The sequence below is a fragment of the Gordonia jacobaea genome (assembly GCF_965344965.1).
Taxonomy (GTDB): domain Bacteria; phylum Actinomycetota; class Actinomycetes; order Mycobacteriales; family Mycobacteriaceae; genus Gordonia; species Gordonia jacobaea.
Genome location: NZ_CBDRLS010000002.1, coordinates 1 through 57671, shown reverse-complemented (window position 1 = coordinate 57671; position 57671 = coordinate 1). Strand labels below are relative to the sequence as shown.

46 protein-coding genes (1 of these 46 running past the window's edge) are annotated in these 57671 nt (G+C 65.8%); 23 read left to right on the top strand and 23 right to left on the bottom strand.

Annotation, left to right across the window (positions count from 1 at the left end):
- From ACRVY7_RS06350 to ACRVY7_RS06335, 4 genes are all read left to right on the top strand, one after another.
- Positions 1–366: the 3' portion of a FadR/GntR family transcriptional regulator gene (locus ACRVY7_RS06350; protein WP_431816435.1), read on the top strand. It extends 312 nt beyond the left edge of the window; 366 of the gene's 678 nt are visible here — the last part of the coding sequence; the start codon falls outside the window, past its left edge; its stop codon occupies positions 364–366.
- Positions 363–1646, top strand: a complete 1284-nt coding sequence (locus ACRVY7_RS06345) for a CynX/NimT family MFS transporter (protein WP_431816434.1) — start codon at positions 363–365, stop codon at positions 1644–1646. The genes ACRVY7_RS06350 and ACRVY7_RS06345 overlap by 4 nt, the downstream gene beginning before the upstream one ends.
- 129 nt (positions 1647–1775) lie before the next feature.
- Complete coding sequence (locus tag ACRVY7_RS06340; RefSeq protein WP_431816433.1) at positions 1776–3836, top strand: cytochrome c oxidase assembly protein; 2061 nt, start codon at positions 1776–1778, stop codon at positions 3834–3836.
- Between the two features lie 66 nt (positions 3837–3902).
- Positions 3903–4502, top strand: a complete 600-nt coding sequence (locus ACRVY7_RS06335; RefSeq protein ID WP_431816432.1) for a zf-HC2 domain-containing protein — start codon at positions 3903–3905, stop codon at positions 4500–4502.
- Between the two features lie 22 nt (positions 4503–4524).
- Here ACRVY7_RS06335 and ACRVY7_RS06330 read toward each other — a convergent pair whose 3' ends face one another.
- The 10 genes from ACRVY7_RS06330 to ACRVY7_RS06285 form a co-directional block, all read right to left on the bottom strand.
- The gene (locus ACRVY7_RS06330; RefSeq protein ID WP_431817046.1) at positions 4525–6840 is read right to left on the bottom strand and encodes a heavy metal translocating P-type ATPase; all 2316 of its coding nucleotides are present in this window, start codon (positions 6838–6840) and stop codon (positions 4525–4527) included.
- A gap of 171 nt (positions 6841–7011) precedes the next feature.
- Complete coding sequence (locus tag ACRVY7_RS06325; RefSeq protein ID WP_431816431.1) at positions 7012–7713, bottom strand: vitamin K epoxide reductase family protein; 702 nt, start codon at positions 7711–7713, stop codon at positions 7012–7014.
- A 40-nt stretch (positions 7714–7753) separates the two neighbouring features.
- Positions 7754–8491: a DsbA family protein gene (locus tag ACRVY7_RS06320; RefSeq protein WP_049698815.1), complete on the bottom strand. Its 738-nt coding sequence runs from the start codon at positions 8489–8491 to the stop codon at positions 7754–7756.
- Positions 8492–8660: 169 nt separating this feature from the next.
- On the bottom strand, positions 8661–9245 hold the full coding sequence (gene sigC, locus ACRVY7_RS06315; protein WP_431816430.1) for an RNA polymerase sigma factor SigC: 585 nt from the start codon (positions 9243–9245) through the stop codon (positions 8661–8663).
- A gap of 24 nt (positions 9246–9269) precedes the next feature.
- Positions 9270–9998: an aspartate/glutamate racemase family protein gene (locus tag ACRVY7_RS06310; protein WP_049698817.1), complete on the bottom strand. Its 729-nt coding sequence runs from the start codon at positions 9996–9998 to the stop codon at positions 9270–9272.
- Between the two features lie 120 nt (positions 9999–10118).
- Positions 10119–11777: an NCS1 family nucleobase:cation symporter-1 gene (locus ACRVY7_RS06305; protein WP_049698818.1), complete on the bottom strand. Its 1659-nt coding sequence runs from the start codon at positions 11775–11777 to the stop codon at positions 10119–10121.
- 127 nt (positions 11778–11904) lie between these two features.
- The gene (locus ACRVY7_RS06300; RefSeq protein ID WP_431816429.1) at positions 11905–12633 is read right to left on the bottom strand and encodes a DUF1275 family protein; all 729 of its coding nucleotides are present in this window, start codon (positions 12631–12633) and stop codon (positions 11905–11907) included.
- Entirely contained in the window at positions 12627–14090 is a 1464-nt protein-coding gene (locus ACRVY7_RS06295; RefSeq protein ID WP_431816428.1) for an amidase family protein, read from the bottom strand. The genes ACRVY7_RS06300 and ACRVY7_RS06295 overlap by 7 nt, the downstream gene beginning before the upstream one ends.
- Positions 14087–15244, bottom strand: coding sequence for an acetamidase/formamidase family protein (locus ACRVY7_RS06290; protein ID WP_431816427.1), 1158 nt, complete (start codon positions 15242–15244; stop codon positions 14087–14089). Before ACRVY7_RS06290 ends, ACRVY7_RS06295 begins: the two co-directional genes overlap by 4 nt.
- The gene (locus ACRVY7_RS06285; RefSeq protein WP_064868441.1) at positions 15241–15912 is read right to left on the bottom strand and encodes a FadR/GntR family transcriptional regulator; all 672 of its coding nucleotides are present in this window, start codon (positions 15910–15912) and stop codon (positions 15241–15243) included. Before ACRVY7_RS06285 ends, ACRVY7_RS06290 begins: the two co-directional genes overlap by 4 nt.
- 156 nt (positions 15913–16068) lie before the next feature.
- Here ACRVY7_RS06285 and ACRVY7_RS06280 point away from each other — a divergent pair, with 156 nt between their 5' ends.
- Both ACRVY7_RS06280 and ACRVY7_RS06275 read left to right on the top strand, forming a co-directional pair.
- On the top strand, positions 16069–17325 hold the full coding sequence (locus tag ACRVY7_RS06280; protein WP_431816426.1) for an amidohydrolase family protein: 1257 nt from the start codon (positions 16069–16071) through the stop codon (positions 17323–17325).
- Positions 17318–17950, top strand: a complete 633-nt coding sequence (locus tag ACRVY7_RS06275) for a DUF1097 domain-containing protein (RefSeq protein ID WP_431816425.1) — start codon at positions 17318–17320, stop codon at positions 17948–17950. The genes ACRVY7_RS06280 and ACRVY7_RS06275 overlap by 8 nt, the downstream gene beginning before the upstream one ends.
- Here the strand turns inward: ACRVY7_RS06275 and ACRVY7_RS06270 are convergent.
- The 4 genes from ACRVY7_RS06270 to ACRVY7_RS06255 all read right to left on the bottom strand — a co-directional run bounded on the left by ACRVY7_RS06270 (position 17921) and on the right by ACRVY7_RS06255 (position 23072).
- Positions 17921–18631 (bottom strand): GntR family transcriptional regulator, encoded by a 711-nt coding sequence (locus ACRVY7_RS06270; RefSeq protein WP_431816424.1) that lies wholly within the window; start codon positions 18629–18631, stop codon positions 17921–17923. The two genes, ACRVY7_RS06275 and ACRVY7_RS06270, sit on opposite strands and share 30 nt — an antisense overlap.
- Positions 18624–20672 carry a S9 family peptidase gene (locus tag ACRVY7_RS06265; RefSeq protein ID WP_431816423.1) on the bottom strand — a complete coding sequence of 683 codons (2049 nt, stop codon included), beginning with the start codon at positions 20670–20672 and terminating at the stop codon, positions 18624–18626. The genes ACRVY7_RS06270 and ACRVY7_RS06265 overlap by 8 nt, the downstream gene beginning before the upstream one ends.
- The gene (locus ACRVY7_RS06260) at positions 20669–22471 is read right to left on the bottom strand and encodes an N-acetylglutaminylglutamine amidotransferase (RefSeq protein ID WP_049698824.1); all 1803 of its coding nucleotides are present in this window, start codon (positions 22469–22471) and stop codon (positions 20669–20671) included. Before ACRVY7_RS06260 ends, ACRVY7_RS06265 begins: the two co-directional genes overlap by 4 nt.
- Positions 22472–22550: 79 nt before the next feature.
- Entirely contained in the window at positions 22551–23072 is a 522-nt protein-coding gene (locus ACRVY7_RS06255) for a hotdog fold domain-containing protein (RefSeq protein ID WP_270483661.1), read from the bottom strand.
- Between the two features lie 36 nt (positions 23073–23108).
- Here ACRVY7_RS06255 and ACRVY7_RS06250 point away from each other — a divergent pair, with 36 nt between their 5' ends.
- Entirely contained in the window at positions 23109–24671 is a 1563-nt protein-coding gene (locus ACRVY7_RS06250; RefSeq protein ID WP_431816422.1) for an anion permease, read from the top strand.
- A gap of 3 nt (positions 24672–24674) precedes the next feature.
- Here the strand turns inward: ACRVY7_RS06250 and ACRVY7_RS06245 are convergent, their stop codons facing one another.
- The 4 genes from ACRVY7_RS06245 to ACRVY7_RS06230 all read right to left on the bottom strand — a co-directional run bounded on the left by ACRVY7_RS06245 (position 24675) and on the right by ACRVY7_RS06230 (position 29005).
- Positions 24675–25424 carry a succinate dehydrogenase/fumarate reductase iron-sulfur subunit gene (locus ACRVY7_RS06245; RefSeq protein WP_270483658.1) on the bottom strand — a complete coding sequence of 250 codons (750 nt, stop codon included), beginning with the start codon at positions 25422–25424 and terminating at the stop codon, positions 24675–24677.
- 24 nt (positions 25425–25448) lie between these two features.
- A complete protein-coding gene (locus tag ACRVY7_RS06240; RefSeq protein WP_431816421.1) occupies positions 25449–27434 on the bottom strand; it encodes a fumarate reductase/succinate dehydrogenase flavoprotein subunit in 1986 nt (661 codons plus the stop codon).
- A gap of 2 nt (positions 27435–27436) precedes the next feature.
- Positions 27437–28216 (bottom strand): succinate dehydrogenase cytochrome b subunit, encoded by a 780-nt coding sequence (locus tag ACRVY7_RS06235; protein WP_431816420.1) that lies wholly within the window; start codon positions 28214–28216, stop codon positions 27437–27439.
- A 162-nt stretch (positions 28217–28378) separates the two neighbouring features.
- Complete coding sequence (locus ACRVY7_RS06230) at positions 28379–29005, bottom strand: TetR/AcrR family transcriptional regulator (RefSeq protein ID WP_431816419.1); 627 nt, start codon at positions 29003–29005, stop codon at positions 28379–28381.
- Between the two features lie 78 nt (positions 29006–29083).
- On the opposite strand from ACRVY7_RS06230, the gene ACRVY7_RS06225 reads away from it, so the two are divergent.
- From ACRVY7_RS06225 to ACRVY7_RS06215, 3 genes are read left to right on the top strand one after another with little or no spacing between them, the layout of a single operon-like run.
- The gene (locus tag ACRVY7_RS06225) at positions 29084–29791 is read left to right on the top strand and encodes an alpha/beta fold hydrolase (RefSeq protein ID WP_049698830.1); all 708 of its coding nucleotides are present in this window, start codon (positions 29084–29086) and stop codon (positions 29789–29791) included.
- Between the two features lie 44 nt (positions 29792–29835).
- On the top strand, positions 29836–30912 hold the full coding sequence (locus ACRVY7_RS06220; RefSeq protein ID WP_431816418.1) for an aldo/keto reductase: 1077 nt from the start codon (positions 29836–29838) through the stop codon (positions 30910–30912).
- A gap of 35 nt (positions 30913–30947) precedes the next feature.
- On the top strand, positions 30948–31376 hold the full coding sequence (locus ACRVY7_RS06215; RefSeq protein ID WP_431816417.1) for a tautomerase family protein: 429 nt from the start codon (positions 30948–30950) through the stop codon (positions 31374–31376).
- A gap of 54 nt (positions 31377–31430) precedes the next feature.
- Here ACRVY7_RS06215 and ACRVY7_RS06210 read toward each other — a convergent pair whose 3' ends face one another.
- Positions 31431–31895: a GNAT family N-acetyltransferase gene (locus ACRVY7_RS06210; protein WP_431816416.1), complete on the bottom strand. Its 465-nt coding sequence runs from the start codon at positions 31893–31895 to the stop codon at positions 31431–31433.
- Between the two features lie 425 nt (positions 31896–32320).
- Between ACRVY7_RS06210 and rpsJ the strand changes: the two genes are divergently transcribed.
- From rpsJ to rpsQ, 11 genes are read left to right on the top strand one after another with little or no spacing between them, the layout of a single operon-like run.
- Positions 32321–32626, top strand: a complete 306-nt coding sequence (gene rpsJ, locus ACRVY7_RS06205; protein WP_003938093.1) for a 30S ribosomal protein S10 — start codon at positions 32321–32323, stop codon at positions 32624–32626.
- 20 nt (positions 32627–32646) lie between these two features.
- Positions 32647–33303, top strand: coding sequence for a 50S ribosomal protein L3 (rplC, locus tag ACRVY7_RS06200; protein WP_049698833.1), 657 nt, complete (start codon positions 32647–32649; stop codon positions 33301–33303).
- A complete protein-coding gene (gene rplD / locus ACRVY7_RS06195) occupies positions 33300–33986 on the top strand; it encodes a 50S ribosomal protein L4 (protein WP_005203933.1) in 687 nt (228 codons plus the stop codon). The genes rplC and rplD overlap by 4 nt, the downstream gene beginning before the upstream one ends.
- Before the next feature lie 2 nt (positions 33987–33988).
- Positions 33989–34294 carry a 50S ribosomal protein L23 gene (gene rplW, locus ACRVY7_RS06190; protein WP_005203935.1) on the top strand — a complete coding sequence of 102 codons (306 nt, stop codon included), beginning with the start codon at positions 33989–33991 and terminating at the stop codon, positions 34292–34294.
- Between the two features lie 29 nt (positions 34295–34323).
- Positions 34324–35160 carry a 50S ribosomal protein L2 gene (rplB, locus tag ACRVY7_RS06185; RefSeq protein WP_049698834.1) on the top strand — a complete coding sequence of 279 codons (837 nt, stop codon included), beginning with the start codon at positions 34324–34326 and terminating at the stop codon, positions 35158–35160.
- Positions 35161–35180: 20 nt separating this feature from the next.
- Entirely contained in the window at positions 35181–35462 is a 282-nt protein-coding gene (gene rpsS, locus ACRVY7_RS06180) for a 30S ribosomal protein S19 (RefSeq protein ID WP_005203946.1), read from the top strand.
- Positions 35462–35872 carry a 50S ribosomal protein L22 gene (gene rplV, locus ACRVY7_RS06175; RefSeq protein WP_005170314.1) on the top strand — a complete coding sequence of 137 codons (411 nt, stop codon included), beginning with the start codon at positions 35462–35464 and terminating at the stop codon, positions 35870–35872. The genes rpsS and rplV overlap by 1 nt, the downstream gene beginning before the upstream one ends.
- A 2-nt stretch (positions 35873–35874) precedes the next feature.
- Positions 35875–36687, top strand: coding sequence for a 30S ribosomal protein S3 (rpsC, locus tag ACRVY7_RS06170; RefSeq protein WP_005203947.1), 813 nt, complete (start codon positions 35875–35877; stop codon positions 36685–36687).
- Between the two features lie 3 nt (positions 36688–36690).
- Entirely contained in the window at positions 36691–37107 is a 417-nt protein-coding gene (gene rplP / locus ACRVY7_RS06165) for a 50S ribosomal protein L16 (RefSeq protein ID WP_005203950.1), read from the top strand.
- Positions 37107–37340, top strand: coding sequence for a 50S ribosomal protein L29 (gene rpmC, locus ACRVY7_RS06160; RefSeq protein WP_005203954.1), 234 nt, complete (start codon positions 37107–37109; stop codon positions 37338–37340). Before rplP ends, rpmC begins: the two co-directional genes overlap by 1 nt.
- A complete protein-coding gene (gene rpsQ / locus ACRVY7_RS06155; RefSeq protein ID WP_005203958.1) occupies positions 37337–37627 on the top strand; it encodes a 30S ribosomal protein S17 in 291 nt (96 codons plus the stop codon). Before rpmC ends, rpsQ begins: the two co-directional genes overlap by 4 nt.
- Before the next feature lie 277 nt (positions 37628–37904).
- Here rpsQ and ACRVY7_RS06150 read toward each other — a convergent pair whose 3' ends face one another.
- Genes ACRVY7_RS06150 through ACRVY7_RS06135 form a run of 4 tightly spaced genes read right to left on the bottom strand, consistent with a single transcriptional unit; the run spans position 37905 to position 41043 of the window.
- Positions 37905–38261 (bottom strand): GNAT family N-acetyltransferase, encoded by a 357-nt coding sequence (locus tag ACRVY7_RS06150; protein ID WP_431816415.1) that lies wholly within the window; start codon positions 38259–38261, stop codon positions 37905–37907.
- A 60-nt stretch (positions 38262–38321) separates the two neighbouring features.
- A complete protein-coding gene (locus tag ACRVY7_RS06145; protein ID WP_431816414.1) occupies positions 38322–39137 on the bottom strand; it encodes an ABC transporter permease in 816 nt (271 codons plus the stop codon).
- Positions 39134–39961 carry an ABC transporter permease gene (locus ACRVY7_RS06140; RefSeq protein WP_270483574.1) on the bottom strand — a complete coding sequence of 276 codons (828 nt, stop codon included), beginning with the start codon at positions 39959–39961 and terminating at the stop codon, positions 39134–39136. The genes ACRVY7_RS06145 and ACRVY7_RS06140 overlap by 4 nt, the downstream gene beginning before the upstream one ends.
- Positions 39958–41043 (bottom strand): ATP-binding cassette domain-containing protein, encoded by a 1086-nt coding sequence (locus ACRVY7_RS06135; RefSeq protein ID WP_431816413.1) that lies wholly within the window; start codon positions 41041–41043, stop codon positions 39958–39960. Before ACRVY7_RS06135 ends, ACRVY7_RS06140 begins: the two co-directional genes overlap by 4 nt.
- 434 nt (positions 41044–41477) lie before the next feature.
- Here ACRVY7_RS06135 and ACRVY7_RS06130 point away from each other — a divergent pair, with 434 nt between their 5' ends.
- Both ACRVY7_RS06130 and ACRVY7_RS06125 read left to right on the top strand, forming a co-directional pair.
- On the top strand, positions 41478–49484 hold the full coding sequence (locus ACRVY7_RS06130) for an amino acid adenylation domain-containing protein (protein WP_431816412.1): 8007 nt from the start codon (positions 41478–41480) through the stop codon (positions 49482–49484).
- A 21-nt stretch (positions 49485–49505) separates the two neighbouring features.
- Positions 49506–57671, top strand: an 8166-nt coding sequence (locus ACRVY7_RS06125) for an amino acid adenylation domain-containing protein (protein ID WP_431816411.1), incomplete at its 3' end; no start/stop codon positions are given.

Genomic DNA, 57671 nt, shown 5'->3' with positions numbered 1-57671 from the left:
GAGGCTGCCGCGGGCGCCGCACGCGACGCAACCGCAGACGCCAAGCGCACACTACGCGAGGCGCTCGACACGGCGGAGGGCATCCTGGCGACGGGCGACATCGACGCGTACGCGCGCGCCGATATCGACTTCCACACCGAACTCGTTGCGGCGTCGGGCAATCCGCTGCTCATCGAGATCTACTCGGGTGTTCTCGAAGTGATGCACCGCTCCCACGCCGACATCGCCGGATTGTCGGTGGCGGCAAACGCCCATCCGGCAGGCCATCGTGACGTGGTCGCCGCGATCGATGCCGGTGACGAGCAGGCCGCGCGTGCTGCAGTCGTTGATTACCTGGCCGAGGCAGAGGGCAGCGTGCGTCGATGAGCCGGACGTCCACATCGCCGACCCGGTCGACGTCCGAAACGCCCTCCGAACATTCGATAAGGCTCAACCCGGGTGAATTGCGAGGCGGTGCAGCGATTCTCGCGGCCGTGGCGATCATGTTGGTTGCGGCGAATCTGCGGCCGCCCGTCGTGTCGGTTGCGCCGTTGATCGACGTGATCCGCGACGACCTCGGATTCTCCAGTGCCACAGCGGGTCTGCTCACCACTTTGCCGGTGCTGTTCTTCGGGCTGACCGCGCCCATCGCGCCACGGATCGCAGCTCGATTCGGAATCGAACGCACCATCTTCGCGTCGCTCGCGTTGCTGATCGTCGGAATCCTGTTGCGTCTCATACCCTCTGTGGCGACGCTGTTCCTGGGATCGGCCATTCTCGGCGCGGCAATAGGTGTGTGCAACGTGGTGTTGCCCGCCCTCATCAAGCGCGATTTCGCGCATCGATCCGGTCTGATGACCGGCCTGTACTCGATGACCCTGTCGGGTGGGGCGGCAGTGACCGCGGCGGTCATGGTGCCGATGGACACAGCCCTTGACGAGAACTGGCGGGCGTCGTTGGCGATGTGGGCGCTGTTGGCCGTCGTCGCCATGGCGGTGTGGGTGCCGCAGCTGCGTCGGGTGCATACGGTCGCGGTAGGGCCGCGCGCACCTGGCCTCTGGACTAATCCGATCGCATGGGCGATCACGGTGTACATGGCGGCGCAGTCGTTCATCTTCTATACGTTCAGCGCATGGCTGCCGCAGTACCTGATCGATAACGGGAGCACGCCGTCGAGCGCGGGCAATGTGCTGGCGATCGGTCAGGTGGTCGCCCTCATCATGTCGCTGGTGGCTCCGATCATCGCGGGGCGGTTCGCCGACCAACGTCTGGTGACCCTCGCATTTCTCGCGGTCTGTACGGCGGGGTTCGTCGGGCTGGTCTTCACCGATCATGCGACGGTGCTCTGGGTCTGCATGGTGATGGCGGGACCGGGCGCGGCCATCAGCCTCGCGCTGCTGTTCATGGTGCTGCGCAGTTCGTCTGCCACGCAGACCGGCCAGGTGTCGGGGATGTCGCAGTCCGTCGGCTACATCCTCGCGGCAGCCGGCCCGATCGCCATCGGATGGATTCACGATGTGACGGGATCGTGGTCTCTCGCCTTCGGAGTGCTCGCGCTCGCCGTGATCCCGCAGGCGCTCGCGACACTGCTGGCCGCCAAGAACGTACGTATGCCTTCTCATCTCGATCGATCGAACGGCCCGCCAGTGCCCGGAGTTCTCCGCTGACCTGCGTGTGACCCGGACCTCCCGCGCTCGCCCGGGCAGCGGGACCCACGACGCGGGGTCGTAGACTGGCCAAGACGTCAGGCCAGCGAAACGTCGTACTCGCTGGTTCTCGGCGGGCTAGGAGGAGAGATGACCGCCGCCGACAGTGCAACGCAGGCCGAAGGTGCAACGCGGGCCGACAGCGCAACGCGCGTCGACGCGGCACGCATCCGGCCAACCGTGATTCTCGGCGCAGCGTTCGCCGTGGCCCTGGTGGGCGTCGTGATCTACGCGCTCATCAGTGGAAACGCCCGTCATCTCGAAAGCGGCGACCCGTTCCCCGGTACCTTCACCGCCACAGCCGACGTCGTCGGCTATTTCCTCGGCTTTCTCGCTGCCGCACTGACCCTCGGTGGCCTTGTCTTCATCATCACCGCGTCGAATCCGGATGGGCATGGCAGCATCGATGTGACGGGATACCGCGCGCATCTGATGCTCGGCAGGCTCTCCATCGGCTGGGCCGTTCTGTCGTGGCTCATGGTCAGCGTCGCCGCCGCCGACGCCTCCGGAACGACCCCGTGGCGATTGGTGGGTGAGGGGTTCCTCGGGCAGGGGATCGGGGTCAGCGAGGCCGCTGTCGCGTGGATCGTGATGGCGGTGTGCGCCACCGTGATCGCGGTGCTCATCAAGTTCTCGCTCGGGTGGATGATGCACGTCGTTCTCCTCATACCCGCGGTGATCGCGATGGTCGCCCTGCCGCTCGCGAGCAACGCGGGGCAGGGGCCGAATCACGACTACAACACCAGTCTCGGTATCGGGTTCGCGCTCGCCGTCGGGGTGTCACTCGGGTTCCGCGTGGCGTGGGCGAACGCGCCGCGCATCACCTCCGACGTCGCACGGGCTGTGGTATCCCGGCGCAGCGCGCTCATCCTCGTCATCAGCGACGCCGTTGCGCTCGTGTACGGCTTGGCGCTGACGCTCTTCCTCCTGCCGGTGCGCTACGCATTCGACACCGCCTTCGGCTTGGCCGCGATCGTCATGATCGTGCTGGTGGCCGTGGCACTCGCGACGAGCGTCTCCGCCTACCGTGCATCCAAGCAGAACGACGTATCGCCACAGGGCGACGCCGATACGGAGAACAGCGCGGGACGTCGGATCGTGACCGCTGGCGCTGTGCTCATGCTGGCGGCGGTCGCGTGCTGGACCGTCATGGACACCCGCGTCGCGCCGGGGCTGCTGGCACACAAGTTCACCGGATGGGACGTGTTCCTCGGATACGAACTGCCCGGCCCGGCGACGACATGGACGTTGGCGACCTTCTGGCGCCCCGACCTCTTGATCGGTGTCGCCGCTCTTGCCGCAGCAGTTCTGTATCTGGCCGGTGTGCGCCGACTGCGGCGACGTGGCGATGAGTGGCCCGTCGGACGCACCATCTCGTGGGTGCTCGGCTGTCTGGTCGTCGTCGTGGTCACGGGGTCGGGCGTGCGCGCCTACGGCTCGGCGATGTTCAGCGTGCACATGGCAGAACACATGGCGCTCAACATGTTCGCGCCGGTACTGCTGGTGCTCGGCGCGCCCGCGACCCTTGCGTTGCGTGCGCTCCCGGCCGCTCACGGCGACGAGCCTCCCGGCCCGCGCGAATGGCTGTTGCGCGTGCTGCACTCGAAGGTGACGGCGGTGCTGTCGAATCCGATCGTGGCGCTGGTGGTGTTCGTACTGTCGCTCTACGTCGTCTACTTCACCGGAATCTTCGGCACACTCACCCGGTATCACTGGGGACACGTGCTGCTGACCGTGCACTTCATCATCGTCGGCTACCTCTTCTACTGGGTCATCATCGGTATCGACCCCGGACCGCGTCGAATCCCGTTCCTCGCCCGCATCGGATTGTTGTTCGCGGTCATGCCATTTCACGCGTTCTTCGGCATCGCGTTGATGACGATGTCGACGGTGGTCGGCGACAAGTTCTACAGCGAACTGATGTTGCCGTGGGTGACCGACCGACTGCACGACCAGTGGCTCGGCGGCGCGATCGCATGGGGCGCGAGCGAGGTGCCCGTCGTGCTGGTCGTCGTGGCGATCGTGGCGCAGTGGGCCAAGGTCGATCGGCGCGAGGCCAACCGCGGCGATCGTCATGCCGATACCTACGAGGACACCGAACTCGACTCCTACAACGCGATGCTCGACGAGTTGTCGAAGTCGCGTCGATGAGCAGGCTTCATCTGGTCTGTCGGGTCGAGAAGTTCGGCGGCTTGACCGCGCGAGGAGAATGACACCATGCGATGTGAGGTGGCGCGGGAGTCGCTGTCGGCGCGAATCGACGGCGAGCGTGAGTCGGTGCCCGCTGCGCGCGTCGATGAGCACCTCGCTCAGTGCCCCGCATGCCAGCGCTGGTACGGCACCGCACAGGGTATGAACTTCGCGGCGGCCGACCTGGCGCCGGACCTCAGCACGACGATCCTCGAGGCGTCGCAGACATCCGAACCCGACGGCACACAGCGTCGTCGAAACGCCGACGGCATCACGCGTCGTCGAAACGCCGACGGCATCACGCGTCGTCGAAACGCCGACGAGATGAGCCGGGTGGTCGTTGCCTTGCACGCCGCGTCCGTCGCATGTGCCGTCGCGGCGGTCGTCTTGAGCGTCGGCTATCTCAGTGGCTCCGCGCCGCTGTGGTATCCCGTGGTGCAGATCGCGCTCGCGGTCGTGGCAATCGTGCTCGCCGTTGCCGCGCGGGTCAGTTCACGACGTCGTGGCCGGGCGGCACGTCAGATACCCAGTGCCGCAACGAATATCGACGACGCCGCTCGTGACGGCGACACGGCGTCGGACGTCACCGACCTTGCCGCGCTGCGCGCAAAGCGCAACGCGGGATAGCACCCGACACCGTAGACCGGCGCTACTTCCGCGCGCCGAAGTGCTGCAGCCGCAGGCTGTTGGAGACGACGAACAACGACGACAGGGCCATCGCCGCGCCCGCGATCAGCGGGTTGAGCACACCGGCCGCGGCGATCGGGATGGCCGCGACGTTGTAGCCGAACGCCCAGATCAGGTTGGTCCGGATCGTGCGCTGGGTGGCACGCGCCAGGCTCAGCGCGGCGGGGGCGGCCCGCAGGTCGTCGCGCACCAGCACGACGTCGGCGGCGCCGATCGCGACGTCGGTGCCGCGACCGATCGCGACGCCGAGATCTGCGGTGGCCAGCGCGGGGCCATCGTTGATGCCGTCGCCGACCATCGCCACCGAGTGCCCAGCCTCCTGCAGCTCGCGGATCGCATCGACCTTGGCGTCGGGAAGTACCTCGGCGATGACGTCGGTGATACCGACCTCGTCGGCGACCGCGTGCGCGGCGCCGGAGTTGTCGCCGGTCAGCAGAACGGTACGCATGCCTGCGGCCTGCAGGGCGGCGATGGCGGGTGCGGCACTGGACTTCACGGTGTCGGCGACGGCGATCAGTCCGCTCAGTCGGCCGTCGACAGCGACGTAGATCACGGTCTCGCCCTTGGCTTCTGCGTCTCGTCGACGACGAGCAGTCGCCGCCGGAATCACGCCACCCGCGTCGTCCACCGACTGCGACACCCAGCGAGGTGACCCGACGGTGACCCGATGCCCGTCGACCGTTCCGACAACGCCGCGTCCGGGTTCGGCGCGGAAGTCGGTGACCTCGAGGCGGTCCGCCTCGTCGACCGCGGCGACGATCGCCGAACCGACGGCATGCTCGGACGCGGATTCGACGGCACCCGCGAGCACGAGCAGGCGCTCATCAGAGAGTTGCGTGTCGTCGTCGCTGTACACCTGCGTCACCGACAGAGCGCCCTCGGTGACGGTTCCGGTCTTGTCGAAGACGACGGTGTCGATGTAGCGGGAGGTATCGAGCGCCTGATAGCCCTTGAGGAAGATGCCCAACTGGGCACCGCGGCCGGTCGCGACCATGACGGCGATCGGCGTGGCGAGACCCAGGGCGCACGGACATGCGATGACCAGCACTGCCAGTCCCGCGGCGACCGCACGCTCGACGGGACCGCCTGCGAGCAGCCACGCACCGACCGTCACCACGGCGATCGCGACGACGACCGGCACGAAGACACCGGCGACACGGTCGGCGAGGCGCTGGGCGTTGGCCTTACCGGTTTGAGCCTCCTCGACCAGACGCATCATGCCCGCGAACGCTGTATCGGGTCCGACGGCTGCGGCCTCGACGATCAGACGTCCGTTGAGTGCGGTGGTTCCGCCGATCACCGGTTCTCCCGGCTCGACGTCGACCGGCTTCGATTCGCCCGTCATCGCGCTCATGTCGACGGCGGCAGATCCCTCGATGACCAGGCCGTCGGTGCCGATCGTCTCGCCCGGACGGACGACGAAACGCTGGCCCTCCGACAGTTCACCCGCGGGGATGCGCATCTCGGTGCCGTCGCGCAGCAGGACCGAGACGTCCTTGGCGCCGAGCGCGGCCAATGCCCGCAGTGCGCCGCCCGCACGGGAGCGTGCTCGCGCCTCGAAATAGCGGCCGGCAAGGACGAGGACGGTGACGCCTGTCGCGACCTCGAGATAGATCGAGTCGGCGCTCCAGATGGCAGCCCACACACCTTGCGAAGCCGCCGATTCGGTGTCTGTCGCGAAGAACATCGAGTAGAGCGACCAACCGGCCGCGGCGAGAACACCCAGCGTGACAAGCGTTTCCATGGTGGCGTTGCCGGTGCGGAGGTTCTTTGCGGCGACGCGGTAGAAGGGCCACGCGCACCACGTCAGGATCGGTAGCGCCAGCGCCAGGAGCAGCCACTGCCATCCCGTGAACCTCGTCGACGGCACGACGGCGAACACGATCGACAGGTCTGCGAGAGGGATGAAGAGGATCAACGCGACGGCGAGTCGACGGAACAGGCGTTTGGCCTCGTCGCCATCGGTGTCGGGGATGGGGGTGGGAGTGTCGCTGCGGACGCTCGCGCCGTAACCGCTCGCGTCGACGACCTCGCACAGCGTGTCGGCGTTCACGTCGTTGGCGGCGTCAATCGTCGCGACGCGCGTTGCGTAGTTCACCGACGCCTTGACGCCGTCGACCTTGTTGAGCTTGCGCTCGACCCTCGCTGCGCACGCGCCGCAGGTCATACCCGTCACGTCGAGCTGGATTCGTTGCAGTGCGCTCCCGGCGTCGGCGATCCCTGTCTGGGCCGACTCGGGTTCTCCGGTCGAGCTCGTGCGGGATTCCAGCGTGGTCACATCGTCCTCGATCTCTTCGTCCGTATACGCGCGCCGCAGCGTCGGGGATGACCCGACCGTTTTGCGACGACCCATCTACGACGATCCGCCGGCCGCGCACGTACTCCTACAAGTATGTCGTCTGCGGGTGCCGGACAGTTCCCGAGGATTTTCCCGAATGCGTCGACCGCGTCAGATCAGGGTCTGCCAGTAGTCCCAGAACTCGACGAGGATGGCGACGATCACGACGGCGTACCAGACGGGCAGCGCGACCCACAACCATCCGCGAATTTCGCGGCTGCGTGGGCTGTCGCCGATGACACGGTTGATGCTCAGCACGAGAATGATCGGCACGACGACCCATACGACCAGGCAGTACGGGCACAACGCGTGGATCTTGTACAGCGCGGAGTATGCGAGGAAGTTGACGAACACGAAGCCCGCGAGGCTTCCGAGTGTCATGCCGAGCCAGTACCAGCGGGGGAGGGCGATCCCGGCTACGGCGAGCACGCCTGTGACGATGACCACCGCGAACGCCGCGATGCCGATCAGCGGGTTGGGGAACCCGAACAGACCCGCCTGCCAACTCTCCATGACCGAGCCACACGAGATGACCGGGTTGAGCGAGCAACTCGGCACGTAGTCGGGGTTCTGGAGAAGGTGAATCTTCTCGATGGCGAGTGTCGACGCCGCGACGAATCCGAGGACCCCGAGGATGAGTAGCACCCACCCGGTGGGTCGGCTCACGTGCACGAGGCCGGTCAGACCTCGTGCACCCGACTGCTCAGCGGTCTCGGCGACGTCAGCGTCGTCGACGGTCCGCGTCGCCTCGGTTGATTCCTTCTCAGTATCGACAGGTACGTGCGCGTTGTCGTCGGCGTGTGTCGTGCTCATGGTTGGTGCCTCGCGTATCGGGTGCGATGGTGTCGGTCGGCTACTGCTTGTTCGCTGCCTCGTTGACCGCTGCAATGAGGGCATCCGGGGTGCTGAGCTGAACCGGCTGTCCGTTGATCTTGATGGTCGGCGTCGAGTTGACTCCCGAGTTGAGCGCCTTCTGGGTGGTGTCCTTCACGAAGCCGCTGAACTGCTCGTCGCCGATGCACTGCTTGAGGTTTGTCGCTCCGACCTGCTTGGCGATCGAGTTGAGCTCATCGTTGGTCAGGCCGGGACCACCCTCTTCGGGCTGCTGGGCGTAGAGCGCGTTGTGGAACTTGATCCAGGTGTCGAAGTTGCCGTCACCTGCGGTCGATTGCGCGACGCACGCCGAGGCATTGGCTGCGCGTGACGAGTAATTGGTGGTCGACATCCGGTCGAGGATGGCGATCGGCATGTAGTCGACGGCAACCTTCGGATTGCTGCGGATCTGCTCCATGGCACCGGCGAACTGGGTCTCAAAGGAGCGGCAGGCGGGGCACTGGAAGTCCTCGACAACCGTCACCGTGACGGGCGGGGTGGTGCCCTTGGGTGCTGTGGTGACGCGGTAGGCGTTGTCGGTGGCGACGGTGACATTGCTCGACGATCCGGTGGCCGACTCGTTCGAGACGAGCACCCAGACGCCGATTCCGACGGCCAGGGCGACCAGCACTACGGCTGCACCGATCTTCATCAGCAGGGAACGGCGCTTCTCTGCCGCTCGCGGGTCAACGATCGGCTTGCGACGCTTGTCGGCCACAGGTCCCTCACATCTCTTTCGCTCGTCATCTGGGGTGAGGACCGACCACATCGTCGCGACACGAATGCGCCGATACGGCTGGATAACGGTCCGTCGCCGTTCTCAAGGGTACGCAAACCTGCCTGAGAAAAGGCATAAGGCTTAGGTCCTGACCGGCGTCGCCTGCAGGTCAGCTGGTCCGTTCACCCCGATGAGGAGTGTTGGCCGCGCCGATCAGCGCTTCGCGTGCGCGGGCGACGCGCGAACGCACCGTGCCGACAGGGCAGCCGGTGACCTCGGCAGCCTCCTGGTACGACAGCCCGAGGACCTGCGTCAACACGAGAGCCTCACGTCGTTCCGGAGGTAGATCGTCGAGCAGGAGATTGACGTCGACGACGTCTTCCCACCCCGCCGAGCGCGGCTGCCGGGTATCCGCGGCGTCGATCCAGTCCACGCCGCCAGCGATGCGCGGACGCGACATTGCGCGGCGTACATCGTCGGCGCAGACGCGTCGCGCGATGGCGAGGAGCCAGGTGCGGGCCGTCGAACTGCCCGCGAAGCGTGGAAGCGAGCGGATCGCCCTGAGGTAGGTCTCCTGCGTCAGGTCGTCGGCGACGCGGGGGTCGGCGAGATGTGCGACGAATCGCCAGACGTCACGCTGTGTCTCCCGCACGAACTGCTCGAGCGCCCGACGGTCGCCACGAGCTGCCGCGAAGGCCAGTTCGGTGACTTCAGCGTCGTGGTCGGACGCCGATCGATCGGCGGGGACGGTCATGGGGATCAACCCTAACCTGCGGGGTCATCGCGGATCGAGCTCGGGCGGCAGACCGCGGTACTCCTTGACCGGTGGTGCGGCGAACTCACCGGACGCGGTACCCGTGTGCAGGCCCATCGCGGCCATCGCCGAGAGCATCCCGACACCGGCGGCGACGCCGTCGATGACGGGGACTCCGAGGTCGGCGGAGAGTTCGGCCGCGAGGTCGGCCATGCCCGCGCATCCGAGCACGATGGCATCGGAACCGTCCGTCGCGAGCGCTTCACGGCATGCCTTCGCGAGGATCTCGGCGGTGTCGGGGTTGGTCTCGAGGTCGAGCACGGCGATCTCACACGCATGGATGCCGCGACACTGCGTGCTGAATCCGTAGTGCGCCACGAGATCTGCGGCTCGTCCGATCGTCCGGTGCAATGTGGTGACCACCGAGAACCCTCGGCCGAGCGGCGCGGCGAGATGCATTGCGGCCTCGGCGATCCCGAGGACCGGTGCCACAGCCAGTTCACGAGCGGCGTCGAGGCCGGGGTCGCCGAAGCACGCAACCAGATATCCGTCGGCGTCGGGGTTGGCGCTGATCGCCCGAAGCAGTCCCGGGACAGCGAGCGCCTCGTCGACGTGGCTCTCGATCGACGAGGGGCCGGCTTCGGAGGTGATCGCGACGATTTCGGCGTCCGGCCGTGCCACCGACCGTGCTGCGGCGGCGATCACCGCGGTCATCTCCGCGGTCGTGTTGGGGTTGATGACGCACAACTTCATCGGTGTGGTTGTCTCCCTTGCCTTCTCATGTGGCGTCGTTCTGAGGTGTTGACCACAGCCTCGTGGCGACATCGCGATCCGCGCAGTTGCGTCGGATGCGGTGTCGCCACGAGGCGGGTGTCAGGATGCAGGTTCAGCCTCGGCGCTCGACGTCGAATCCGCTGTGTCCTTTGCTTCGGCGGCAGGGCTTGCCGTCGGCGAACCGGGAAGCATGGTGCCGTCGGCGGCGACCTCCATGTCGGTCGTGATGGTCGCTGCCGGGACGTGCATGCCGTGGAGGAAGTACGGCGAGGCCAACTTCATTCCGGCGTAGTAGAAGATGAAACCTGCTGCGGCGCCCATGAACCAGGTGAAGCTGGCCTCGTACGAGGTGCCCCAGATGACGAAGCAGATCGGGATGATCGATGCGAGCACCACCGAGATGACCGCAACCGGGTTCCAACCACCGCGGTAGTGGTAGGCGCCCTCCGGGCTCATGGTGAACAGGTCGTCGACGATGATCTTCTGCTTCTTCACGAGGTAGAAGTCAGCGATGAGAATGCCGAACAGTGGTCCGATCACGGCCCCGAGGGTGTCCATCGTGTAGTGAATTGCACTCGGGTTGTTGAACAGATTCCACGGCGTGATGATGACCGAGCCGATCGCCGCGATCATGCCGCCCATGCGCCAGGAGATCTTGGTGGGCGCGACATTCGAGAAGTCGAATGCTGGGGAGACGAAGTTGGCGACGATGTTGATGCCGATGGTGGCGATCGCGAAGGTCAGTACGCCGAGAACGGCGGCCGTGGTGTTGTCGATTTGGTCGACGATGTGCACGGGGTCGGTGACGATCTTGCCGTCTGCGTCGCGACCGATCACGGTGGCGCCCGCCGAGACGGTGCACACGACGAGGATCGAGAAGAAGAGGAAGTTGACCGGGAGACCCCAGAAGTTGCCCTTCTTGACCTCGCCGAAGGTCTTGCCGTAGCGAGAGAAGTCGCCGAAGTTGAGCATCGGGCCCGAGAAGTAGGAGACCACGAGGGCGAATGCGCTGATCATCATGGTGATGGTCGGCCACGTTCCGCTGATACCGGAGCCCTCCGACAGATCGAAGTGCACATTGCTCCAGCCCGCCTTGGCGATCAGGTACACCGCGAGCGCGATCATCACGACGTAGACGGCAGGTCCGCAGAAGTCGATGAACTTGCGGATGGTGTCCATGCCGTTCCAGAAGACGAGCGCCTGCAGCACCCACATCACGACGAAGCCTGCCCAGCCGAGTAGTGACAGGCCGAGGAACGCGTGCGAACCGTTCTCGCCGTAGGGCTCGAGTGCCGGCCAGAACTTCAGCGCCAGCAAACCAAATGCCGTCGATGCCAGATATGTCTGAATTCCGTACCAGACAACGGCAATAGAGCCGCGGATGATTGCCGGGATATTGGCGCCCTTGACGCCGAAGCAGATTCGCGTGGTGACCGGGTACGGCACGCCGGCCTGCTGGGACGGCTTGGCCACCAGGTTGCAGAGTATGTTGACGGCGACGATGCCCACCAACAGTGAAACGAGCACCTGCCACGACGAGATGCCCAGTGCGAAAAGGCTTCCGGCGAACACGTACCCGCCGACGCTGTGCACGTCCGACATCCAGAACGCGAAGATGTTGTACCAGGTCCAGCTCTGCTCTTTCAGCGGAGCCAGGTCCTCATTCGTCAATTGCTGGTCGTAGCCGACCTTGATGATGCTTTCGCCCGCCGCACTATGGTGCTCGGTGGCGATCTGCGCGTCGGATGAAGCGCTCATGATTCTCCTCGGGGCATTGGTGACTTCGGAGTGGTCTTCGAAGTGCCTGAGTCGAAACTAAGAACCCTTTGTTACCCGACAATTAACACACAAATATATTCCGCGTCACACCGAATATATTCGCACGTCAGTCCGCATTGGCGGCGGAGTGCTCCGCGGAGCGGTGCCTTCGGCCGGTGGGCGAATCGTGGACGGCACCGACGACGGCGACCGCGGCGATCACCACACCCGCGACGAGTAGTGCTGTGCCCATGTGGACGCGCATCAACACCACGCCGAGTGCAGCGCCCGCGATCAGCGAGATGACCGCGGCGGTGCGTCGACCTGTTCCACCGCCTTTGCCGGACCCGAAGAAGGAGTCGGCGGCGAGGCCGGTGATGGTCGAGGTCACGACGACGGTCGTCACGTCCTTGACGGCCACGGCGCGCGCCGCGGCGGCTTGAATGCCCATCGCGGTGGCCGCGATTGTCGTCACCGTGATCATCACCGCATGTTCGGGCTGGTCGCCGGAGATGAACAGCGTGATGGCCAAGGCGACCATCGTCGCGGAGACCGTTGCGAACAGGACCGTGGTGCCAAGCGTCCATCGACGCTCGGCGCGGCGCAGTGTGCGCCCACCGATGGCTGCACCAATCATGAAGCCCGCAAGGGCCATTGCGGGTCCGAGGATGGGCAGGCCGGAACCACCCGCGAGCGCCATGCCGAGGATCACCACGTTGCCGGTCATGTTGCCGGTGAAGACCTTGTCGAGGCCGAGATAGCCGACGGCGTCGTTGATGCCGGTGGTGAACGTGAGCGCCAGCATCAATGACAGGTGCATGCGTTCGGTGGGGATCGCGTGAATGCGGGTCAGCAACGCGAGAATCCTCCTTGATCGGGGGTGGCGGCGGGACTGGCGGACGCGAGTTCGATCGCCCGAGCGATGAGCGCGGTGTCGCTGCCGCGCGGACCGACGAGGCTGCGTCCGATGGGGCCATCCGACGTCTCGCGATCCGGGAACGTCACCGCGGGTCGACCGGTCGCCGCCGCGATCGCGGTGAGTTGCAGTGTGGCCGTTCGAGCTTTCTCGACCTCTGCGTCGGATGCCCACCGGCGGGGTGCGGCCGTTGCCGCTGCGGGAATGTCGAGGACATCATCGCCGAGTTGCTCGTCGAACTGCGCTGTGAGGGCCGCTAGTTCGTCACGGGCCCGGGCGTCGTCGTCGGCATCGATGGCCGCCGCCACGGCGAAACGCGTGGCCGCTGATCCCTCGAGTGCGCCGGGATGCGCGGTGATCCAGTCGCCGTGGGCAGACCATGCCTGGAATGCCTGGTGCACGCGGAATGCCTCGGCAAGGCGGGCCAGTTCACCGTCGTCGATGTCGAGATCGTCGAGTGTCGGCATGCCGGAACCGATGTCGGTCGTCGACGGGGCGTCGAGCAGTGTCGTGGTCGCCAGTGCGAGAAGGTCGGGGTCGCGACTCAGTAGGCCGATGGTGTCGAAATCCGGTGCCAGCGCCAACAACCCGCGCGTGGAGATGGACCGGTGCGTGGAACGCAGGCCCCACAGCCCCTGATACGACGCGGGGGTGCGGATCGACCCGGCGGTGTCGGTCGCGAGCCCCAGGTCGGCGTCGCCGTGTGCGACGGCGCTTGCGGGGCCGCTCGACGAGCCGCCCGGCAGCGCTGCCGGGACCGCGGCGTTGGGAGGTGTTCCGTAATGCTGGTTGTCGCCCGCCATCGAGTAGGCGAACTGGTCGGTGCGAGCGATGCCGCGAATGTGCGCACCCGAGTTCAGCAGCCGCGCAACGGCTGTGGCGTGCTCGGTGGAGGCCGGTGCCGACCGTTCGTATGCGGGTACCCCGCCGCCGGTGGGGAAACCGGCAACTGCGAAAACATCTTTCACAGCGACCGTCGTCCCGGTCAGCGGTCCCGGTGCTGCCGCCTCGATGAGAGGATCGCCGACGACTCGCCACACCGTCGAATCGAAGCCGCGACGCGGCGTGCTCGTGTGGACCGCGGCGAGGCGCCAGGTCGTACCGTCGTGTCGCCACACCTGCGACTGCACCGCCCTGCCTCCTTCGGGAACGTCGTAGACGACGAGTGCGCTACCGAGATCGATTGCGCAACTGCGGGTATGGACGTCGAGCAGGCTGCCGATGGCGTGTGTGAGCGCGCCTGAACGAAGTGTGTCGGCGGCACCGTGAAGCACTCCGGGGCCTGTGACGCAGGTGATGTCGGTGCACAGAAACCGGTGCAGGGCGCTGTGGTCGTCTGCTGCTGCCGCTGCCCAGAATCGACGTACGACGGCGTTGAGGTCGTCGGGTGCGGTCACTGCGCGAAATCCGATCGTCGGATCCGCGCGTGCACGCCCTTCACCAGGTCGACGACCTGAGAGATGTTGAAATCCGTTGCGGCGCTGAGATAGGCGAGGGCCTGCGCGGGTTCCATGCCGTACCGCACGCCCAGCAGCGAGATCGCGGAGCGCACGCAATTCTGGACGGCGACGTCGAGGTCGGGGTCGAGGCCCGTCGGAATCAGGAAGTCTCGGGTCTCGGCGATCGGTGCCACGAGTTCGCCGAAGCGCGCGGTCACGTCGGACGCGGGGATCACGTCGAATCGGATGGTCTCCCGTAGTGACGCCTCGAGCGCGGTCAGCGCGACCTCGCCGTCGCCCTGCGCGAAGTGCGGATCACCGACATACGCCAGCGCGCCGGGAACCTGCACCGGCAGATAGAGGGTCGCACCCTCGGTCAGGAGCGTGAGGTCGAGGTTGCCGCCGTGCGGGCCGGGCTGAATCGAGTTGAGTCGCACGTCGCCCGCGGCTGCCACACCCATGATGCCCAGGAACGGCGCAAGCGGAAAGCGCGCGGCCAGTTGCGGATTCGACGTCGACAGGGGTAGAACTCCGCGGGCATCGTCGCCCTCGCCCTCGACCGACACGAATGCGCTGTACGTCGCACCGCCGAGCGGGTACTCGCCAGGCAGTGAACCGCGACCGTGGCGGTTCGACACGACGCCGTAGGGGACTCGACGCCTGGTCTCCACGACGGTCATCGCCAGAAGATCACCGGGCTGCGCACCACGCACTTCGATGGGCCCGGTCACGACATGCGGTCCGTCGACGCCCTGGACATGCGTGCGGTCGGAGGCGCACAGGGTGACTGCCTCGTCGAGCACCATGTCGGGGTCGACGCCGTGTGTACCGAAGAATGCGCGGGGATCACGACCCTGGTCGGCGAGGATGCCTTCGTGGCTGAGGGTGTCGATGGTGACGCTGGTGCCCGGGTCGATCGACATGATGGCGGTGTCGGTCGCGCAGGGCAGATCGCCCCAGAACACGTCGTCGGGTCGGCAGTCGAGGTAGTCATCGCCGATGATCGGGCCGGAACCCGCTGGGAGGATGACGTTCTCACTCGCGGCGTGCACGGTCCCGGAATTCTGCACTGTCCCGGCTTTCTGCATGGTCCCGGCTTTCTGAATCGTCACTGATTGCTCCGTTCGACGAGTCGGACGACCTCTTCGAGGTGTGCGGTCATGGCTGCGACCGCCTGGTGGTGGTCGTTGGCGCGTACGGCCTCGAGGATGTCCCGGTGGCCGTTGTAGGAGTTGCGTCGACCTTCGCGGGTGGCGTGCGAGCGCGCGCGGACCGTCTGGACCCACCCCGCACTGAGTTGGCAGAGCGACACCAGCAGCGGGTTGCGTGCTGCTCGCGCGAGTTGCATGTGGAAGGCGACATCCTGGGCGAGTGATTCGGTGGGGTTGAGGCCCGTGTGGGTCGACGCCAGGATGGATTCGAGCGCAACGAGATCCGACGCCGTGGCCCGGTCGGCGGCGAGTCCCGCGACCTGGGGTTCGATCAGCATGCGTAGCTCCGCGACGTGATCCTCCTCCGCGTCGTCGCTCATCGTCTCCAAGAGCGCAGTGGCGTTGGCCGAGCGTGGCGCGACGACTGTTCCGCGACCGGGCGTCCTGGTGACGAGCCTGCGCTGCTCGAGGTCGCTGAGTGCTTCGCGGATCGTGGTGCGGGAGACCTCGAGGTTCTCGGCGAGTACGCGCTCGGGCGGCAACTTGTCGCCGGGAGAGAGGTCGTCGACCACCATTTTCTCCAGGTAGGCGGCAGTGCTGGCACTGAGTGTGTGTCCGCGACGCAGCATGCGCTCTCCTTGTTTCAGTCGAACTTGGTCTCTTGGTATGACCAACTTTAACCGATGCGTTACGACTCGTGCAGTGCGAGGAAACAACTCCGATCGAAGGTGGAGACAGATCTTGACGCCGATCGACGCGGCGTCGAACCACCGAAGGAGCGACCAATGGACCTGGTTCTGCGCGACGTACGGTTGTCTGACGATGCCCCACTCGTCGACATCGAGATCGACGGCGGGCACATCCGCGAGATCTGTTCGCAGAGCACGGCTGAGGCGGCCGAGACAATCGAATGTGCTGGCCGCGTCGTGATTCCGGGCCTGATCGAATCGCACATGCACCTCGACAAGGCGCTCCTCGACAAGGAGGAACCCAACCGCGACGGCACGCTCGCGGGCGCGATTGCAGTGACCGGCGCGCTCAAAAGTCGATTCACCCCGGACGCCGTCGCCGCCCGTGCGCGGCAGGTGATCGATCAGGCGATCATCAACGGCACCAGTCTGATTCGAGCGCATCCCGATGTCGACCCGATCATCGGGTTGCTCGGCATCGAGGTACTGCTCGAACTGCGCGACGAGTATCGCGGGCGCATCGATCTGCAGATCGTCGCCTTCCCGCAGGAGGGAATTCTCAAGGCGCCGGGCACCATCGACCTGATGCGCGAGGCACTGCGGCGCGGTGCCGACGTGGTGGGTGGGTGTACGTACAACGAAGCCGACGTCGCCGACTGCCACCGCCACATCGATATGGTCTTCGACCTCGCCGAGGAGTTCGGGGTGAGAGTCGACATGCACGCCGACTTCGCCGACGACGCTTCCGATCCGCGTTTCGGTCTGGCCGCACGGATAGCCGAGGTCACCGCAGCACGCGGTATGGCGGGGCGAGTCGCGGTGGGGCACATGACATCGTTGGCCGGCCTGCCCGCCGGTGAACGTCGCGCCGTGCTCGCCGACCTCGCGGCGGCGGGAGTCGCGGTGGTTCCCTTGCCCGCGACCGACACTCACCTCGGCGGGCGCACCGACACCCACAACATTCGGCGAGGTGTGGTTCCGGTGCGTGATCTGTGGGACGCGGGTGTGCAATGCGCCTTCTCGTCGAACAACGTGCGTAACGCCTTCACACCCTACGGAAATGCTGACCTACTCGACATCGGCCTGTTTCTCGCGCAGGTCTCGCATCTGTCCGGCCCCGACGATCTCGCCAGGGTGCTGACCATGGCCACCTACTCCGCCGCCGACATCGTCGGTATCGCGGATAGGTACGGAATCGCGCCGGGCCGAAGCGCGGATCTCGTTGTGCTGTCGACCCACAGCGTCGCCGACGCGCTGCTCGATCGGCCGGACCGCTGCTTCGTCATCAAAGACGGGCGCGTCGTCGCCCGTACCACCCGTACCACCGAACTGCTGGAGGTTGTCCATGCGTGACCGCATTCCCCACGAGATCGTTGCATCCATCCTCGCGGGCCTGACCGCGTTCATCGGCGGGACCGCGCTCAACCTACCGCCGTGGGCGATCTTCATCGGTTGGGCCGGAACGTTCCTGCTCGGCGGTCCGTCCTGGGCGAACGCCAGGCGCTTGTGGCTGACCATGCCGGTTGGCTCGACGTTCGCGCTCGTCATCGTGCTCATCGATACGCACATCGGCACGATCGCCGGGGAGGGGCGGTTTGCGCAGAACCTCGTGCTTGCGGCGATCATCTTCGTGGTCAATTCGGCGTTGATGTTCTCCGGGAGGATCGGGGCGCTCGCGTTGATCCCGGGCATGTTCCTCGGCTTCGCCTCGTACTTTGCGACCTTCTTCGGTGGATTCGGGTTCGACGCGGGAAATCCCTGGGCCGCATGGGTATCGGTCGTCGCGATGAACTTCTTGGGACCGGTGTTCGCGTATCTGTCGGTACGCCTTGCCTTTCCGCGCGAGGTCTCTTCCGGCCACGTCGCGTCGGCAACCTCCGACATCTCCGTCGCGGCATCCGGTCATGAGGCGGACACCGAAGCCGAGCCGACGTCCCGGAATGTTCCGTCAGGCGAGGTCCGGTCGCACGCCGAGTGATTCGCTTGTCTCGATGATCGCTTCCTCGAGCCTGGCGTGATGAACGCTCGCGGCGGCGAGGACGGCCGACGTGTCACGGGCGGCGAAGGCGGTGAGCAGGTCGGCGTGGTCGGAGTTCAGCTTCGCCTGGGTCGGGGCGTCGACGGAGCGCATCACCTGGAACGGTTCGGTGAGGTTCCACGTCGCGTCGAACATGTTGAGCAGGCGCGGCATCTCGCAGGGGGCGGTCAGTGTGGTGTGGAACCGCCGTGACACGTCGTGAAATGCCTTGCCGTCGTTGAACTTCGTCGCAGTCAGCAGTTCCTGGTGAAACTCGGTGGCCGCTGCGATCTGCGCGTCGGTGATGTGCGAGACGGACCGGGCGAGAGCGGCCTGTTCGAGAACTCCGCGAACGAAGTAGATCTCCTTGAGTTCGGCAAGGGACAGTTGGCTGACGTGGTATCCAGAATTGCGCTGGTGATCGACAAGCCCCTCGCCGACAAGGGTTTTCAGTGCTTCACGGACGGGGATCGCGCTGACTCCGAACGCGTCGGCGATGTCGGCGGGCATGATCTGAGTGCCGGGGGGCGCGCCTCCGGAAAGAATGAGTCGACGCATCTCCTCGAGCACGTTTGCGCGGTCGTTACCCGACCGGGTCTCAGCAAGCTGGACGAGCAGGCGGTTGGTCATCTTGCTACTCATGGTGCACGTGCCCCTGCTTGCGGTCACGAACTTCGTGATGTGCCGCCGCCGCAGACGGGTGACGCGTGATCCATTGCGCCACAGCCTCGGTGAGCCGCTGCTGATTGTGGCGTTTGACGATCTCGTGGCCCTCGTCGTCGAACATCAGAAGCTCGGCGATCCCGCCACGGGCACGCAATTCGTCGACCATCTGCTGGGATTCGCTGACCGGCACGTTGGTGTCGTGTGCGCCGTGGACCACAAGCAGCGGCGCGGTGATGTCGTCGATGCGGTGGATCGGTGAGAGATCGCGGAGTAGTTCGCGATCGGATTCGGGGTGACCGTACTTGGTGTATGCGGCGACGGCGATCCACGGTTCGGTGTTCCGGAAGAACGACTCGAGATCGCTCATGCCGCAGATCGCGATGCCCGCGGCGAACACCTCGGGATGAAAGGTCAACGCCGCCAACGTGAGGTAACCGCCATAGGAGCGGCCGGAGACGTAGAGTTGGTCGGGGTCGGCAACGCCGGACGAACACATGTGTGCCGCGCAATCGGCTGCGTCGTCGATGCCCGCATAACGGCCGTACCGGTCGTCGGCGTGAGAGAAAAGGCGACCGTAACCCGACGACCCGCGCACGTTGGGTGCGAACACCGATATTCCGGCGTCGACCAGTGGCCCGAACAAGAACTGGTAGTCGGGGCGGGTTTCGGCCTCGGGACCGCCGTGAAAGTACAGCAGGCACGGAGGTGGGCCGGCATCGGTACTCTTCGCGCGATACAGCCAGCCGGACAACGGCATTCCGTCACGCGCGGAGAACTCGCGGTATTCCGGACGCAACGCCGACGACGGGCCGGTGCCTGTGATCACGTCGTCGCGGATCGGTGTCACCGACGATGTCGGGGTGTGCACGAGATGTACGAGCGGCGAGTGCTGTGGGCACGAAATAGTCAGCGCGACAATGGTTCCAGCGGCGCTGATCGACAGATCGGACGCGACGTCGCCGGGTAGCGGGATCGGATCGTGCAAGGTCTGATCCGGCAGCGTGAGAATCTGCAGCTCGCTTCGGCCACCCACGTTCCAGAGCATCGCGACTGTCGACTGGTCGTTGCTGACCGCGAACTCGTCGAGTCCTGCGCCCGCGCGCTGGGCGAGGACGCGGAAACGTTTGCCGGTCTTGGAGACCTCGACGCCGAGCAGGCGGGGGAACTTGGCGTCGAAATCGCTCGTGACCAAAGCCTGCACGCTGTCAAGATCGCGACTGGAATCCTGTGGGGGACCGACGAAGACGAGCGAGGGGTGGTCGAATCCCTGGTCGAGGATATAGCCCTGGTCGGTCACCGAGCCGGGATCGTTGGGCAGGATGGTCGACATCGACATCTCGTCCGAATCGGCCGCGTCCTCAGTCTCGTTACGGCGGAGCAGCAGCATGTCGCGGAATCCGCGGGGGCCGACACGCAGGAGCGCCGCGCCCTTCCACGAGTCGATCAGTGCGCCGCCGACGCGGACGTCGAGTATCTCGGTCGCGCCCGTGCCGGGATGTGCACGAACCGAATACGCCGTGCCGTCGGGGGTCGTCGCGGTGATCAACACCCAATCGGTGTCCCAACCCACGAGCGAGACTGTTCCGAACGAACGTCGGGAACCCAGCGTCGCCCTGTTCGACCAATCGGATTCGGTCTCCTGGCGGTTGCTGCCGATGCGATGCGAGCGGTTGTCGTCGGGATCGGTGGTGACAACCCAGACCTGGTGGTGCTCACCGCCACTCGGTGCCAACTCGACGGCAAGCCATTCGCCGTCCATCGAGTGCACGAGCTTGCGGACGGGACCGGTTGCGGGGACGCTCACCCAGCGCAGCTCGCCGACACCCTCGGGCGACAACACACGTTGTGCCGCACGCGGATAGCCTGCGCCGTCGTCGACGATATAGGCGAAAGCCCTGCCGTCCGGCGAGACCGACGGCCCGTAGGTGTGCCACCCACGATCGTCGAAGTTGACGAGAGTCGTCGCGTCGGCCGGCTCGTCGACGATTCCGGTGTCGGTGATGTCGTCCGCGCTCACCGTGGCGTGATGTCTTCCATGGCCTGCAGCCACATTTCGAGTACGGCGAGCTGCCAGAGCTCGTTGGAATCGAGCGTGGTGCGCGTGCCGTTGGGATCGGCGAACAACCGGTCGAGCGTCTCCGGTCGATACAGCGCGCGGTCCTTCGCCGACTGCGCGCGCAGGGTATCGGTGACCAGATCGAGCACTCCGCCCTCGAGGTGGCGGATGCCGGGGACGGGGAAGTAGCCCTTGGTGCGGTCGATCACCGCTGCGGGCAACAACTTCCGCGATGCCTCCTTGAGGACACCCTTGCCACTCGGATTCAGCTTGAGGTCGGGCGGACACGTCGCAGCGAGCTCGACGAATTGGTGATCGAGGAACGGCACGCGCGCCTCGAGGCCCCACGCCATCGTCATGGTGTCGACTCGTTTCACCGGGTCGTCGACCAGCATCACCGTCGTGTCGAGACGCAGCGCGGCGTCGACGGCCGAATCCGCACCGGGAGCGGACTGGTGTGCGAGTGCGAATTCCCAACTGGGGTCGTAGTTGCTGTCGCCGAGCAGGTACTGATCGTTGAGCAGCGCTAGGACGTCGGCGTGCGAGCGGTCGAAGAAGACCTCGCGGTAGGCCTTGGTGGTCTCTTCGCGTGCGATCCCCTGCAGCGGGGGATACCACGAGTAACCGCCGAGGATCTCGTCGGCGCCCTGCCCCGACTGCACCACCTTGATCGACTTGCTGACCTCCTGCGAGAGCAGATAGAACGCGACGCAGTCGTGGCTGATCATGGGCTCGCTCATGGCCGCGATGGTGTCGGGGACGGCGGGCAGGAGGCGATCGGTGCCGATGTGGATCTTGTGGTGGTCGGTGCCGAACGTCTCGGCGACGAGGTCGGAGTAGGCGTACTCGTCGCCCGATTCGCCTCCCGCGGAATCGAATCCGATGCTGAACGTCGCGAGATCCTTCTGCCCCTGCTCGGCGAGAAGTGCCACGACCAACGACGAATCGATTCCGCCGGAGAGCAGCACGCCGACCGGAACGTCGGCGACCATGCGACGTCGAACCGAGGTGCGCAGCGAATCCATCAGTTCGTCCTGCCAGCGCACGGCGTCCCAGTCGGCACGGCTGGGATCGGGCGCGAAAACCGGTTCCCAATAACGACGTTCGGTGCTTCGCCCGTCGGGCTGAATGACGCGCACGGTGGCGGGCGGCAATTTGCGCACGCCGTTGTAGATGGTGTGGGGTGCGGGAACCACTGCGTGGAAGCTGAAATAGTGATGCAGCGCAACGCGATCGAGCGATGTGTCGACATCACCGGCGCGCAGCAGTGCCTGCAACGACGACGCGAAGCGTAGACGTCCAGGAGTCTCCGACAGATAGAGCGGTTTGATCCCCAGCCGGTCGCGCGCGAGGGTCACCACACCGGAATCGGTGTCGACGACGGCGAAGGCGAACATCCCGATGAGGTGATCGACGCAGTCGGTGCCCCAGGCGTGGAACGCCTTGATGATCACCTCACTGTCGGCGTGCGAGAAGAAGCGGTAGCCCTTGCCCTCGAGTTCTGCGCGCAGTTCCTTGTAGTTGTAGATGCAGCCGTTGAACACCATTGCGAGGCCGAGTTCGGAGTCGACCATCGGCTGCGCGCCGCGCTCCGACAGGTCGATGATCTTGAGTCGTCGATGCCCGAGAGCCACCGACCCTTTCACGAACAGTCCTGAACCGTCGGGACCGCGACGGGTCATCGAGCAGGTCATGGTGTCGACGGCAGAGGCGTCGGGCGCCGAGCCGTCGAACCGGATTTCACCGCAGATGCCACACATATAGTCAGTCCTCTCGGTTGCTTGACTTGTTCAGCCTAGGAGTTTCGTCATGGCCCGGCAGGGCAAGTGGAGCGCCAGGTCACGCGGTCGGCGTCACCCAGGTGGTGATCTCGCAGTGAACGACCTCGACGCCGTGCGTGTCGGTGATCGAGATGGACACCACCACATCGCGTCCGGAGTCGATGGCAGCGAAGTCGACGGGTTCGGCGAGAGTGGCGACGGCTGACAGGCGGGTGGTCGCCTTCGTCAGGTAGTCGGCGGTCATCCCCTTCGGAATCCATCGATGCGTCGTCGGTGTCGTCGCCTCCATCAGCATGCCCATCGCGACCTCGGCGAGGTTACATGCCGCGATGGCGTGGAAGGTGTGGATGTGGTTGTAGACGCCGAACCACTTGGGTGCTGTGACCCTGCAGTATCCGGGCCGCATCTCGTCGACGTAGGGGAGGATCGTGCCGAAGTACGGCACCCGCACCGACATCCCGAGGGAGAAGAGCGCCTTTCCGAGCCCGTTGTCGGGAAGTTTTCGGCGCAGCGCGTAGGTGGGCGAAAGAGAAGGGCGCGTCGCGGGCGTTGGCGTAGATGACGATTTGGCGTCGGACATTGCCCGGATGCTACTCGGGCGAGGAACCTTGATGAGGTGACGCCTCCTTCCGAGAAGGACCCACCGCCCTCAGACCACCCGGATTCGACCGACAAGCCCAGTTCGACCGACCAGTCCGATTCCCCAGACCAGCCCAGTTCGACTGACCAGCCCGATTCGACCGACCACGGCGACCATCCGCACCACTTCCATCTCAGCCCGATGTGGTGGCGCGGCAGCATCCCGCTGATCGTCGGCGTGATCATCTACTTCATCCCCGCACCCGCAGGCGTCGACGCCAACGGCATGCACATGCTCGGGATCTTCGTCGCGACGATCCTGGGACTGATCCTGCAGCCGCTGCCGACGGGTTCGGTGGCGATCATCGGGCTCGCGCTCGCGATGGTCACCAAGACGATGTCGCCCAAGGAGGCGCTCGCAGGCTTCTCGAACACGACGATCTGGCTCATCGTGGCGTCGTTCTTCATCGCCGAGGCGTTCATCGTCACGGGTTTGGGACGTCGGGTCGCGCTGATCTTCGTGCGTGCGATCGGCAAGTCGAGTCTCGGGTTGGCGTACGGAATGGGGATCGCCGATCTCATCCTTGCTCCCGCGACGCCGTCGAACACTGCCCGCGCGGGCGGAGTGATCTACCCGATCGTGCGATCGCTCGCCGAACTCGTCGACTCGACGCCGAAGTCCGACGCCTCGCGGCGCAAGCTCGGCGCCTACTTGATGCTCACAGCGCTGCAGGTCAACGTGGTCACCTCCGCCATGTTCCTCACCGCGATGGCGGGCAATCCGCTGGCCCAGGAGGCCGCGGAGAAGATGAAGATCGAGATCACCTGGGGCAACTGGGCGCTCGCCGCGATCGTTCCCGGTCTCGTCAGTCTCGTTGCGACGCCGTGGGTGATGTCGAAGATCTATGCGCCGACGCTCAAGAAGACACCAGAGGCGCCCGCCCTCGCTCGCGACGAACTGAAGAAGAGCGGCTCGATGTCGCGCAACGAGTGGATTCTCGCCGCCACCTTCGTGCTGCTGCTCATCCTGTGGTGTCTGGGCAAACAACTGAACGTCGACGCCACGACCACCGCCTTCGCGGGCATCGCGATTCTTCTCGTCACAGGGGTGCTGACCTGGAAGGACATCGTCACCGACACCGGGGCATGGCAGACACTGATCTTCTTCGGTGTGCTCGTCGCGATGGCAGACGAACTCCGCAAGCTCAAGGTCATCGACTGGGTCGGCGACAAGGTGGCCTCCAGCGTCGACGGCCTGCCGTGGCTGGTGGCGTTCGCCATCCTCGCGCTCGTCTACTTCTACGTGCACTATCTGTTCGCGTCGAATACCGCGCAGATCGTCGCGATGTATGCGGTGTTCCTCGGGGCGGCGGTCGCCACCGGAGCGCCGCCGCTGTTCAGCGCGCTGGTCTTCGGCTTCATCGGCAGCCTGTTCGGCGGATTGGCGCACTACTCGTCGGGTCCGGCGGGTGTCATGTACGGGTCGGGCTACATCAAGACCAGTGAGTGGTTCCGCGTCGGATTCCTGATGTCGGTGGTCAACATCATCATCTGGACCGCCATCGGTGCGCCGTGGATGAAGCTCATCGGGATCTGGTGATGCTCAATTCGCCTTGCGGCGCAGCCCGAATCGCAACGCCTCGCGGTTGACCCCGGCGACGGCGTCGAGCGGAATCCCGGCCGGGCAGACGTCGGCGCACTCCCCGTAGGTGGAGCACGGGCCGAAGTCCTGTTCCATCTGCCCGGTGATCGCGTGCGCCCGCCTGCCCCGCTCCTTCTTGCTCTGGGTCAGCGCGGCCAGATGGAGCAGCTTGGCGCCCGCGAACAGGTGCGCGGCACCGTTGGGGCAGGCGGCAACGCACGCACCGCATCCGATACAGGCCGCGTAGTCGAGGGCCTTCTCGCTGGTGTTGTGGTCGACGAGTTCGGCGTCGGCGTCGGGGGCCTGACCGGCCGCGACCGCGACGTGCCCGCCGGCTTCGATCACCCTGTCGAGTGCGGAACGGTCGACGACGAGGTCGCGGATGACCGGAAAACTGCTCGCGCGCAACGGTTCCAGGCGCAGGTGCGTCGCGCCGTCGAAGTGTCGGAGGTGTTGCCGACACGACGGCGTGTTGGGTGTCGGACCGTGTGGGCGGCCGTTGACCATCATTCCGCAGGCACCGCACACGCCCTCGCGGCAGTCGGAATCGAAGGCGATGGGTTGCTCGCCCGCGTCCACGAGATGGTCGTTGAGACGGTCGAGGACATCGAGCAGCGACATCTCGGCCGTCGCGTCGTCGACCACGTACGTCTCGAAACGTCCGTCGTCGTCGGCATCGGCCTGCCGCCAGGCTTCGATGGTGATTCTCATGCCGGCATCCTCACTGATCAAGTCTCACTTGTAGTTTCGTGTCTGCAACGGCACCGCATTGAACTCGAACGGTTCGCGGTGGCGGATCTGCTCCCCGGTCGGCGTGGTCTCCCACGCGGAGGCGAAGGTCCAATGCTCGTCGTCGCGCAGCGCCTCGCCCTGCGCGGTCTGGTGCTCGACGCGGAAGTGCGCGCCGCACGACTCGTCGCGATCGAGTGCGTCGAGGCACATCAACTCGGCGAGTTCCATGAAATCGGCGACGCGACCGGCGCGTTCGAGTTCTTGGTTGAACTGTGCGCCGCTGCCGACAACCCGTACGTCGGACCAGAACTCGTCGCGCAGCTCGCGGATCTCGGCGATTGCCGTCGTCAACGAGTCGGCGCTGCGCATGACACCGCACCCGCGATAAAGGATCTCGCCGAGCCTGCGGTGGAAGCGGTCGGGGCCGGTGGTTCCGTCGACCGCGATCAGCCGGGATATCCGATCACGCACCGACGTGACCGCGTGCTGCACGGCCTCGTGGTCGAGCGGTAGTGGTTGTTCGCCGAGTAGTGGCGCAAGGTAATTCGGCACCGAGTAGGGCAGCGTGAACCAGCCGTCGACGCATGCCGACAGCAGCGAGTTGGCGCCGAGGCGGTTGGCGCCGTGATAGCCCCACCCCACCTCTCCGCCGACGAAGAGACCGGGGATCGACGACATCTGGTCGAAGTCCGACCACAGGCCGCCCATGGTGAAGTGAGCAGCGGGCGCGATACGCATCGGGACCTCGTAGGGGTCTTCGCCCGTGGCGTCGCGGTACATCGAGAAGAGATTGCCGTAGCGCTCGGCGATGGTCGATTTGCCAAGGCGCGCAAGGGCGTCGGCGAAGTCGAGGTAGACGCTGTTGTGCAGGGGTCCGACGCCGTGCCCGCCGTTGATCTCGGTGACGGCCGCCCGCGATGCGACGTCGCGCGGGGTGAGGTTGCCGTAGGCGGGGTAGCGGCGTTCGAGGTAGTAGTCGCGCTCGGCGTCGGGGATGTCGCCGGGCGGGCGGTCGTCGTGTTCCTTCTTCGGAACCCAGATGCGGCCGTCGTTGCGTAGCGACTCGCTCATCAACGTCGTCTTCGACTGCCACTCCGCGCTCACCGGTAGCGCGGTGGGGTGGAACTGGATGAACGACGGCGATGCCAGCAGCGCACCGCGACGGTGGGCCCGCCACGACGCCGTCGCGTTGCAGTTCCGTGCAAGCGTCGACTGGAAGTAGACGGTGCCGTATCCGCCGGTCGCGAGCACGACGGCATGCGCGGTCTGCGCGGTGATCTCGCCGGTCACCAGGTCGCGGACGACGATGCCCTGTGCACGACCGTCCGCGACGATCAGGTCGAGCATCTCCTGGCGGGTGTGGAGTGTGACGGTGCCCGCCGCGACCTGTCGGAGCAATGCCTGCGACGCCGCGACCTGCAACTGCTGGCCGGTCTGGCCGCGCGTGTAGTAGGTGCGCGACACCTGCACGCCGCCGAAGCTGCGGGTGGCCAACGATCCGCCGTACTCGCGCGCAAAGGGCGCGCCGATGGCGTTGAGGTGATCGATGACCCGCACCGACTCCTCCGCGAGGCGGAAGGCGTCGGCCTCGCGGCCGCGGAAGTCGCCGCCCTTGACCGTGTCGACGACAAATCGGTGCACTGAGTCGTTGTCGACCTTGCGTGCGCGCGCGGCGTTGATGCCGCCCTGCGCGGCAACGCTGTGGGCGCGACGCGGGGCGTCGTGGAAGGTGAACGACGACACGTTGTAGCCGAGTTCGCCCAGTGCTGCGGCACATCCGGCTCCGGCGAGGCCGGTACCCACCACGATCACGGTGAACTTGCGTCGATTCAGTGGGCCGACGAGCTTGTAGGCGTCGCGTCGACGCTGCCACGCGGTTGCCGGGTCGCCGTCGGGGACTCCGCCGGTCAGATCGGTGCCGATCCGGCGAAGGTCGTCGAGGTCGGCGTTGAGGTCCGACGCCGCGGTGTCGGGTGCGGTGTGCGTCATCGTCAGCTCACCAATCCCGCCAGGACGGCGATGGGGATCGAGATGTTGCCGATCATCACCGCGGCCGCAACGACGAGTGCGATGAGTGCTCCGAGGCGTCGAGTGCGGTGCCCGGTTGCGCCGAGATCGTTGACGACGCTCCACAGCCCGTGCACGAGATGCGTGCCGAGAAGCACCATCACCAGGATGTAGAACGCGGCCACCGGCCAGCGCTGCAGACTCTCGACGAGGTTGTGATAGGCATGCGAGCTGGTCTCGGTGGTCGATACGAAGTGGTCGCTGGCCGCGGGTCGGGTCCCGGTGGTCAGGTCGAGGATGTGGAAGACGATGAAGACCAATAGGACCAGCCCCGTGTAGGGCATCAGCGTCGCGGGGAGTCGCTTGATGCTCATGCCCTTGCGCCGGAAGCGGCCCTTGGCCTTGTGTGAGCGCCCGATCAAGATGAACGACGCTCCGACGTGCAGTACCAGGCAGAGTGCGAGGACCGCGCGGAAGATCCACAACATCCCCTCGTAGGGGAGAAGGGGTTCGAGCAGGGTGCGCAGCCAGTGCGCGTAGTCGTCGAAGTGGCCGGGGCCGGTGTAGACCTTCAGGTTGCCGATCATGTGGACCAGCACGAACAGCGCGAACACCGTGCCGGTCAGCGCCATGGTCACCTTGAGCGTGACGTTGCTCGGACGCGGACGTGCCGACGTCGGCATCGGCGTGACGGCGCGTGGCGTTCCGACGGGCTTGTCAGCGTGTGGGGGTTTGTCGGCGCGCGGGGGGATGACCGTACTCATGTGCGGACCTGTCATCGACCCGAGGGCTGGGCGGGCCGGATGTGGATGTCCCTGCGTTCCACGCTAATCACGTGTCGCGGATTCCGATCGCCACTGACGACGTTCCGACTCGATTGATTCGGAAATGTCACACATTTCGTGGCCGACGCCGCTCGATCGTGTTCAGTCCGGAACCGCGTCGGCAAGAGTTGCGCGTGTGGCGTCGAGGACCTCCTGCGAAAGCGCATCGTCGGATTTGGCCACCGCCCGCGCGACGGCGACCGCGCCGAGTTGTGCGGCGGCGGTCGCGGTCGCCAGGGTGCGTCGCGCGTCATCGGGCATGGTGTCCGGCAGTGACGATTCGATGAGCGAGACGAGGTCGGTGAATGCGGCGGCGAAGCTGTCGCCGACGGCCGCGGGCTGTCGGCCGATCTCGCTCGCCGACGCGATCATCGGGCATCCGTCGGCCATGTTGTCGCGCACCCGGGTGGAGATCAGGACGTCGAGGTAGTCCTCGTACGACGGGTCGTGTTCGTCGTTCCATTCGCGAATCCGCTGGTTGACGTCGGTGGCTGCCTGCGTGAACGCGGCGGCCGCCAGTGCGTCCTTGTTGTCGAAGTGCTTGTACAGGGCGCCGTGGGTGAGCCCCGCCTCGGCGGCCACCTCGGCCACTCCGGTCGATGGAATTCCCTTCTCGCGAAACAGCTTTCCCGCTGCGTCGAGTAGGTCGCGTCGATTCTGCTCGGCCTTGGCCTTCGAGACCCGCACCGCCTTCACCTCACTTGTCGTCGAACTATTGATTGCGAGCATAATCTTTCTGTGTTTAGATTGCGACCACAATCAAAACTCTGACGCTCACATCTGTGTCATCACGCGAAGGGGACTCTCATGGCAACGACATCCGCGGTACGCAACATCGTTCTGGTTCACGGCGCCTTTGCTGACGGATCGGGGTGGCAGCCGGTCTATCAACGGTTGGTGGACAAGGGTTTTCTCGTCACCGTGGTGCAGGAACCGGAAACCGGCCTCGCCGACGACGTCGCGGCCACGCTGCGTGCCATCGATACCGTCGACGGGCCGCTTGTTCTGGTCGGTCATAGCTGGGGTGGGCAGGTCATCACCGAGGCAGGTGCGCATCCGCGCGTCGCAGCACTGGTCTACGTGGCGGCTCTGGTTCCCGATGTGGGGGAGTCCACCAACTCGCTGCACGCCCGCATTCCGGCTGCGAGCACCGCGGTGATCGCCGGAGCCGAGGGGTTCTTGAGGATCGATCCCGAGCAGTTCGGCGCCGACTTCGCCGCCGACCTGCCAGCCCGCGACGCCGACTTCATGGCGCACGCGCAGGTGCCCATCCGTGCTGAGGCGCTCGACGCTCCGGCCGCGGCCGCAGCATGGCGGGACCGGCCGTCGTACGGGATCGTCGCGGGCGCCGACCGCACCATCAACCCCGACCTCGAACGGTGGATGTACGAGCGAGCGGGCGCCGAGGTCACCGAGGTTCCCGGATCGAGCCACGTCGTCATGATCTCGCACCCCGACGTCGTCGCCGACGTCATCGAGCGGGCGGCAACGGCAGCCGCATCTGCGGTTGCCTGACCCGATCACTTCGACACACAGATCTCGACAGGACGGGAAAAACAATGAGTGACAACGCTATTCGCGACCGATCCCTGTGCTACCGGGTCTTCGGTGAGCACACGGGGCTGCGCGTCTCCGAGGTCATCCTCGGTACCGGCAACTTCGGTACCCGCTGGGGTCATGGTTCGACGCCGGACGCGTCGTCGAAGATTCTCGATGCCTATGCCGACGCGGGCGGCAACTTCCTCGACACCGCCGACAGCTATCAGTTCGGCGAGTCCGAGGAGATTCTCGGCCGGCTGCTGCAGGGTCGACGCGACGAGTTCGTGCTCGCCACCAAGTTCACCCAGCGGGCAGACCCGACGGCCGGAATCCTCGTGACCGGCAACAGTCGCAAGGCAATGGTCAGTTCGGTGGAGCAGAGCCTGCGACGGCTGCAGACCGACCACATCGACCTGCTCTGGGCGCACTACTCCGACGGTGTCACGCCGGTGGAAGAACTGCTGCGCGGATTCGACGACCTCGCGCGCGAAGGCAAGATCCTCTACGCGGGGCTCTCGGACTTCCCGGCCTGGCGCGTGGCACGCGCTGCCACCATCGCCGAGATCCGCGGCACCCTGCCGATCGCGGCGCTGCAATTCGAGCACAGCCTCGTCGAACGCACCGCAGAGGCCGAGCTGGTGCAGGCGGGCAAGGCCCTTGGCCTCGGGCTCGCGGCGTGGTCGCCGCTCGGCGGTGGCGTGCTGACCGGCAAATATCGCGACGGTGCCACCGGCCGCGCGCAAGGCTTCGGCGGCAAGGTCTTCCAGCCGGAGAACTCGACGCAGCGCACCGCGATCCTCGACGAGGTCATCGCCGTGGCGAAAGAGGTGGGCGCGACACCGGGTGAGGTCGCCATCGCGTGGGTGGCCGCCCAGGGCGTCACGCCCATCATCGGGCCGCGGTCGGTGGAGCAGCTGCAGAGCAATCTCGCGGCGCTCGTCGTCGACCTCTCACCCGAGCAGCTTTCTCGACTCGACGCGGTCAGCGCGCCGGCCCCGGTGTTCCCGTACACGCTGCTCGACGACCCCGACAACCAGCAACGCATCACCGGCGGCCAACTCGCGCGCTTCGACCGGCCGACCGTACCCGTCGCGTGAGACAAGAACCCATCCGAGAGCACAGGAGCATTGCCATGCCCATGATCGATATCTACGCACCAGCAGGAACCTTCGCCGACACCGCGCAGCTGGCCGCCGACGCCGCGAAGACGGTGATGGCCGTCGAAGGAGTTCCGGACCTCTCGATGTTCCGCGACAACACCGCCGCCTTCGTGCACGAGTTGCCGCCGGGTTCCTTCTCCGACGTCAACGGAAATGCGCATCATGTCCGCGTCCAGGTGCTCACCAATGCGGGCGCGCTCACCCGCGAGCAGCAGGTGGCCGTCGTCGCCCAGCTCACAGATCTGGTGGTGCGGGCAGCGGGCGACGACTCGCTCGCAGACCGCACCTGGGTGCTTCTCACCGAGGCAGTGCATGGCGGCTGGGGGCTATGGGGACACGCACACACCAATGAGGAGTTGGTGGCTGCGGCGCGCGCGGAGATCGCGAAGTCGGCGGGCTGAGCACGAACTGCCTGTGCCGGCAGCGTCATCAACCGGCTACAGCGTCATGAACGGCTACAGCGGCAGCGTCATGAACTGGTTGTGCGGGCTGGCCCGGTAGTCGGCGAACGGCGGGCACGACACGAACCCGGCACTGCGGTACAGCGAGATCGCCGGAACGTGCAGCTCCGCGGTGCCGGTTTCCAGGCTCACTCGCCGGTATTTGCGTCGACGAGCCTCGTCGACGACGTGAGTCAGCAGCGCGCGGCCGACCCCGGTACCTCGGGCAGAGGGAGCGGCGCGCATCGATTTCACCTCGCCGTGCGTCGAGTCCAGTTCTTTGAGGGCGACGAACCCGGCGAGTTGTTGGTCGCCCGGTTCGCCGGTCCACGCTGTCCAGAAGCTGACGCCGGGAGCTGACAGGCCGGAGGCGTCGAGGGCGAAGGCGTACTCCGACATCACCGACTGCAGCTCACGGAGATGGTGCTCGAGGAGGTCGGCGACGTAGGGGGCGGCCGGGTCGTCGAGCCTGATGTCCACGTTTCCCCAATCGGTCGGTGAGAAGTAGGAAAGTAGGTGGGTATCGTCGCATGCCCTTAGCGAGAGAATCCGCTGGCCCCGACCTGGATTTGAATCGAGGCGCCGACCTGGTGCATACTTGTCGGGTTGCCTTGACCGGCGGACGTGGTTTTACTGCGGCCCCGATCGGGTGAATACCTCCCAAGGCCCCCGAGTTCGGGACCAAGGGCGTGTAACGCGTGCGCCGAATCCGGTTCACGGTCACGACACGCCCGACCGCGGGTGCCGGAGCAAACCGGCTCGTACCAGCGACGAGCCAACGTACAACGACAGATGAACAGCGTCGATCCCCGACTCACGCGGAGATCTATGTGCCCGCCGACCGGTGTCGGCCCCAGGTGCGCGGTGTTTGTCTGTCGAGAACAACTGACGGAAGAGGACACAGCGTGGCGGGACAGAAGATCCGCATCAGGCTCAAGGCCTACGACCACGAGGCGATCGACGCTTCGGCGCGCAAGATCGTGGAGACCGTGACCCGTACGGGTGCACGCGTCGTCGGCCCGGTGCCGTTGCCTACCGAAAAGAACGTGTACTGCGTCATCCGCTCGCCGCATAAGTACAAGGACAGCCGCGAGCACTTCGAGATGCGTACTCACAAGCGACTCATCGACATCCTCGACCCGACGCCGAAGACCGTCGACGCGCTCATGCGCATCGACCTTCCGGCCAGTGTCGACGTCAACATCCAGTAGGGCGGGGGCGAAGAGAAATCATGAGTAATCAGAGCGCGACCAAGGGAATTCTGGGCACCAAGCTCGGCATGACCCAGGTCTTCGACGAGAACAACCGTGTCGTTCCGGTCACTGTCATTCAGGCAGGCCCGAACGTCATCACCCAGCTCCGTAACCAGGACCGCGACGGCTACACCGCCGTGCAGCTTGCTTACGGTGCGATCGATCCCCGCAAGGTGACCAAGCCGGTCGCAGGCCAGTTCGCGAAGGCAGGCGTTACGCCGCGTCGCCACCTGGCCGAGATCCGCGTCGCCGACACCAGCGAGTTCGAGGTCGGTCAGGAACTGACTGCCGAGATCTTCGCCGACGGTGCGCTGGTCGACGTCACCGGCACCTCCAAGGGCAAGGGATTTGCCGGCGCGATGAAGCGCCACGGCTTCTCCGGCCTTGGTGCCAGCCACGGCGCGCACCGCGTGCACCGTGCCCCCGGCTCGATCGGTGGCTGCGCCACCCCGGGTCGTGTCTTCAAGGGCATGCGGATGGCCGGTCGCATGGGTAACGACACCGTGACCACGCAGAACCTCACCGTCCACAAGGTGGACGCCGAGGCCGGTCTGCTGTTGATCAAGGGCGCCATCCCCGGCCGTAAGGGCGGAATCGTGGTCGTCCGTGACGCTGTGAAGGGTGGTGCGAAGTGAGCACCGAAACCACAACGAAACTGACGCTGGACGTCAAGACCGCCGACGGCAAGACCAACGGAACCGTTGATCTGCCCGCCGAGATCTTCGACGCACCCGCGAACATCGCACTGATGCACCAGGTCGTGGTGGCCCAGCAGGCCGCCGCTCGCCAGGGCACACACGCAACCAAGACCCGTGGACAGGTCAGCGGTGGCGGCGCCAAGCCGTACCGCCAGAAGGGCACCGGTCGCGCCCGCCAGGGTTCGACCCGCGCACCGCAGTTCACCGGCGGTGGCGTCGTCCACGGCCCGCAGCCGCGTGACTACAGCCAGCGCACCCCCAAGAAGATGAAGGCAGCCGCTCTGCGCGGCGCGCTGAGTGACCGTGCTCGTAACGAGCGCATTCACGTCATCACCGAGCTCGTCGCAGGCCAGGCGCCGTCGACCAAGAGCGCTCGGCAGTTCTTGGAGGCACTGAGCACCCGACGTAAGTTCCTCGTCGTGCTCGGCCGCGAAGACCTGACCGCGTGGAAGAGCGTTGCGAACCTGAAGAACGTGCTGCCGATCGCTCCCGATCAGCTCAACACCTACGACGTCCTCGAGTCGGACGAACTGGTGTTCAGCGTCGAGACGCTCAACGCGTTCATCGCACAGAACACGTCGACGGCCAAGTCCGTCGCCAATGAGACAGAGGAGGCCTGAGCATGGCTACGCAGGCTGACCCGCGTGACATCATCCTGGCGCCGGTGATCTCGGAGAAGTCGTACGGACTCATCGAGGACAACGTCTACACCTTCCTGGTTCACCCGGACTCGAACAAGACGCAGATCAAGATCGCCGTCGAGCAGATCTTTGATGTGACCGTCACGAGCGTCAACACCGCGAACCGCCAGGGCAAGCGCAAGCGCACCCGCGCAGGCTACGGCCAGCGCAAGTCCACCAAGCGCGCGATCGTCACGTTGACCGCAGACAGCAAGCCCATCGAGATCTTCGGAGGACCGGTCGGCTGACCGGGACTTCAGAGAAGGACTGAGAACTCATGGCTATTCGTAAGTACAAGCCGACGACCCCGGGTCGTCGCGGATCCTCCGGCGCTGATTTCGCCGAGATCACCCGCGACTACCCCGAGAAGTCGCTGGTTCGTCCGCTGCACGGTCGCGGTGGACGTAACGCACACGGCCGGATCACCACCCGGCACAAGGGCGGCGGTCACAAGCGCGCATACCGCTTGATCGACTTCCGTCGCAACGACAAGGACGGCGTCAACGCCAAGGTCGCTCACATCGAGTACGACCCGAACCGCACCGCCCGCATCGCACTGCTCCACTACGTGGACGGCGAGAAGCGCTACATCATCGCGCCCAAGGGTCTGTCCCAGGGCGACGTGGTGGAGAGCGGTCCCGCCGCCGACATCAAGCCCGGCAACAACCTGCCGCTGCGCAACATCCCGACCGGTACCCAGGTGCACGCTGTAGAGCTGCGTCCGGGTGGCGGAGCGAAGATGGCTCGCAGCGCGGGCGCTTCGATCCAGCTCCTCGGTAAGGAAGGCGCGTACGCGACCCTCCGTATGCCGTCGGGCGAGATCCGTCGCGTCGACGTGCGCTGCCGCGCAACCGTCGGCGAGGTCGGCAACGCCGAGCAGTCGAACATCAACTGGGGCAAGGCCGGCCGTATGCGCTGGAAGGGCAAGCGCCCGACCGTCCGCGGTGTCGTGATGAACCCGGTCGACCACCCGCATGGTGGCGGCGAGGGCAAGACCTCCGGTGGTCGCCACCCGGTCAGCCCGTGGGGTCAGCCTGAGGGCCGTACCCGTAAGAACAAGGCCAGCGACAAGCTGATCGTCCGGCGCCGTCGCACCGGCAAGAACAAGCGATAAGCACAGGAGGGAGTTAGAGAATGCCACGCAGCCTCAAGAAGGGCCCGTTCGTCGACGACCACCTGCTTGCCAAGGTGGACACGCAGAACGAAAAAGGCACCAAGCAGGTCATCAAGACCTGGTCGCGTCGTTCGACCATCATCCCCGACTTCATCGGTCACACCTTCGCCGTCCACGACGGTCGCAAGCACGTCCCGGTGTTCGTCTCGGACAACATGGTCGGGCACAAGCTGGGCGAGTTCGCCCCCACCCGTACCTTCAAGGGTCACATCAAGGATGACCGGAAAGCGAAGCGCCGGTAATGACTACGCAGACCGATAATCCCACCGCGAAGGCCACGGCCAAGTTCGTTCGCGTGACGCCGATGAAGGCCCGTCGTGTACTCGACCTGGTCCGCGGCAAGAACGTCGACGAGGCGCTCGACATCCTGCGGTTCGCACCGCAGTCGGCGTCGGAGCCCGTCTACAAGGTTCTCGCAAGCGCTGTCGCGAACGCGGAGAACAACCTGGATCTGGATCGCCGGACCCTCGTTGTCGCCACCGCCTTTGCTGACGAGGGCCCCACGCTCAAGCGGTTCCAGCCGCGCGCACAGGGCCGCGCGTTCCGTATCCGCAAGCGCACCAGCCACATCACTGTTGTGGTCGAGAGTCTTCCTGAGAAGGCATCGTCCGCACGCGGCCGGTCGCGTCAGCCGAAGAAGAAGGGAGCCTGACAGTGGGCCAGAAAATCAACCCGCACGGCTTCCGTCTGGGCATCACCACCGACTGGAGTTCACGGTGGTACGCCGACAAGCAGTACGCGGAGTACGTGAAGGAAGATGTCGCCATCCGCAAGCTCCTCTCGCAGGGGCTCGAGCGTGCAGGCATCGCCAAGGTGGAGATCGAGCGCACGCGTGACCGCGTTCGCGTCGACATCCACACCGCTCGTCCCGGCATCGTCATCGGCCGCCGTGGCGCCGAGGCCGACCGCATCCGTGGCGACCTGGAGAAGCTGACCGGTAAGCAGGTCCAGCTGAACATCCTCGAGGTCAAGAACCCGGAGTCGGAGGCCCAGCTCGTGGCGCAGGGCGTCGCGGAGCAGCTGAGCAACCGCGTGGCGTTCCGTCGTGCGATGCGCAAGGCGATCCAGTCGGCGATGCGTCAGCCGAACGTGAAGGGCATCCGGGTCCAGTGCTCGGGTCGCCTCGGCGGTGCAGAAATGAGCCGCAGTGAGTTCTACCGCGAAGGTCGCGTGCCGCTTCACACGCTGCGCGCCGACATCGACTACGGACTCTACGAAGCCAAGACGACCTTCGGCCGCATCGGTGTGAAGGTCTGGATCTACAAGGGTGACATCGTCGGTGGCAAGCGTGAGCTGTCCGCAGCCGCGCCGGCAGCCGAAGATCGTCGTCCGCGTCGTCCCAGCCGTCCTCGCCGCAGCGGTGCCTCTGGCACCACGGCCACCAGCACCGACGCAGGTCGGGCAGCGGAGGCTCCTGCCGAGGCAACTGCTGGCGCCGGCGCCGGAGCAGAAAAGCAGGAGGGCTGAGGCATGTTGATCCCTCGTCGGGTCAAGCACCGCAAGCAGCATCACCCGAGCCTCAAGGGCCAGGCCAAGGGCGGCACCAAGGTGACGTTCGGTGACTTCGGCATCCAGGCTCTGGAGAGCGCCTACATCACCAACCGTCAGATCGAGTCCGCTCGTATCGCCATCAACCGGCACATCAAGCGTGGCGGCAAGGTGTGGATCAACATCTTCCCCGACCGCCCGCTGACCAAGAAGCCCGCCGAGACCCGCATGGGTTCCGGTAAGGGTTCGCCCGAGTGGTGGGTTGCCCCGGTCAAGCCGGGTCGCGTGCTGTTCGAAATGACCTACCCCGATGAGCAGACCGCTCGCGAGGCCCTGCGCCGCGCGCAGCACAAGCTGCCCATCAAGACCCGGATCGTGACCAGAGAGGAGCAGTTCTGATGGCACTCGGAGTTGCAGCAGCTGAGCTTCGTGATCTCAGCGACACCGATCTGGTCGACCGGCTCAAAGAGTCGAAGGAAGAGCTCTTCAACCTTCGGTTCCAGATGGCCACCGGCCAGCTCGACAACAATCGTCGTCTGCGGACCGTGCGTCGCGAGATCGCACGCATCTACACCGTGATGCGCGAGCGTGAGCTTGGTTTGGCGTCGGGACCGGATGGTGATGACGCATGAGTGAGGACCAGAAGGTGACCGAAACCAACACCGCTGAGCGGAACCGTCGCAAGGAGCGCATCGGTTACGTCGTCAGCGACAAGATGCAGAAGACCATCGTGGTCGAGCTGGAAGATCGTAAGCGTCACGCGCTGTACGGCAAGATCATCCGGACCACGAGCAAGGTCAAGGCCCACGACGAGAAGGGCGATGCTGGCGTCGGCGACCGCGTGCGGATCATGGAGACCCGCCCGCTGTCCGCGACCAAGCACTGGCGTCTCGTCGAGGTGCTGGAGAAGGCCAAGTAAGAGCCGCCTCCATACAACTTCACAGTCGGCAATGGCCCGTCCCTTTCCAGGGGCGGGCCATTGTCGTCGGTATGTGGCGGTGTGCCGACGGCAGAAATGACTCGACCCGCCTGACAACATGGTCAGGCGGGTCGGTGATCGGTGCGCTGCTATTCACCCGGAGAGGTGGCCGGTGACTAGCTCGACCGTCGCGGTGAGCGGTCGTCCACCCCCGCTCACACATTCAGAATAAGTTCGACGATGCACGCCGGACCAGGGACTTTCGGCCCGATTGCTGCTACGTGGTCACCGACTGAATCCAGTTGATGTCGTCTGTGGTCACCTTGCGTGATTTGTCCGAATAGTCTGCATGCTCGGACAAGAAGTGTCGGACCAACGGGCACACGGGGACGATCAGTTTGCCCGCGGCGATCGAGTCGTCGAGCGCCTCCTTGACGAGGATTGTGGCCAGGCCGCGTCCGCCGAAATCGGGACCAACTTCGGTGTGGTAGAAGACGCGCTCGGCGCTCCCGCCATGATCGCGGTCCCTGTACGCGGTGAGGCCTGCGACCCTGCCGTCGACGCTGATCTGATAGCGGTTCTCGTCCGCGAGGTGGGTGACGTTGGTTTCGGCTCCGGTTTTGTCGGTTGTCATGAATCCGACGGTAGCGCGAGGCAGCGTCCTGCGTGGTCGAGTGCTGTGGGTCGAGCGCCTTCAGTGCGCGGTGGCCGCGCGTCGATAGCCGCGCAGCGCCGGAATGAGGCAGACGGCGATGATGGCGACCGACCAGATCGCAACCTTGATGAAGTTGTGCGCCACCGGCCCGCCACTTGCCAGCGATCGCATCACCTCGATCGTCGGCGTCATGGGTTGGTTCGCGACGATCGGCTGCAGCCATCCCGGGTAGGCGTCGATGGGGGAGAAGCCCGAATTGAAGAACATCAATACGCTCGAGATCAACGACAGTAGGGGGACAAGCGGAGCGGATGGTCCTGCGCTCACCGCGAGAGCGAGTACCAGGGTTGCGTAAGCGATGCCGAACATCAGCGTGACGGCGATGATCCCGATCACCGAGGCGACACCGCCGGTGATCCGAAAGCCGATGGCCGTACCGAGCGCGAGGAGGAGCCCGGTCACGACGACGATGCGGACCACCTCGCTGCCGAGCCGTGAGGTGAGATCGGCGGCGCGATGGATCGGTAAGACGTACAGCCTCGTCAACAATCCTGTACCGCGTTCGGAGTTCAGACGCACGCCCGCGGCAACGGAACCGAACATGGCGCTCACGAGAATGACCAGGGGCACTGTCGAGTACGAGCTGTCCTGTCCCGTTGCACCGCCGATCGCGTCGCCGAGCACCACCTTGAACATGAGCAGCGTGAGTACGGGAACAACGACGAGTTGGACGAGCATCCCCTTGTCGCCGACCATCACCGACACCTGGCGCCACGTCAGCGCGCCGCTCTGCGATGCCCATGCCCGCAGCGAACGTTCGGACCGAGGGGCCGCTACCGGCATCTGAGTGGTCATCGAGCGGCCTTTCTGGCTCCGAAGACGCCGAGTACCACCGCTGCGGCGGCCAAGCCGATGCACCACCAGACCGTCGGCATGAGTATCTCCCGTGTGGCACTTCCGTCACCGAGTGCGCGCATCGACGTGGCGAACTGCGAGATCGGTTGATTGCGCACGAAGGGGGCGATCCACTCGGGAAACTGGCTCTCGGGAACGAAGCCGGTGGACATCATGCCCAGGATCAGTATCGGGAGTGAGAGCGCCTGGCTCGTCGCCTCCGGACTGTCGGACAACAGGCCGATGGCGTCGGCGACCGCTGCGATGAGTAGCCCGACCACGAGTGCAACAGCGAAGAGTCCGATCGTCTCGGCCACCGAGCCGTGGGGGCGCCATCCCATGACCAGGCTGGTTGCGGTGGCACACATGATCGAGAGAGTCAGCAGCAGTCCGTTGGTGCCCAGCCGCGCGGACACCGGAACCCATGAGCGCATGGGAAGGGTACGGAAGCGGGTGTGCACCCCTTTTGTTGCATCGTTCGCGGCCCGCATCGCGGCGGCGGATGCGACGAAACCCACCGACTGCAGCGCGATGATCGGCATCAGGAACTGTGCGTAGTCCATCCCCGGATCGGAGTCCATGATGGACCGCAGCGGCAGATAGAAGCACACCGCGAGCAGCACCGGGGCGACGAACGCGAAGATGAACTCGCCGTTGCGGACGATACCGCCGACTCCTCGTCCGACGAGCACCCAGAGTTGTGTCAGTGCGCGAGCGTGCGGTTCGGTTCCCGACTCGGGTGCAGCGACGAGAGCGGTGAGCTTCTTCGGAGCTGCCTGGGTCATGCGCTCGCGCTCCGGTCGGACGGGTGCTCCTCGTGGGGGGCGTTGTCGGACGTGGCGTCGGGACCGGTGAGTGCGAGGAATACCTCGTCGAGGCTCGGGCGCCGTAATGTTATGTCGGACAGACGAATTCCGGCGAGCGTCGTTCGACGAACGATCTCGACCAAGGTGTCGGCACCCTCTGGCGCCGGCACGGACACGGAGATCGAGTCGGCGTCGTTCACTGTCGCATCGTCGGACTGAGTGCTCGCGTGCGTCGCGCCGAGATCTCCGAGGCAGGCGAGTAGCGGTTCGAGTTCCTCGGCAACGTTTGGCGTCACCCGATAGTGCGAGGCACCGGTCGCAGCCTTGAGCTCTGCCGCGGTTCCCGACGCAATCACACGGCCTTTGTCGATCACCACGATGCGGTCGGAGAGGGAGTCGGCTTCTTCGAGGTACTGGGTGGTCAACAAGATCGTGACCCCCTGATCCCGAAGTGCGGAGACGAGCCGCCAGACGTCCTGCCTGCTACGCGGGTCGAGGCCCGTCGTCGGTTCGTCGAGGAAGACCACCTCCGGTCGGGTGACGAGGCCGCAAGCGATGTCGATTCGACGGCGCATACCGCCCGAGTACTTTCCGACGCGGCGTTCTGAGGCGTCGGTCAGGCCGAAGTCGGTGAGCAGCTCGTCGGCTCGCTCGCGCGCAGCTCGCCTCGTCAGCCCCATCAACCTGCCGAAGAGGACAAGGTTGGCGCGTCCGCTGAGTGACTCGTCGAGCGCTGCGAACTGCCCCGTCAGCATGATGGATCGTCTGACCGCCGCGGCGTCGGCCACGACGTCGTGACCGGCGACGATAGCCGACCCGGCGTCCGGTTTGAGCAGGGTGCACAGCATGTTGACCGTGGTGGTCTTTCCCGCCCCGTTCGGTCCGAGGAGCGCCAGGATCGACCCCTTCTCGACGTCGAACGTGACTTCTGCGACGGCGGTGTGGTCTCCGAAGTGTTTCCGCAGGCCATTCGCGGTGATGGCGACCTCGGGGGCCGCACGATGCCGAGCGCGCGAGCTCGTGCTCGGCGAGGCAACGTGTCTGCGGAACGGGTGTGCCATTCGGCACTCCTCTCCCATGTGATGACCATCTGTACCGGTGGCGTGACCTGCGCACCACCGCATTCCGGATCGCCAAAATGATCCGGATTCCGCAATGAGCGCAGACTACATGTCGAATGTCTACCTGATCTACTTTTCCGCAGATCGATTTCGATGCGCGAGAAAGTTACCCCGTTCAGGGGACATGTGTAACGACGAGGTGGAGATGAGCGATCAAAGTCGGGAAAGCATTTTTGTCACCTAATCCGCCCTGGTAATCAATTCTGAACTACTTCCTTCGATTGAATTGTCTAGCGTTTCCTTCCGTAGAAATACACCTTGGGTGAGACTAGGTCGGGTAAATGGCGGGATCGGTTTCCAGGGCAGGCCGGCCGCAGCCAGCCGGCGTAGCCAGCGGGGATCGGGGCGAGTCGGTACAACCCGGGAGTGAGGATATGAGCCAACAGCACACGGCGGACGATCGTCGTGAAGCGGGCCTCGGTGGTCCGCTGCTCGAGTTGACGGCCGCGCAGCGCGGCATGTGGTTTGCGGAAAGTCTCTCTCCTGATTACTCGGTAACCGTCGCGCAGTACATCGACATCAGGGATGATGATCGGCCGCTCGACGAGGAACTTCTTCGCCAGTTGATCGTCGACGCAGGTCGTGAGACCGAGATGGCCTTCACGCGGATCGTCGAGGTCGACGGTGTGCCGATGCAGGTTGTTGACCAGTCGATCGACAACCATTTGCAGGTTGTCGACCTTCGCGGCGAAGCCGATCCGGTCGCTCGCGCCCGTGACTGGATGAATTCCGATTATCGCGGCAATATGGACCTGCTGTCGGACCCCCTCGTCGTGGGTGCACTTCTTCGCGTCGCCGATGATCGCATTTTTTGGTACGTGCGTGCGCATCACATCGCCCTCGACGGATACGCAGCGCTGACCGTGGTATACGAGATTCTCAACCGTTACAACGCGGCGGTCACGGGTGCGGAATACGTCGCCAAACCCGGCGCCAAGCTCGATGAATTGGTTGCCGACGATCAGAAGTATCTCAGTGGCACCCGCCGCCAGGCTGACCGCGAATATTGGGCAGATCGCGTCCATGATCTTCCTGAACGAGTCACCCTAGCTCAGCAATCCGCAGCGGCTCCACTCTCGCCCTGCAATGCCGTTGCCGCCACCGAGATGGATTCCGCGCGCCAGCAGACCATCGAGCGTCTTGCCGCGTCGCTCAACAGTTCGCCTGCGGTGCTACTGAGTGCCGGATTTTCGGCATTTCTCGCCCGGATGGCGGGAACCGACGATGTCGTTCTGAGCCTTCCGGTGACCGGCCGGGCCACGGCAAAGATCAAGCGTGCGGCCGGCATGGTCTCCAATATGTTGCCCGTGCGATTTCGCGACGTGAGGCGTCTGTCGATGCGCGGCCTCGTGGACCAGGCGCAGCTCGAGTTCACCGGTGTGCTCCGGCACCAGCGCTACCGGTTCGAAGACATCCGCCTCGACGCGGGACTGCAGGACGCCAACACCGCGTCGTTCGGTCCGATCGTGAACATCATGTTCTTCGACAAGCCCGTCGAGATGGCGGGTGCGACCGTGGACTACCACATCCTGGCGTCGGGCATCCTCGAGGATCTGCGGCTCAACCTGTACCAAGCGAGTCCCACCGCACGGATCGGCGTCGACCTGCACGGTAACCCCAATCTCTACGACGAGGCCGAACTGCGCGGCCACCTCGAGCGCTTCCTCGCGTTCCTCGATCGCGTCCTGGCGCACCTGGACACTCCCATCGGCGACCTCGATCTGCTGCTCCCCGGCGAACGCGCGGATCTCCTCGACCTCGGCGTAGGCCCGCTCCGGCCGCTTCCGACGCCGTCTGCCCACCTGCTCGACGGTTTCGAGGCCGCGGTCGGTGAGACACCGACGGCCACCGCGGTCGAGTTCGGCGACCATGAGTGGACATACCGGGAGTTCGATGAACTGCGGTGGCGCTTCGCGGCCACGCTGCGTTCGGCGGGAGTCGGCCAGGGCGATCACGTTGTCGTCTCGCTCGACCGTGGGCCCGCCCAGGTCGTCGCGATCTACGCGGTACTCACTCTGGGCGCGGCGTACGTCCCCGTCGACCCGACGCAGCCCGACCAGCGCCGTTCGCTCATCGCCGATGCCGTCGGCGCGCGCGTGGTGATCGACGACGAGTACCTCGTCAACGTGGGGTTCGGACCTGGTGGGTTCGGCGACGGCAGGATCTACGACGGCGCAAGGAAAACTGTGGGCGGCGGGGCAACTGCCGCCTACGTCATCTTCACCTCGGGCTCGACCGGAGTGCCCAAGGGCGTGCAGGTCAGCCACGAGGCGGTCATCAACAGGCTCGCCTGGATGCAGGACAACTACGGCCTCGCGACCGACGACGTCGTGCTCTACAAGACTCCGTTCACCTTCGACGTTTCGGTGTGGGAGCTGCTCTGGGCTCTCGGGCGGGGTGCTCGGCTGGTGATCGCCAAGCCGGGTGGCCACCGCGATCCCGCGTATCTGCGTGAGTTGATCATCTCGCGCGGGATCACCGTCCTGCACTTCGTTCCGTCGATGCTCGACGTGTACACCGAGGTGCTGGCGAACGAGGGGCACTCGACGCTTCTGCCGTCGACGGTCCGGTTCGTGTTCACCTCAGGTGAGGCTCTTCCGCGGAGTCTCGCCGAGCGGGTGATCGACGGATCGCACGCTGATCTGGTCAATCTCTACGGCCCCACCGAGGCGGCGGTCGATGTCACCGAGTGCACGGTGGGCAGCGACGACGGTCCGGTGCCCATCGGTACGCCGGTGGCCAACACTCGGGTTCATGTCCTCGACGGTGCCTTGGCTCAGGTGCCGGTCGGTGTCGCGGGTGAGCTCTACCTCGCCGGTATCCAACTGGCCGACGGTTATGTCGGTCGTCCCGGGCTGACCTCGGAACGATTCGTCGCCGACCCGTTCGCGCCCGAGGGCACTCGGATGTACCGAACCGGCGATCTGGTCAGGTGGGCAGACGATGGGAGTCTGCACTATCTCGGGCGGACCGACTTCCAGATCAAGATCCGTGGACAACGCGTCGAGCCGGGTGAGATCGAGGCCCTCCTCGACGCCATGCCCGGAGTCGATGCGAGTGCGGTGGTGCCTCGTACCGACCTCGCTGCGGGACCCGTGCTCGTCGCATACGTCCGTTCCGAGAGCACGGACGTCACCGAGAGCGCCGCACTGGCATGGTGCCGCGGGCATCTGCCATCGCACATGGTCCCGGTTGCTGCGATGCGACTCGATGAGTTCCCGTTGAACCCCTCGGGCAAGCTCGATCGGAAGCGGCTTCCCGTACCCGAACTGAACCGCTCCGTCGAGTACGTCGCGCCACGAACGCGAGTCGAGCTCGCGCTCTCCTCACTGATCACCGAGCTCCTCGGTGTTGAGCGGATCGGATTGCGCGACAACATCTTCGCGCTGGGTGGCGACTCGCTGATGGCCGCGCGTCTCGTCTCGCGCGCGCGTAGCGAACGAGATCTCCAGGTTGATCTGACCGCCGTGTTCTCGGCTGTCGACATCGGTGGGATCTCAGATCTGACCGAATTCGGTGGCGAGCCCGAACATGTGGCGTTACGTCGCTTCGAACGGGAAGCGGTCATTCCGTTGTCGCACGCGCAGACTCGGCTGTGGTTCGTCAATCGCATGGATCCGGGCGCCGCGACCTACAACATGCCCGGCGCCGTGCGACTCGGTCACGAGGTCGATGTCGACGCATTGCACGCGTCGATCGAGTTTCTCGTGGAGCGTCACGAGACGCTGCGCACACGATTCGGCTCCCACCTCGGCGAGCCCGTGCAGGAGATCCTCACGACTGCCGAGGCGATGGAGTTCCTCGACACCGAGGTGTTCGACGCGGTGGATCGTCTCGACGAGTTGATCGCCGCCGAGGCGGCACGGGGCTTCGATCTCGTACGTGAGATCCCGTTCCGGATCCGCATCCTGCGTGATCGCGACGGATACGTCGTCGTCACCGTGTTGCACCACATCGCAGGCGACGGGTTCTCGCTACAGCCGTTGATCCGCGACCTGGTGGTCGGCTACACGCACCTTCGTGACGGCACGAAGCCCGACCTCGAACCGTTGGAGGTCCAGTACGCCGATTTCGCCATCTGGCAGCGCACACTCCTCGGCGAGCTGGAGTCGCCGACCGAACGTGCCGCCGAGGGCCTGTCGTTCTGGCAAACCGAGCTCGCGGACATGGCCGATTTGCTGATGCTTCCCACCGATCGTCCTCGGCCGCACCTGCCGACCGGGGCGGGCGGCTACATCGATGCAGTCATCGATGCCGAGCTCGCGACGAGTATCAGGGGCCTCGCGCGAGATCGCGGCGTCACACCGTTCACTGTGGTGCACGCGGCGCTGGCGATCGTGCTGTCGCGGTGGGCGGAGGTCGATGAGGTCTCGATCGGCACGGCTGTGGCGGGCAGAGACGAGCCGGCGACAGCGGAATTGGTCGGAATGTTCGTCAACACGGTGGTGCTACGCACCGCGGTGTCGTCTGTGGACACCGTGGCAGACCTCCTCGAGCGCGCCCACGAGACCAAAACCCGCGCGGTTCGGCACGCCGACATCCCGTTCGAGTGGATCGTCGACGCGGTGAGTCCGGAACGCTCCGCCTCGCACACACCGCTCTTCCAGGTCGCACTGACGATGCACCCGGGGCACGCGACCACGCTGCATCACTTCGACGAATCGGCTCGACTCATCGACGCGCGGGTGCCCGCCGCGAAGTTCGACCTGTCGATCACGGTGACCGATCAGGCTGACTCGGGTGGTTACGATCTCGAACTCTCCTACGCCGCTGACATTTTCGAGCGTCGCACCGCGGAACGCGTTGCCGCACAACTCGATTTGGTGTTGCAAACCATGGTCGCCGCGCCTGCACGCTCGGTCGGGACCATCGACATCGTCGCCGACGAGGACCGGGCCGAGCTGATTTCCGGTGTCGAGGCACTCGCGGAGCCCGCGCTGCTGCGAGACCTTTTCAGGGCGGGCGCCGAGCAGGCCGACCCGCACTCGCTGGCCATCGCCGGCACGTCGGAGATCACCTGGTCGATGCTCGTGGCCCGATCCAATCAGCTCGCCCGCGAACTCGTCTCGATGGGAGTCGGTCCCGGTGACATCGTCGCGATCTGCGTTCCGCGTTCGCATCATTCGGTGCTCTCGATGATGGCGGTCGCCGCCTCGGGTGCGGCATTCGTCAGTATCGACCCGGCGCTGCCCGCTGCGCGCATCGCCGAGATCCTCGCCGACAGCGAAGCGGCGGTCGGGTTGAGCGTCGAGGAGAGCGACTCGCGTCTCCCGGACACAGTGGACTGGCTCGTCATCGGTCACGAGGACACCGAGTTCCGACTTGCCGGCCACAGCGGTGCGCCACTGGGCGACGCGGAATTGGTCCGCACACCGCATCTCGACGACCTCGCGTACCTGATCTACACCTCCGGGTCGACCGGACGTCCCAAAGCAGCGGCGCTGAGCCACCGCGGACTGTCGAATGTCGTCGCCAACCAGCAGTCGATATTGAGAGTGAGCAGCGAGTCGCGCGTATTGCACGTCGCGTCACCGAGTTTCGACGCGTCGATCTTCGAGATCCTGATGGCGCTCGGCCAGGGTGCCCGACTGGTCATCAGTCCCGCGGGGGTGTTCGGGGGCGACGAACTCGCCACCCTGATGAGGGATCAGAGCGTGACCCACGCGGTGATGACCCCATCGGCGCTGAGCACCATCGAGCCGGCGGCGGTGCCGAAGTTGCGTCGGGTGATCAGTGTCGGGGAGGCGTGCCCGCCGGACCTGATGCGACGCTGGGCGAGGGCAGGGCGCAGATTCCACAACCTCTACGGGCCAACGGAAGTCAGCATCTGGGCCACCGCGGCTGGACCGATGACCGAGCACGACGAGGTGTCGATCGGTTTGTCCATCCCCGGTGTCGGTGCGATCGTGCTCGACCGCGCGCTGCGGCCGGTCCCCACGGGCGTTCCCGGCGAGCTGTATCTGCGTGGCGTCCAACTCGCCCGGGGTTATCATCGCCGCAGCGACCTGACGGCGTCGAGGTTCGTCGCCGACCCATTCGATCCCGGTGAGCGGATGTATCGCACGGGCGATCGCGTAATCCGGACAATGCGTGGCGATCTGCGCTACATCGGACGCACCGACTTCCAGCTCAAGATCCGCGGACTGCGTATCGAACCGGGGGAGGTGGAGGCGGCAATCGTCGACCATCCTCTCGTCACCGACGCGGTGTGCCTCGGCGTGCCCGCGCCCAACGGTGACGATGTGTTGGTGGCTTACGCGACGCTGGCCGAGGGCGCGTCCGCAGATCCTGCGCACATCCTCGAGCATGCGGCCACGCGACTGGCCGGCTACATGGTGCCGCACACGCTCGTCGTCGTAGACGAGTTCCGGCTCACCACATCGGGGAAAATCGATCGAAAGTCGTTGCCGGCGGTCGACTTCGGGACCGCGGCCCCGTATCGCCAGCCGGGGTCGCAGCTGGAGATGGTGGTCGCAGGTGTGTTCGGCCAGGTACTCGGGCTCGAACGCGTCTCCGCCGATGCCGACTTCTTCCATCTCGGCGGCAGTTCACTCTCGGCGACCAAGGTCACGGCACGTCTGGCGGCGCTCCTCGACCGCCAGGTGCCGGTGAAGCTGCTCTTCGAGCGTCCGACGGTCTCCGCGCTCGCCGCGGCATTGACGTCGGGGCCGACGGGGCAGGGCATGCCTGCGCTCCACGCGCGCAGCCGCACCGAACTCGTGCACGTGTCCGGCATGCAGCGGGGCCTCTGGCTGATCAATCGAGCCGAACCCGAGTCCGCCGCGTACAACGTCGCGATGGCTTTGCGGCTGTCCGGCGACCTCGACGTCCCGGCGCTCACCCGTGCCACGATCGACCTCGGGAGGCGTCACGAGGCTCTGCGCACCGTCTATCCGATGATCAACGGTGAACCGGTGCAGGTGATCATGCCCGCCGACGCGCTCGACAACGATGTGCTGCTCGAGGTACGCGACGTCGAGGGCTCCCTGAGTGCTGAGATCGCCGAGATCACCGGTGCCGGCTTCGACATCACCGTGCGGCCACCGGTCCGGGCGGTGCTGCTCAGGGTCTCCCCGGACGAGCACGTCCTCGTCTTCGTGGTCCATCACATCAGCGCCGACGGTGCATCGATGATGCCGCTCGCGCGTGATCTGATGGCGGCGTACGCCGCGCGGCACGGTGGGGCAGAACCCGCATGGAAGCCCCTGGCCGTGCAGTACGCCGACTTCAGCATGTGGCTCTCCGAACGACTCGCGGTGGTCGACGACGGGGTGTCCGAGCAGGAGCGGCAACTCTCCTACTGGCAGGAGCGTTTGTCGGGCCTGCCGGAAATCCTCGAGCTTCCTGCGAGTAAACCGCGCCCGAAGACACCGAGTTTCGAAGGCGCCCCAGTCGAATTCGAGATCCCGTCCGACGTGGTCGCCAAGCTCGAAGAGACCTCCCGCAAGCACCACACCACCCAGTTCATGGTCACGCACGCGGTGTTCGCGGTGCTGCTCGCGCGGCTCTCGGGCCGAGATGACATCGTGATCGGCACACCGTTCGCGGGTCGCGGTGAGCCGCTGCTCGAGGACGTCGTCGGAATGTTCGTCAACACCCTTGCGCTGCGTACCCGGGTTGACGGCGGCGAGCGGTTCCTCGAGTTGCTCGACCGTGTCCGCGGCGACGACCTCGCCGATATGTCGCATGCCGCAATCCCTTTCGATGAGATCGTCGCGCGGATCATGTCGCGGCCGCCGACCGCGCACAACCCGATCTTCCAGGTGATGCTGGCGTTCCAGAACGTCGAATTCCCGGTGCTCCGTCTCGACGGACTCACCGTCGAGCCCGTGCGCGAGGAACTGACATCTGCGAAGGTCGACCTGGCGCTCACCTTCTTCCCGAACGATCCGGAGCGGGAGGCCCGCGGCGGGGCGCTGCGTGCCCAGTTCACCTACGCCACAGCTCTTTTCGACGAGGAGACGGTGAAGCGGATGGCCGCGCGATACGTCCGGTTGCTCGCCGAACTGGTCGACGACCCCGAGCGCGTCGTCGGCGACGCCAGCATGGCCATCGACTCCGATCAGGCCGATGATCCCGCCGAGGGTGATGAGCAGGCGTCGCTGTTCGATCTGATCGCAGATGCCGTGACCTGCGATCCGGATGCGGCGATCCTGCCCGACGTCTGTGCGGTCAGCTTCGGTGATCTGTCGACGCACGTGTCGGCGCTGAGCGCGGTTGTGCCCGACGCTGATTCGGCACTGACGATGGCGCTCATGACGTTGGTTCCCGGACTGGCCACCGCTGGGCCCGCCGAGCTCGACGACGTCCTGAGTTCGTTGCACGCCCGCGCACACAGGGTCGCGGCGCGCGACAAATCCACCCCTATAGATCCCATCTAGCCGGAAGGTCTCCACACAGCCGTGACGGGAATCGACGCGAACGCACTAGAAACATGCTCGGGGTGGGGTCGCCGTCCCGGTATACGTGATCTGATCGGGGTAACCGCACGGACCGAACCGCATGCCCTCGCACTGTCCACACCGGCGACGCTCACGTTCGGCGAGCTCGAAGCGCGCGTTGCGCCGATGGCCACGGTGTTCGCCGGACGCGGTATCGACCCCGATGCCGCGGTCGCAGCCACCATCGCACCATTGGTGACCACACCCGGCGCAGACCCGGCCGCTTCGGCCGCCCTCACGCAGCAGCATCTCGCGCAGATACGTGCGGCGGCCGTCGACACACTCGGTGGGGACGACTGGCAGTCGTTGCCCGGTCTCTTTCGACTCGCGGTGCGGCGCTTCGCCGGTCGGCTCGCCGTCACCGACACCACCGGTGCCGAGCTGACCTATCAGGAGCTCGACGAGCTCTCCGACGCCGTGGCCGTGGGACTGGTCGCCTCAGGTGTGGAAAAGGGCTCGGTCGTCGGACTCGCGACCGCCCGCAGCGTCGACGTCATGGTGGCGATCCTCGGCATCCTGAAGGTCGGCGCGACCTACCTCCCGCTCGACACCTCGCACCCGGCAGATCGCCTGCAGATGGTCGTCGACGACGCGGCTCCGGTCGTGGTGATCTCGGGCGAGGGCGGCCACGCGACGCTCGACCTCCTCGGTGTCGCCCTGACCACGACGGCCGAGCTCTCCGACCGTTCGCGTCACGCGTCGGGGGAATTGCCTGCCGCACTCGACCCGCGGCTGGCCGCCTACGCCATCTTCACCTCCGGTTCCACCGGTAGGCCGAAGGGCGTCGTCGTCGAACATCGGTCGGTGGTGGCGTTGTTGGCTGCAGCGCAACAGCATTACGGGTTCACCGAATACGACGTGTGGACAATGTTCCACTCGTACGCGTTCGACGTCTCGGTGTTCGAGATGTGGGGACCGCTGCTGTTCGGCGGACGTCTGCTCGTCGTGGATTACCTGACAACGCGCAGCCCGGCGGAGTTCGCAGCGCTGCTCGCGGCGCACTCGGTGACCGTGGTGTCGCAGACGCCGTCGGCGTTCTATCAGCTCGCCGCCGCCGTGCGGCCGCGTGGCGAGACGTCTGTCGCTTCCGACGAGTTGTCATCGTCGGTGCGCTACATGGTTTTCGCCGGTGAGGCACTGGACTTCGCGCAGGTGACACGTTGGTACGCCGATCGCATGGCCGGCGCTGGACGCCCGGGGCCGGTGCTGGTGAACATGTACGGCATCACCGAGACGACGGTGCACTCGACGTTCCGTGCGCTCGATCCCGAATTCGTCTCGACAGCAAAGGGATCGGACGTCGGTGACGGGTTACCGGGCCTCGAGATCCACGTGCTCGACGAGCGCCTGCGGCCGGTGCCCGACGGAACGCCCGGCGAGATCTACGTCAGTGGCACGCAGGTGACGCGGGGGTACCTCGGCCGCCCCGAATTGACGGGCGTGCGCTTCGTGGCGGACCCGTTCGCCGGTGACGGACGACGGATGTACCGCAGTGGCGACGTCGCGATCCGTCACGGTGACACTCTCGAATACCTCGGTCGATCCGATGCCCAGATCAAGTTGCGTGGCTTCAGGATTGAGCTCGGCGAGGTCGAAGCGGCGCTGCTCTCCACTCAGGGGGTGGATGCTGTCGCCGTTGCGGTGACGACGCGTGAGAACGGAATCGAACAACTCGTCGGTTACGCCGTCCTCGGCGAGGGCGCCGAGGTGTCTCCGACGGCGATCAGGTCCAACGCCGCGGCGCTGCTGCCGGACTACATGGTTCCCGACGTGGTGATGCTGCTCGACGGTCTGCCGCTCACGGTGAACGGCAAGTTGGATCGTCGTGCGCTTCCCGAACCCGAGATCGTGGTCGACTCGGAGTACGTCGCCCCCGGCACGGAGACCGAGAAGATGCTCGCCGAGATCGTCGCGAACGTACTCGATCTCGAACGGGTCAGCGTCGCCGACTCGCTGTTCGATCTCGGCGGCAATTCGCTTGCCGCCGCCCGCATCGTCGGACGCGCTTCCGACGCACTCGGGGTAGACCTCTCCGTGCGCGACGTGTTCGATGCCCCGACGGTCCGCGGTCTGGCCGAACTGTCGGCTCAGCGTGCCGCCGGTCTGCCCGCGGTGGTGGCACTGCCGCGCCCGCAGCGAATTCCGTTGTCGTTTGCGCAGAGTCGCATGTGGTTCATCAATCAGTTCGACACGTCGTTGCCGACGTACAACATTCCGGCGCTGCTGCGGCTGGAGGGCGATCTCGATGTGCGGGCCCTACGCGCGGCACTGAGCGACGTGATCGAGCGCCACGAGGTGCTGCGGACGACGTTCCCCGCCGTCGACGACGAACCGGTTCAGGTGATCGGCGGTGTCGACGAGATCGATGAGCGACTCGAGTGGCGCGACGTCGACTCGTGGTCGGAGCTGCAGACCGTCGCGATGACGGGTTTCGACGTGACCACGGGCTGGCCGGTGCGTGCCGCTCTGTGGGCGCAGGCGCCCGGACAGTGGGTGTTCGCATTGGTGATGCACCATATCGCGTCGGACGGCGAGTCGTTGCGTCCGCTCGTCACGGATCTCATCACGGCCTACGTTGCCAGAACCGCCGGGGCCGCACCGGAATTCGCGCCTCTGGAAATCCAGTTCGCCGACTACGCCATCTGGCAGCACGACGTTCTCGGTTCCGCGGACGACACGGACTCGATCATCGGACGCCAACTCGGCTACTGGTCACGACAGTTGCGCGGACTGCCGGACGTGCTCGACCTGCCCGCAGACCGGCCGCGCCCGACCGTTGCGTCGATGCGTGGTGCGCGTGCGTCATTCGACGTCCCGGCAACCGTGGCCGACAGTGTGGTCGATTTGGCACGCGCGTCCGGGGTCACCCCGTTCATGGTTGTGCATGGGGCGTTGAGCGCGTTGCTCGCCCGACTGTCGGGGACGGATGACATCGCGATCTCGACCCCGATCGCGGGTCGCGGGCAGCCAGTGCTCGATCCGCTGGTCGGGATGTTCGTCAACACGCTCGTCCTGCGTGTGGGCGTCGACCCCACATTGACCTTCACCCAGTTCCTCGATCGCGTGCGCGGTGTGGACCTCGAAGGCTTCGCGCATGCCGACCTCCCCTTCGAGTCCGTCGTCGAGGCGCTCGACCCGCCACGTTCGGAATCCTTTGCGCCACTGAGCCAGGTCATGCTCACATTCGATCAGAACGCGATGCCCGAGCTCGCCGCACGCGGTATCGCCGCGGCACGACTTCCGGCCCTTGCCGTGGAGCCGGTCGACGTCGACGAGATTCCGGCCAAGGTCGATCTGACGTTCGGGTTGAGGGACACCGGTAACGGTTGGTCTGGCGAACTCGTCTACGCCACAGACATTTTCGATGCCGATACCGCAGAGTCGATTGCCCACCGATTCGTTCGACTGCTCACCGAGCTGACCGAACAACCGGCGCTGCCGGTAGGCCGCTCACGACTGCTCGACGATCAAGAGTACGACGAGATGTCGTCGATCTTCGGCAGTGAGGCGGCAACACCGCGGTTGCTGGCGGATGTCCTGGCCGATGTGGCCACACGGTACGCCGACTGCGCCGCGGTCACCGACGGGTCGGGCGCCGTCGCGACCTACGCTGAACTCGACGCCCGGTCGGATGCCTGCGCGCGGTGGCTCATCTCGCAGGGTGTCGGCACCGAATCGCTGGTGGCACTGGCTATTCGACGCTCGGTGGACCTTCTCACCGCATTGTGGGCGGTGACAAAGGTCGGTGCGGGGTACGTACCCATCGACCCCGACTACCCGGCCGACCGCATCACCTACATGCTGAGCGATTCGGGCGTCTCCCTCGGTCTGACGACATCGGAGTTGCGCGAGCAGTTGCCCTCCTCGGTGACGTGGTCGATCGTCTCCGACGTCGTCACCGTTCGGCAGGGTCCGGCTGAGCCCGCGTCGGCGCCTCTCAGGTCGGACGAACTGGTGCGTCCGCGTCACCTCGACGCCCTCGCCTACGTGATCTACACGTCCGGGTCGACCGGTCGGCCCAAAGGTGTCGCTGTCACCTACCGAGGTATCCACAACTACGCAGCAGACCTGAGCCGCTACGGGGCGGAAGCAGGGTCTGTGGTGATGGGCTATTCGTCTCCGAGCTTCGACGCGTCGATCCTCGAGTGGCTGATCGCCTCCACCGGGGGAGCGACGCTCGCCTATCGGCCCGAGGGCGCGATCGGCGGGGAATTGCTCGAAGAGTTCATGCGCGAGGCCGGGGTCACGCATGCGTTCATGACGCCGACCGTTGCCGCGACGATCAATCCCGCAGCCGTCCCGGGTTTGCAGCTCCTGGCATCGGGGGGTGAGGCGCTGCCGCAGCGACTCGTCGACCGGTGGGCCGACGGGGTCGCCTTCTTCAATGCCTACGGCCCGACCGAGACGTCGGTCGCCGTCGCCAACAGCCGACGCCGCGTCGGCGACCCGGTGCGCATCGGCGGACCCATCGGCGGTGTGGGATTGGTGGTCCTCGACGACGCGTTGCAGCCCGTTCCGGTGAATGTTCCCGGCGAGCTCTACGTCCGTGGTGTCGCGCTGGCCCGCGGCTACCTCGACCGAGCAGGCCTGACCGCTGCGCGCTATGTGGCCGATCCCTTCGGCGGTGGCGGCGACCGCCTCTACCGCACCGGAGATGTGGTGCGATGGCGCCGCACCGAGGGCGGCGAGCTGGAGCTCGAGTATTCCGGGCGTAGCGATGACCAGGTGAAGCTGCGAGGTCTGCGCATCGAATTGGGCGAGGTCGAAGCCGTCTTGTCGTCGTATCCGGATGTCTCGGAGGCGGTCGTGATCGGCGTGGGTGGTGCCGTGGCCACGGCGCTCGCAGGCTACGTGGTGGCAGATGCCGGACTTGATCTGTCCGCGGTGCGCGCACACCTCGAACAGCAATTGCCCGCGCATATGGTGCCCGCCACCATCACCGTCCTCGACGAGCTTCCGCTGACGCCCGTCGGCAAACTCGACAAACGCGCACTCCCGGCACCGGAGCTCCCCGACGGCGACGACTACGTCGAGCCGGCATCGACCGCAGAACGTCAGTTGGCCGCAGTGGTCGCAGGGATGCTGGGGATCGACCGGGTCAGTGTCACCGACTCGTTCTTCGCGCTCGGCGGAGACTCGATCATGTCGATCCGACTGGCATCGGTCGCCCGTGACGCGGGCTTGGCCCTGTCGCCGCGAGACATCTTCGAACACAAGACGATTCGAGCAATGGCTCGCGCAGGCAGCGACGACCGGGCGATCGTGCCCCTCCTGCCCGAGCCGGACGGCGGTGGTTCCGGCGAGGTGCCGCTGAGTCCGGTGGCCGCGTGGTTGCTCGAGACCGCAGGGGAGCCCGCGCGGTTGCGCGACTTCTCGCAGTCCGTGGTGATGATCGCTCCTCCAGATCTGAGTCCGGCCATGCTCGCGGCCGTCCTCGACGCCGTCGTGGCGCTCCACCCGATGCTCGCACTGCAGCTCCGACACACCGACGACGGTTGGAGTCAGGTCGCTGGATCACCCGACTCGCGCGCAGAGGTGCGGGCCGTACATGCCGACGTCAGTACTCGGTCAACGGAGTTCGAGGCGCTGATCCGTGCTGAGCACGCGGCGGCCCTCGGCAAGCTCGACCCCCTTGCGGGGCGGGTGATCGCGGCGGTCCTCGTGTCCGGAAACGACGGCGCGCGTGTCATTCTCGCCATCCACCATCTGTCGATCGACGCCGTGTCGTGGCCGGTCGTCGTCGAAGACATCATCACCGCATGGGGTGCGATGAGCTCCGACGCACAGATGGCGTTGCGGCCAGAGGTGACCTCCGCCCGAGCCTGGCACAGCGCGCTGGCAACCGCGGTGCGTGCCGACGACGAGCTCGACTACTGGACGCCTCGCGTCGGACTTCGCACACCGGGTTTCGACGTCCCGACTCCGCTCGGTCAGGCCGCGCCCGCACCGGTGACCGTCGAACTCGATCCGGAACTGACCGAGGCCGTACTCGCAGAGCTGCCGACGGCCTTCGGCGCGACCACCGCCGACGTACTGATCGCCGCGCTCGCGCGTGCTGTGCGCTCGTGGCAGGACGATCGTGGGCTTGCGGCAGACGGTCCCGTCGCGATGGTGACCGAGGGGCACGGACGCTACGAGGATGTGCTTCTCGACGCCGAGGAGCCACGCCGGGCCGACCTGTCGCGAACGGTCGGATGGTTCACGACCATCGCGCCATTCGCCGTCGATCCCGGTGCCGACGGGATTCACGCCGTCAAGGCAGCGAAAGAGGAGCGGCTGACCCGCCCCGGCAACGGCATCGGGTTCGGAATACTACGCGCGGATCAGCGAAGTCCGTTGTGGGGCTGCGAACTTCCGGCGATCGGCGTCAACTATCTCGGTGCAGTCGGTCAGGGCGTCACCGAGGCCGACACCGCGGTTCCGTTCGCGGTCGACACCCGCGCACCAGCACTGGCGTCGACGGTGTCCGGCCTGATGCCCGCGACAAACGTACTTACGGTCAACATCGCGGTACGTCCAGGCGAGCATGCACGTGCTCTGTTCGCGGATTTCCTGTACGCGCAGAATGTGTTGACCCAGCACGATGTCGCAGCTCTCGCCGCCGCATGGCTCCGCGAACTCGAGGGAATCGTCACCGAGGTTGCCGTGCTCGGTGATCCGGGGCCGTCGCCCTCGGATCTGCCCGGCACAGGTATCACGCAGGCCGATATCGACGACGTGGCAAAGGCGTACCCCGGCGCTGCGATATGGCCGCTGACGCCGCTCCAGCACGGCTTCTTCCTGCAGTCGGCGCTCGCAGGCGCCGGCGGTGACGACGCCGTGGATGTGTATGTGGGACAGGCCGTTCTGCGTCTTGCCGCGCCCGTCGATGACACTCGGCTCCGCCGCGCCGTCGAAGGGCTGTTCTCCCACCACTCCGCCCTGCGGACGAGTTACCTGCAGACCGCGGGCGGTGCGGTGGTGTCCGTCGTGCACCCGTCGGTCGACGTTCCTTGGCGCACAATCGATCTGGGCGAGGTAGACGACACGCGGCGGCACGCGGCGGTCGACGAGGTGGTCGCCGCCGAGCGCGTCACACCATTCGACCTCGCAGCGCCCCCGTTGCTACGGGTCGTGGCGGTTCGTGACTCGGGTGGCGTCACGGTCGTGATCACCAACCATCACATCCTGTTCGACGGTTGGTCGGGTCCGCTCGTCCTCGCAGACCTGCTGTCGCTCTACGCCACCGGGGCGACGTACACCGGTGGACAGCGCACCGGGATGAGCGATTTCGGCGACTTCGCGCGGCGCATCGCGGGCGCCGACCACGCTGCAGGGCTCGCGGCCTGGGGTGACGTGCTCGCAGTGGTCGACGGGCCGACACTCGTCGCGCCCGGCGCGATGGCCACCGCTCACTCATTGCCGCGCAATCATATGATGGTCGTCGACTCGCAACTCGTCGCAGGGCTCGAATCCGTTGCACGAGCGCAGGGTTCGACGCTGGCGACAGTTCTGCAGTTCGCGTGGGCGGTGTTGTTGTCACGGGTGACGGGGGAACGCGTCGTCACCTTCGGCGAGACCGTGTCCGGCCGACCTGCCGACCTCGACGACGCCGCGTCGATGGTCGGCCTGTTCATCAACACGTTGCCCGCGGTCGTCGACGTCGACCCGTCGATGCCGATCGCCGACGTGGTGGCAGCACTACAGAAATCCAAGGTCGCGGTTCTCGATCACCAGCACCTCGGACTGCCGGAGCTGATCGCACTTGCCGGAGTCGACGGTGCCCTGTTCGATACGCTGACGGTCCACGAGTCCTATCCCGTTGACACCGAGTCGATTTCGACGACCGACCCGTCGACAACAGGACTCAGCATCACCGAGGTCGTGGTCAGTGACTCCACGCACTTCCCGCTGAACATGGTCACGTCGCCGCTGAGCGGCGGCGGACTGTCGATCAACCTGAAGTATCTGCCGAGTGCCTTCGACGACGAGCAGATCCGCGTCTTCGCCGAAGCGCTCGGCGTCATCCTGCGCACCGTGGTCGAGCGACCGCAGTCGTTGGTCGCCGACATCTCGTTGGTCGACGCTGCCGAGCGCGCGACGATCGAACGGTGGTCTGTCGGACCCCAGGTCGAGGTACCGGCAGTC

What these genes read in the sequence shown, in the direction of transcription:
- ACRVY7_RS06345 (WP_431816434.1), top strand. Translation starts at nt 363, where the DNA reads ATGAGCCGGACGTCCACATCGCCGACCCGGTCGACGTCCGAAACGCCC.
- ACRVY7_RS06340 (WP_431816433.1), top strand. Translation starts at nt 1,776, where the DNA reads ATGACCGCCGCCGACAGTGCAACGCAGGCCGAAGGTGCAACGCGGGCC.
- ACRVY7_RS06335 (WP_431816432.1), top strand. Translation starts at nt 3,903, where the DNA reads ATGCGATGTGAGGTGGCGCGGGAGTCGCTGTCGGCGCGAATCGACGGC.
- ACRVY7_RS06325 (WP_431816431.1), bottom strand. Translation starts at nt 7,713, where the DNA reads ATGAGCACGACACACGCCGACGACAACGCGCACGTACCTGTCGATACT.
- sigC (WP_431816430.1), bottom strand. Translation starts at nt 9,245, where the DNA reads ATGACCGTCCCCGCCGATCGATCGGCGTCCGACCACGACGCTGAAGTC.
- ACRVY7_RS06310 (WP_049698817.1), bottom strand. Translation starts at nt 9,998, where the DNA reads ATGAAGTTGTGCGTCATCAACCCCAACACGACCGCGGAGATGACCGCG.
- ACRVY7_RS06305 (WP_049698818.1), bottom strand. Translation starts at nt 11,777, where the DNA reads ATGAGCGCTTCATCCGACGCGCAGATCGCCACCGAGCACCATAGTGCG.
- ACRVY7_RS06285 (WP_064868441.1), bottom strand. Translation starts at nt 15,912, where the DNA reads ATGCTGCGTCGCGGACACACACTCAGTGCCAGCACTGCCGCCTACCTG.
- ACRVY7_RS06280 (WP_431816426.1), top strand. Translation starts at nt 16,069, where the DNA reads ATGGACCTGGTTCTGCGCGACGTACGGTTGTCTGACGATGCCCCACTC.
- ACRVY7_RS06275 (WP_431816425.1), top strand. Translation starts at nt 17,318, where the DNA reads ATGCGTGACCGCATTCCCCACGAGATCGTTGCATCCATCCTCGCGGGC.
- ACRVY7_RS06270 (WP_431816424.1), bottom strand. Translation starts at nt 18,631, where the DNA reads ATGAGTAGCAAGATGACCAACCGCCTGCTCGTCCAGCTTGCTGAGACC.
- ACRVY7_RS06260 (WP_049698824.1), bottom strand. Translation starts at nt 22,471, where the DNA reads ATGTGTGGCATCTGCGGTGAAATCCGGTTCGACGGCTCGGCGCCCGAC.
- ACRVY7_RS06255 (WP_270483661.1), bottom strand. Translation starts at nt 23,072, where the DNA reads ATGTCCGACGCCAAATCGTCATCTACGCCAACGCCCGCGACGCGCCCT.
- ACRVY7_RS06245 (WP_270483658.1), bottom strand. Translation starts at nt 25,424, where the DNA reads ATGAGAATCACCATCGAAGCCTGGCGGCAGGCCGATGCCGACGACGAC.
- ACRVY7_RS06240 (WP_431816421.1), bottom strand. Translation starts at nt 27,434, where the DNA reads ATGACGCACACCGCACCCGACACCGCGGCGTCGGACCTCAACGCCGAC.
- ACRVY7_RS06235 (WP_431816420.1), bottom strand. Translation starts at nt 28,216, where the DNA reads ATGAGTACGGTCATCCCCCCGCGCGCCGACAAACCCCCACACGCTGAC.
- ACRVY7_RS06230 (WP_431816419.1), bottom strand. Translation starts at nt 29,005, where the DNA reads ATGCTCGCAATCAATAGTTCGACGACAAGTGAGGTGAAGGCGGTGCGG.
- ACRVY7_RS06225 (WP_049698830.1), top strand. Translation starts at nt 29,084, where the DNA reads ATGGCAACGACATCCGCGGTACGCAACATCGTTCTGGTTCACGGCGCC.
- ACRVY7_RS06220 (WP_431816418.1), top strand. Translation starts at nt 29,836, where the DNA reads ATGAGTGACAACGCTATTCGCGACCGATCCCTGTGCTACCGGGTCTTC.
- ACRVY7_RS06215 (WP_431816417.1), top strand. Translation starts at nt 30,948, where the DNA reads ATGCCCATGATCGATATCTACGCACCAGCAGGAACCTTCGCCGACACC.
- rplC (WP_049698833.1), top strand. Translation starts at nt 32,647, where the DNA reads ATGAGTAATCAGAGCGCGACCAAGGGAATTCTGGGCACCAAGCTCGGC.
- rplW (WP_005203935.1), top strand. Translation starts at nt 33,989, where the DNA reads ATGGCTACGCAGGCTGACCCGCGTGACATCATCCTGGCGCCGGTGATC.
- rplB (WP_049698834.1), top strand. Translation starts at nt 34,324, where the DNA reads ATGGCTATTCGTAAGTACAAGCCGACGACCCCGGGTCGTCGCGGATCC.
- rpsS (WP_005203946.1), top strand. Translation starts at nt 35,181, where the DNA reads ATGCCACGCAGCCTCAAGAAGGGCCCGTTCGTCGACGACCACCTGCTT.
- rplV (WP_005170314.1), top strand. Translation starts at nt 35,462, where the DNA reads ATGACTACGCAGACCGATAATCCCACCGCGAAGGCCACGGCCAAGTTC.
- rplP (WP_005203950.1), top strand. Translation starts at nt 36,691, where the DNA reads ATGTTGATCCCTCGTCGGGTCAAGCACCGCAAGCAGCATCACCCGAGC.
- rpmC (WP_005203954.1), top strand. Translation starts at nt 37,107, where the DNA reads ATGGCACTCGGAGTTGCAGCAGCTGAGCTTCGTGATCTCAGCGACACC.
- rpsQ (WP_005203958.1), top strand. Translation starts at nt 37,337, where the DNA reads ATGAGTGAGGACCAGAAGGTGACCGAAACCAACACCGCTGAGCGGAAC.
- ACRVY7_RS06150 (WP_431816415.1), bottom strand. Translation starts at nt 38,261, where the DNA reads ATGACAACCGACAAAACCGGAGCCGAAACCAACGTCACCCACCTCGCG.
- ACRVY7_RS06145 (WP_431816414.1), bottom strand. Translation starts at nt 39,137, where the DNA reads ATGACCACTCAGATGCCGGTAGCGGCCCCTCGGTCCGAACGTTCGCTG.
- ACRVY7_RS06140 (WP_270483574.1), bottom strand. Translation starts at nt 39,961, where the DNA reads ATGACCCAGGCAGCTCCGAAGAAGCTCACCGCTCTCGTCGCTGCACCC.
- ACRVY7_RS06135 (WP_431816413.1), bottom strand. Translation starts at nt 41,043, where the DNA reads ATGGCACACCCGTTCCGCAGACACGTTGCCTCGCCGAGCACGAGCTCG.
- ACRVY7_RS06130 (WP_431816412.1), top strand. Translation starts at nt 41,478, where the DNA reads ATGAGCCAACAGCACACGGCGGACGATCGTCGTGAAGCGGGCCTCGGT.